Origin of the sequence: Moraxella bovis (assembly GCF_025985205.1) — a bacterium.
Lineage (GTDB): Bacteria > Pseudomonadota > Gammaproteobacteria > Pseudomonadales > Moraxellaceae > Moraxella > Moraxella bovis.
The window spans coordinates 2590001-2647671 of record NZ_CP087840.1 but is presented as its reverse complement, the minus strand read 5'-3'; the positions used below and the strand labels follow the sequence as shown (position 1 = coordinate 2647671).

The 57671-nt window shown below is 44.8% G+C and carries 59 protein-coding genes (2 of these 59 running past the window's edge); 35 read left to right on the top strand and 24 right to left on the bottom strand.

The genetic code is table 11. The features are described 5' to 3' along the window. Both LP107_RS13545 and LP107_RS13540 read left to right on the top strand, forming a co-directional pair. Window positions 1-1180: the 3' portion of a DEAD/DEAH box helicase gene (locus LP107_RS13545; RefSeq protein WP_228157727.1), read on the top strand. Its footprint begins 482 nt before the window's first position; 1180 of the gene's 1662 nt are visible here — the last part of the coding sequence; the start codon falls outside the window, past its left edge; it ends in the stop codon at window positions 1178-1180. Between the two features lie 98 nt (window positions 1181-1278). Continuing rightward, entirely contained in the window at window positions 1279-2331 is a 1053-nt protein-coding gene (locus LP107_RS13540) for a hypothetical protein (protein ID WP_112742743.1), read from the top strand. A 63-nt stretch (window positions 2332-2394) separates the two neighbouring features. Here LP107_RS13540 and LP107_RS13535 read toward each other — a convergent pair whose 3' ends face one another. The 5 genes from LP107_RS13535 to pheS all read right to left on the bottom strand — a co-directional run bounded on the left by LP107_RS13535 (window position 2395) and on the right by pheS (window position 6869). Beyond that, window positions 2395-2682 carry an integration host factor subunit alpha gene (locus tag LP107_RS13535; RefSeq protein WP_078273667.1) on the bottom strand — a complete coding sequence of 96 codons (288 nt, stop codon included), beginning with the start codon at window positions 2680-2682 and terminating at the stop codon, window positions 2395-2397. A 75-nt stretch (window positions 2683-2757) separates the two neighbouring features. After that, a complete protein-coding gene (gene pheT / locus LP107_RS13530) occupies window positions 2758-5145 on the bottom strand; it encodes a phenylalanine--tRNA ligase subunit beta (RefSeq protein WP_112742742.1) in 2388 nt (795 codons plus the stop codon). 185 nt (window positions 5146-5330) lie between these two features. Beyond that, window positions 5331-5567, bottom strand: a complete 237-nt coding sequence (locus LP107_RS13525; RefSeq protein ID WP_078273665.1) for a type II toxin-antitoxin system VapC family toxin — start codon at window positions 5565-5567, stop codon at window positions 5331-5333. A gap of 3 nt (window positions 5568-5570) precedes the next feature. Continuing rightward, window positions 5571-5801 carry a hypothetical protein gene (locus LP107_RS13520; protein WP_112742741.1) on the bottom strand — a complete coding sequence of 77 codons (231 nt, stop codon included), beginning with the start codon at window positions 5799-5801 and terminating at the stop codon, window positions 5571-5573. Between the two features lie 9 nt (window positions 5802-5810). Next, entirely contained in the window at window positions 5811-6869 is a 1059-nt protein-coding gene (gene pheS, locus LP107_RS13515; protein ID WP_112742740.1) for a phenylalanine--tRNA ligase subunit alpha, read from the bottom strand. A 472-nt stretch (window positions 6870-7341) separates the two neighbouring features. Here pheS and LP107_RS13510 point away from each other — a divergent pair, with 472 nt between their 5' ends. The 10 genes from LP107_RS13510 (at window position 7342) to LP107_RS13465 (ending at window position 19050) form a co-directional block, all read left to right on the top strand. Beyond that, complete coding sequence (locus LP107_RS13510; protein WP_264676061.1) at window positions 7342-8565, top strand: porin; 1224 nt, start codon at window positions 7342-7344, stop codon at window positions 8563-8565. A gap of 20 nt (window positions 8566-8585) precedes the next feature. Beyond that, entirely contained in the window at window positions 8586-9878 is a 1293-nt protein-coding gene (locus LP107_RS13505) for a porin family protein (RefSeq protein ID WP_112742738.1), read from the top strand. A gap of 102 nt (window positions 9879-9980) precedes the next feature. Further along, a complete protein-coding gene (locus LP107_RS13500) occupies window positions 9981-12578 on the top strand; it encodes a prolyl oligopeptidase family serine peptidase (RefSeq protein ID WP_112742737.1) in 2598 nt (865 codons plus the stop codon). A gap of 206 nt (window positions 12579-12784) precedes the next feature. Next, complete coding sequence (locus LP107_RS13495) at window positions 12785-13828, top strand: siderophore ABC transporter substrate-binding protein (RefSeq protein WP_078273659.1); 1044 nt, start codon at window positions 12785-12787, stop codon at window positions 13826-13828. 421 nt (window positions 13829-14249) lie between these two features. Beyond that, window positions 14250-15239, top strand: coding sequence for an ABC transporter permease (locus tag LP107_RS13490; protein WP_078273658.1), 990 nt, complete (start codon window positions 14250-14252; stop codon window positions 15237-15239). A gap of 9 nt (window positions 15240-15248) precedes the next feature. Continuing rightward, window positions 15249-16223 carry an iron chelate uptake ABC transporter family permease subunit gene (locus LP107_RS13485; RefSeq protein ID WP_078273657.1) on the top strand — a complete coding sequence of 325 codons (975 nt, stop codon included), beginning with the start codon at window positions 15249-15251 and terminating at the stop codon, window positions 16221-16223. A gap of 42 nt (window positions 16224-16265) precedes the next feature. Then, complete coding sequence (locus LP107_RS13480; protein WP_078273656.1) at window positions 16266-16964, top strand: CPBP family intramembrane glutamic endopeptidase; 699 nt, start codon at window positions 16266-16268, stop codon at window positions 16962-16964. An 11-nt stretch (window positions 16965-16975) separates the two neighbouring features. Next, a complete protein-coding gene (locus LP107_RS13475; RefSeq protein WP_078273655.1) occupies window positions 16976-17737 on the top strand; it encodes an ATP-binding cassette domain-containing protein in 762 nt (253 codons plus the stop codon). Window positions 17738-17827: 90 nt separating this feature from the next. Then, window positions 17828-18583: a hypothetical protein gene (locus LP107_RS13470; protein ID WP_112742735.1), complete on the top strand. Its 756-nt coding sequence runs from the start codon at window positions 17828-17830 to the stop codon at window positions 18581-18583. Next, entirely contained in the window at window positions 18580-19050 is a 471-nt protein-coding gene (locus tag LP107_RS13465) for a hypothetical protein (RefSeq protein WP_147287298.1), read from the top strand. Before LP107_RS13470 ends, LP107_RS13465 begins: the two co-directional genes overlap by 4 nt. 147 nt (window positions 19051-19197) lie before the next feature. On the opposite strand, the gene LP107_RS13460 is transcribed toward LP107_RS13465, so the two are convergent. The 13 genes from LP107_RS13460 to grpE all read right to left on the bottom strand — a co-directional run bounded on the left by LP107_RS13460 (window position 19198) and on the right by grpE (window position 33889). After that, complete coding sequence (locus LP107_RS13460) at window positions 19198-20379, bottom strand: MFS transporter (RefSeq protein WP_078273652.1); 1182 nt, start codon at window positions 20377-20379, stop codon at window positions 19198-19200. 245 nt (window positions 20380-20624) lie between these two features. Continuing rightward, window positions 20625-20891, bottom strand: coding sequence for a (Na+)-NQR maturation NqrM (gene nqrM / locus LP107_RS13455; protein ID WP_078273651.1), 267 nt, complete (start codon window positions 20889-20891; stop codon window positions 20625-20627). A 206-nt stretch (window positions 20892-21097) separates the two neighbouring features. Continuing rightward, window positions 21098-21268, bottom strand: a complete 171-nt coding sequence (locus LP107_RS13450) for a hypothetical protein (protein ID WP_158079615.1) — start codon at window positions 21266-21268, stop codon at window positions 21098-21100. Further along, entirely contained in the window at window positions 21261-22826 is a 1566-nt protein-coding gene (gene creD, locus LP107_RS13445) for a cell envelope integrity protein CreD (RefSeq protein ID WP_112742734.1), read from the bottom strand. The genes LP107_RS13450 and creD overlap by 8 nt, the downstream gene beginning before the upstream one ends. Before the next feature lie 98 nt (window positions 22827-22924). Next, the gene (locus tag LP107_RS13440) at window positions 22925-23383 is read right to left on the bottom strand and encodes a hypothetical protein (protein ID WP_078273649.1); all 459 of its coding nucleotides are present in this window, start codon (window positions 23381-23383) and stop codon (window positions 22925-22927) included. Further along, a complete protein-coding gene (locus LP107_RS13435) occupies window positions 23380-23853 on the bottom strand; it encodes an ImmA/IrrE family metallo-endopeptidase (RefSeq protein WP_078273648.1) in 474 nt (157 codons plus the stop codon). Before LP107_RS13435 ends, LP107_RS13440 begins: the two co-directional genes overlap by 4 nt. Before the next feature lie 255 nt (window positions 23854-24108). Continuing rightward, window positions 24109-25572: a two-component system sensor histidine kinase CreC gene (gene creC, locus LP107_RS13430; protein ID WP_162860453.1), complete on the bottom strand. Its 1464-nt coding sequence runs from the start codon at window positions 25570-25572 to the stop codon at window positions 24109-24111. Then, window positions 25566-26285: a response regulator gene (locus LP107_RS13425; RefSeq protein WP_112742732.1), complete on the bottom strand. Its 720-nt coding sequence runs from the start codon at window positions 26283-26285 to the stop codon at window positions 25566-25568. Before LP107_RS13425 ends, creC begins: the two co-directional genes overlap by 7 nt. Before the next feature lie 84 nt (window positions 26286-26369). Beyond that, window positions 26370-29159, bottom strand: a complete 2790-nt coding sequence (locus tag LP107_RS13420; RefSeq protein ID WP_228157726.1) for a DEAD/DEAH box helicase family protein — start codon at window positions 29157-29159, stop codon at window positions 26370-26372. 2 nt (window positions 29160-29161) lie between these two features. After that, the gene (locus LP107_RS13415) at window positions 29162-30775 is read right to left on the bottom strand and encodes a DNA methyltransferase (RefSeq protein ID WP_264682793.1); all 1614 of its coding nucleotides are present in this window, start codon (window positions 30773-30775) and stop codon (window positions 29162-29164) included. Then, a complete protein-coding gene (locus LP107_RS13410) occupies window positions 30672-31043 on the bottom strand; it encodes a PT domain-containing protein (RefSeq protein WP_264682791.1) in 372 nt (123 codons plus the stop codon). The genes LP107_RS13415 and LP107_RS13410 overlap by 104 nt, the downstream gene beginning before the upstream one ends. A 120-nt stretch (window positions 31044-31163) precedes the next feature. Beyond that, entirely contained in the window at window positions 31164-33080 is a 1917-nt protein-coding gene (gene dnaK, locus LP107_RS13405; RefSeq protein ID WP_078273644.1) for a molecular chaperone DnaK, read from the bottom strand. Window positions 33081-33370: 290 nt separating this feature from the next. Then, window positions 33371-33889 carry a nucleotide exchange factor GrpE gene (grpE, locus tag LP107_RS13400; RefSeq protein ID WP_078273643.1) on the bottom strand — a complete coding sequence of 173 codons (519 nt, stop codon included), beginning with the start codon at window positions 33887-33889 and terminating at the stop codon, window positions 33371-33373. A gap of 106 nt (window positions 33890-33995) precedes the next feature. Between grpE and LP107_RS13395 the strand changes: the two genes are divergently transcribed. From LP107_RS13395 to mraY, 12 genes are all read left to right on the top strand, one after another. Continuing rightward, the gene (locus LP107_RS13395; protein WP_112742730.1) at window positions 33996-34271 is read left to right on the top strand and encodes a hypothetical protein; all 276 of its coding nucleotides are present in this window, start codon (window positions 33996-33998) and stop codon (window positions 34269-34271) included. Beyond that, window positions 34252-34653: a type II toxin-antitoxin system VapC family toxin gene (locus LP107_RS13390; RefSeq protein ID WP_158079613.1), complete on the top strand. Its 402-nt coding sequence runs from the start codon at window positions 34252-34254 to the stop codon at window positions 34651-34653. The genes LP107_RS13395 and LP107_RS13390 overlap by 20 nt, the downstream gene beginning before the upstream one ends. 16 nt (window positions 34654-34669) lie before the next feature. Continuing rightward, window positions 34670-35506, top strand: coding sequence for a 23S rRNA (guanosine(2251)-2'-O)-methyltransferase RlmB (rlmB, locus tag LP107_RS13385; protein ID WP_112742729.1), 837 nt, complete (start codon window positions 34670-34672; stop codon window positions 35504-35506). A gap of 462 nt (window positions 35507-35968) precedes the next feature. Further along, the gene (locus LP107_RS13380; protein WP_112742728.1) at window positions 35969-36829 is read left to right on the top strand and encodes a BamJ family beta-barrel-assembly machinery protein; all 861 of its coding nucleotides are present in this window, start codon (window positions 35969-35971) and stop codon (window positions 36827-36829) included. Window positions 36830-36941: 112 nt separating this feature from the next. Further along, complete coding sequence (rsmH, locus tag LP107_RS13375) at window positions 36942-37925, top strand: 16S rRNA (cytosine(1402)-N(4))-methyltransferase RsmH (RefSeq protein ID WP_410173943.1); 984 nt, start codon at window positions 36942-36944, stop codon at window positions 37923-37925. Between the two features lie 75 nt (window positions 37926-38000). Then, window positions 38001-38381 (top strand): cell division protein FtsL, encoded by a 381-nt coding sequence (gene ftsL / locus LP107_RS13370; RefSeq protein ID WP_228157725.1) that lies wholly within the window; start codon window positions 38001-38003, stop codon window positions 38379-38381. Continuing rightward, complete coding sequence (locus LP107_RS13365) at window positions 38374-40431, top strand: peptidoglycan D,D-transpeptidase FtsI family protein (protein ID WP_112742726.1); 2058 nt, start codon at window positions 38374-38376, stop codon at window positions 40429-40431. The genes ftsL and LP107_RS13365 overlap by 8 nt, the downstream gene beginning before the upstream one ends. Window positions 40432-40473: 42 nt before the next feature. After that, on the top strand, window positions 40474-41985 hold the full coding sequence (locus LP107_RS13360; protein ID WP_078273634.1) for a UDP-N-acetylmuramoyl-L-alanyl-D-glutamate--2,6-diaminopimelate ligase: 1512 nt from the start codon (window positions 40474-40476) through the stop codon (window positions 41983-41985). Beyond that, window positions 41982-42356 carry a hypothetical protein gene (locus LP107_RS13355; protein ID WP_078273633.1) on the top strand — a complete coding sequence of 125 codons (375 nt, stop codon included), beginning with the start codon at window positions 41982-41984 and terminating at the stop codon, window positions 42354-42356. Before LP107_RS13360 ends, LP107_RS13355 begins: the two co-directional genes overlap by 4 nt. Then, on the top strand, window positions 42356-42796 hold the full coding sequence (locus tag LP107_RS13350) for a hypothetical protein (protein WP_112742725.1): 441 nt from the start codon (window positions 42356-42358) through the stop codon (window positions 42794-42796). Before LP107_RS13355 ends, LP107_RS13350 begins: the two co-directional genes overlap by 1 nt. Window positions 42797-42843: 47 nt before the next feature. Beyond that, complete coding sequence (locus LP107_RS13345) at window positions 42844-44355, top strand: UDP-N-acetylmuramoyl-tripeptide--D-alanyl-D-alanine ligase (RefSeq protein ID WP_078273631.1); 1512 nt, start codon at window positions 42844-42846, stop codon at window positions 44353-44355. A gap of 3 nt (window positions 44356-44358) precedes the next feature. After that, entirely contained in the window at window positions 44359-45468 is a 1110-nt protein-coding gene (mraY, locus tag LP107_RS13340) for a phospho-N-acetylmuramoyl-pentapeptide-transferase (RefSeq protein WP_078273630.1), read from the top strand. Window positions 45469-45559: 91 nt separating this feature from the next. Here the strand turns inward: mraY and LP107_RS13335 are convergent, their stop codons facing one another. Then, window positions 45560-46786 (bottom strand): aromatic amino acid transporter, encoded by a 1227-nt coding sequence (locus LP107_RS13335; protein WP_078273629.1) that lies wholly within the window; start codon window positions 46784-46786, stop codon window positions 45560-45562. A 197-nt stretch (window positions 46787-46983) separates the two neighbouring features. Here LP107_RS13335 and LP107_RS13330 point away from each other — a divergent pair, with 197 nt between their 5' ends. Both LP107_RS13330 and LP107_RS13325 read left to right on the top strand, forming a co-directional pair. Next, window positions 46984-47370 (top strand): PH domain-containing protein, encoded by a 387-nt coding sequence (locus tag LP107_RS13330; RefSeq protein ID WP_228157724.1) that lies wholly within the window; start codon window positions 46984-46986, stop codon window positions 47368-47370. After that, window positions 47346-47606, top strand: coding sequence for a hypothetical protein (locus LP107_RS13325; protein ID WP_078273628.1), 261 nt, complete (start codon window positions 47346-47348; stop codon window positions 47604-47606). The genes LP107_RS13330 and LP107_RS13325 overlap by 25 nt, the downstream gene beginning before the upstream one ends. A 63-nt stretch (window positions 47607-47669) precedes the next feature. Here LP107_RS13325 and LP107_RS13320 read toward each other — a convergent pair whose 3' ends face one another. The 4 genes from LP107_RS13320 to LP107_RS13305 form a co-directional block, all read right to left on the bottom strand. Continuing rightward, window positions 47670-48866 carry an amino acid aminotransferase gene (locus LP107_RS13320; RefSeq protein WP_112742724.1) on the bottom strand — a complete coding sequence of 399 codons (1197 nt, stop codon included), beginning with the start codon at window positions 48864-48866 and terminating at the stop codon, window positions 47670-47672. A 97-nt stretch (window positions 48867-48963) separates the two neighbouring features. Continuing rightward, window positions 48964-49260: a helix-turn-helix domain-containing protein gene (locus LP107_RS13315; protein WP_112742723.1), complete on the bottom strand. Its 297-nt coding sequence runs from the start codon at window positions 49258-49260 to the stop codon at window positions 48964-48966. After that, window positions 49202-49390, bottom strand: a complete 189-nt coding sequence (locus tag LP107_RS13310; protein WP_112742722.1) for a type II toxin-antitoxin system RelE/ParE family toxin — start codon at window positions 49388-49390, stop codon at window positions 49202-49204. The genes LP107_RS13315 and LP107_RS13310 overlap by 59 nt, the downstream gene beginning before the upstream one ends. 127 nt (window positions 49391-49517) lie before the next feature. After that, entirely contained in the window at window positions 49518-50435 is a 918-nt protein-coding gene (locus LP107_RS13305) for a LysR family transcriptional regulator (protein ID WP_078273625.1), read from the bottom strand. Between the two features lie 170 nt (window positions 50436-50605). Between LP107_RS13305 and recN the strand changes: the two genes are divergently transcribed. Continuing rightward, on the top strand, window positions 50606-52285 hold the full coding sequence (recN, locus tag LP107_RS13300) for a DNA repair protein RecN (RefSeq protein WP_115368806.1): 1680 nt from the start codon (window positions 50606-50608) through the stop codon (window positions 52283-52285). Between the two features lie 210 nt (window positions 52286-52495). On the opposite strand, the gene LP107_RS13295 is transcribed toward recN, so the two are convergent. After that, the gene (locus LP107_RS13295; protein ID WP_143821655.1) at window positions 52496-53080 is read right to left on the bottom strand and encodes a hypothetical protein; all 585 of its coding nucleotides are present in this window, start codon (window positions 53078-53080) and stop codon (window positions 52496-52498) included. Between the two features lie 464 nt (window positions 53081-53544). On the opposite strand from LP107_RS13295, the gene LP107_RS13290 reads away from it, so the two are divergent. From LP107_RS13290 to menA, 8 genes are all read left to right on the top strand, one after another. Then, window positions 53545-54051: a YqgE/AlgH family protein gene (locus tag LP107_RS13290; protein WP_228157862.1), complete on the top strand. Its 507-nt coding sequence runs from the start codon at window positions 53545-53547 to the stop codon at window positions 54049-54051. An 89-nt stretch (window positions 54052-54140) separates the two neighbouring features. Then, window positions 54141-54626, top strand: coding sequence for a Holliday junction resolvase RuvX (gene ruvX / locus LP107_RS13285; RefSeq protein WP_078273621.1), 486 nt, complete (start codon window positions 54141-54143; stop codon window positions 54624-54626). Between the two features lie 71 nt (window positions 54627-54697). Beyond that, window positions 54698-55213, top strand: a complete 516-nt coding sequence (locus LP107_RS13280; protein ID WP_228157723.1) for a hypothetical protein — start codon at window positions 54698-54700, stop codon at window positions 55211-55213. A 55-nt stretch (window positions 55214-55268) separates the two neighbouring features. Further along, window positions 55269-56147: a 23S rRNA (adenine(2030)-N(6))-methyltransferase RlmJ gene (locus LP107_RS13275; protein WP_112742718.1), complete on the top strand. Its 879-nt coding sequence runs from the start codon at window positions 55269-55271 to the stop codon at window positions 56145-56147. A 116-nt stretch (window positions 56148-56263) separates the two neighbouring features. Then, window positions 56264-57067: a CDP-diacylglycerol--serine O-phosphatidyltransferase gene (gene pssA / locus LP107_RS13270; RefSeq protein WP_112742717.1), complete on the top strand. Its 804-nt coding sequence runs from the start codon at window positions 56264-56266 to the stop codon at window positions 57065-57067. A gap of 62 nt (window positions 57068-57129) precedes the next feature. Next, the gene (locus tag LP107_RS13265) at window positions 57130-57267 is read left to right on the top strand and encodes a hypothetical protein (RefSeq protein ID WP_162860451.1); all 138 of its coding nucleotides are present in this window, start codon (window positions 57130-57132) and stop codon (window positions 57265-57267) included. 9 nt (window positions 57268-57276) lie between these two features. Further along, window positions 57277-57594, top strand: coding sequence for a UbiA prenyltransferase family protein (locus tag LP107_RS13260; RefSeq protein ID WP_162860450.1), 318 nt, complete (start codon window positions 57277-57279; stop codon window positions 57592-57594). Beyond that, window positions 57503-57671, top strand: the 5' end (the start) of a protein-coding gene (gene menA, locus LP107_RS13255; protein WP_162860449.1) for a 1,4-dihydroxy-2-naphthoate octaprenyltransferase. It continues 362 nt past the right edge of the window; 169 of the gene's 531 nt are visible here — the first part of the coding sequence; it begins with the start codon at window positions 57503-57505; its stop codon lies beyond the right edge, outside the window. Before LP107_RS13260 ends, menA begins: the two co-directional genes overlap by 92 nt.

Genomic DNA, 57671 nt, shown 5'->3' with positions numbered 1-57671 from the left:
TGCCTTGCGTAAGGGCGTGCAGATTGTCATCGCCACCCCCGGTCGCTTGATTGACCACATGAATGACGGGCGTGTGGATTTGTCCGAGCTTGACACGCTGATACTAGATGAAGCTGACCGTATGCTGGACATGGGTTTTGCCGATGACATTAAGACCATCTTAGAAGCCGCCCCGAGTAAGCGTCAAACCGTGATGTCGTCAGCGACATGGGACGGAGCGGTTGGCAAGATTGCCGAGAGCTTTACTGTGAACCCTGAGCGTGTCTCCATCAAAGTTGAGTCGGCTCATATCGATGAGAGCGTGTATTTTTGTGATGATTTTCACCACAAAAATAAGATTTTGATTGAACTTTTGGGCAACCCCGAGATTAACCAAGCGGTGATTTTTACCGCCACCAAACGCAGTACCGAACAGCTTGCCGAGTCGCTCACCGAAGCAGGATTATCGGCTCGCTATCTACACGGTGATTTGCCACAAGGTAAGCGTAACCGCATCATCAGCGATGTCAAGTCGGGCAAGTGCAACTTTTTGATTGCCACCGATGTCGCCGCTCGTGGCATTGACATCTCTGCCATTAGTCATGTAGTGAACTATGATTTGCCCCGTCAAGTCGAAGACTATGTACACCGCATTGGTCGCTGTGGGCGAGCAGGGCGGACAGGGGTCGCCATGAACCTATGTAGCATGGACGACAGACGTCAGCTCGGACACATCAACCGCTATCTAAACCGTGAAATGAAAGAAGAAGTGGTCGCAGGACTAGAACCCAAACGAGTTGCCCCAAGTGCCAAAGACAAAGACGGCAGACGTGAACGCCAATACCGCACAGAGCGATATGAGCGTGGCGAGAGCGGACGTGATGAGCGTTTTGCCAAGCCGTACCAAGAGCGTTTTGGCGATAGAGGCGACAGACGCACTCGCCAACACGGAGACTATCGCCAAGATAAGCCCAAATCTTTTGCCTATGCTCGTGAAAACAGCCGTGAATTTGGACAGCGTGATAATACCCACAAAGGCGAGCGTGCATGGCGTGATGACAAAAGAAAGAACGGCAGAGAGACGGCAAAATCTGGCGGCAGAGACGGCGTGAAAAAGCCCTACAAAAAACGAGCGGTCGAAGAGATATTCTTTGCCAAACGCCAAGAGAAGAAAGTCAAACGTAAATTTGGCGATTTGTGATTTTTGCTGAATTAACCATAAAAACCCATTGATAAAATGGGTTTTTTGTTTTTTTTGGTGTTGTGCTAAAATAAAACACAAAATAACAAGGATAAATCATGAATGCTCGCCTCTACCCCATGCGTCCTAAGCAAATAAAAAATCAGCTATCTGTCACCATTAATGGTATTGTCAATATCACGATGGCGTGTTTGGCTCTTGTGCTGACTTGGTTTGAAGATAAGCTGTTGTGGTGGGAGCATGCTGGTATTCTTATCGTGGTGGGTGTGAGCGTTTATTTGTTGGCACGGGCGTATTTTAAGCCCAAATTTGCCGACACTTCTTTAATCATAGACGCAGAGGGCATTCGTACCAATAAGGATTTTTTACATAAATTGCCTAATTATGCCCCTATTGTTTGGCACGAAATTGACAAAATAGAAATCACTGAAAATCTACCACGAGCCATGATGGGTAAGCTACTTGCCAAACTCAATCCCTATTTGAGTAAATATAATAAAACCCTCATCATTCATGGTCTCCACAAAGACAAATTTGGCGACATCAAAAAGCGACTGATTATCGAAGATGGTGTGTGGCAAATTGATGATATTGATGAATTGGTGAGGCTATTTCATTCATTGGGTTTTCCTGTTTGTCATATTGACAATCAGGATTATATCAAAGAGCATGTCCCAATGGGCGTAGATTTGGGTAAGCGGGCAGGACATTTGGCGTATTCGTCTTTTTTCTTATTTGTCATCATGTTGGGATTGGTATATTTTGATAAATTTATTACCCTAGAATTTGGATATATGGATAAAGTGTTTTTTGGGGTGGCAATCGTGGTATTTTTGGTGGGGGCTTATTATCTTTATGGCGAAAATAAAGCATTAAAAGGCATGATTTCGCTCATATTATTTGTGCCGATGATGACTTTGTTTTTGTTTTTTGCTACGCTGTTTTTATCGCCTTTGGTGGCAAAAACTCAAATGGTGGATTTTGAATTTCGGGGTGGAAAATGGCAAACAACTTATCGCCAAATGCCCTTAGAGGTCAGCTGTCATAAAAATAAGGATAATATTCATGCAGACGGCAAAGTTAATATCATGGACACGCTGGGCATGATAAGAATGGATTTGACCCAACTGGAAAAATTGTGCAAAAAATGAGGCGGATATTGATGGGGGTATAAGATAAAACCCATTTATAAAAATGGGTTTTTTGTTTTGGTTTTATTTAACTTCAATCTGACGGCGAAACTTTTGTCCCGCTTTAAAGGTAACAACACGGCGAGCCTTGACAGGGATAACTTCCCCTGTTTTGGGGTTGCGACCGGGGCGGGATTTTTTGTCTTTTAATTCAAAGTTGCCAAAGCCTGAGAGCTTGACTTCTCTACCGTCTGCCAAACTTTGGCTAATCTCACTAAAAAAGGTATCCACCAATTTGCGAGCGTCTTGGCGAGTCATACGCAGGCGAATGGTCAAATGGTCTACCATGTCTGCTTTGGTTAAGGTTGCCATGTGTTATCCTTTTAAAATTAAATTAAAATTGGCATTGTTAGGGTTAAGGGCGAACCACATTCGCCCTTGAAAACATCAGCTATCACGCAGTTGTGCTTGGTATTTGTCGGTCAATGCCACAATCACCCTATCCATCAACGCCTTAATCTCATCATCAGATAGGGTACGAGCAGTATCTTGCAAGGTCATGGCAAATGCCAGTGATTTTTTGCCTGCAGGCAGTCTGTCGCCTTGATAGACGTCAAACAAGGCAACGTCTGTCAAATACTCGCCTGCCACATCACGCACGACATCTGCCACGTCTTGCCATGCCAAATCCTTATCCACGAAAAAAGCCAAATCACGGCGAACGCTTGGGAATTTGCTCGGTAGGCTCACAGCAAGGGGCTTGCGATGCAGGGCAAGCAGTTTATCAAGCTCAAACTGAGCCACCCACACAGTCGGCAAATCAAGCTCGCTTGCGATACTGGGGTGCAATTGCCCAAAATAGCCAATCCGCTTGCCACCTACCGACACATACGCACTTTGCCCTGAATGCAAAAACGCCAAATCCGCTCGCTCATAGCTTGGCAAGACATGGGCAGGGAGCAGGGTTTCGATGTCGGCTTTTAAATCATAAAAGTCCATGCCACGCACGCCATGAATGCTGTCGGTCGCTCGTCCTGTGGCGATGATGGCAAGGCTGCCGATTTGGGCGAGGCTTGCGACATCTTTACCCACGAACGACAAACCCACCTCAAACAGTCGCACGTCCGTTTGCTGGCGGTTTAGGTTGTGGCTTACGATAGGCAGTAGGCTAGATAGTAGCGTACGTCTCATGACCGCAAGCTCGGAGGAGATAGGGTTGGCAAGGGGCAGTATCTCGCCCAATTTGTCATCGTGGAGCAGTTTTTCTAATTTGTCATCACAAAAGCTAAAACTCACCGCCTCAAAATAGCCCTGTTTGGCAAGGGTTAGTTTGAGTGTGTGGGTCAAATCTGCTGTGTCATCATAGCTCATGTCCACTGCAAACTGTGGCAGGCGTGGGGCGATGTTGGCATAGCCATGCACCCGAGCAACCTCCTCAATGATGTCCTCGCTGATGGTTAGGTCAAAGCGGTGGCTCGGGGGCTGGCAGACAAATGCCGTACCGTCAAAGGTGGTGGCAATTTCTAAGCGGTTTAATAGTCCCACAATCTCATCGCTGGACAGGCTGATACCCAGCAGTTTTTCGACTTTGGCAAATGGCACGCTGATGGTGGTGCGTGCTGGCAAATCAGAGACGCTCTCGGCGGTGGTGATTTGTCCGACTTGACCGCCAGCAATGCTCGCTATCAAAGTCGTGGCACGGTCAAGGGCGAGTTTGGGTAAGTCAAAATCCACCCCACGCTCAAATCTGGCACTGGCATCGGTGTGCAAGCCAAAACGTCTGGCACGCCCTGCGATGTTGAGTTGGTTAAAATGAGCCGATTCTAGCACGATGTTGGTCGTGCTGTCCGACACCGCCGAGCGAGAGCCACCCATAATCCCTGCCAAAGCAAGCACGCCCACATCATCGACAATCACTAACTCATCGCCACTTAGGGTAATGGTTTGCTCGTTTAACAGCTCTACCGTTTCGCCTTGATTGGCAAGGCGCACCGTAATCGCTCCCACGATTTTATCAGCGTCAAATGCGTGTAGGGGCTGACCAAGTTCTAATAGGATAAAATTGGTAACATCGACCAAAAAATTATGGGTGCGAAGTCCGCTCGCCATTAGGTTATCTTTTAGCCATTTGGGGGTTTTGACACTGCGGTCAATGTCGCCGATGTACTGAGCCAGATAGCGTGGACAAGCGGTGGTGTTTTCGACTTTGACCGATACAGATTTATCCAGCGTGGGGGGGGTCGTAATAATCTTGGGGCGGTTTAGGGCTAAGCCATTAACCACGCCAATCTCACGAGATAGACCCAGCACGCTTAGGCAGTCGCCACGATTGGGGGTAATAGCCACATCAAAAATCTGACCGTCCAGCCCCAAATACTCACGCACATCAACGCCAATCGGAGCGTCATCGTCCAGCTCCAAAAGCCCGTCAATCTCATCAATAAGACCCAATTCGGATGCACCGCAGAGCATGCCTTGGGATTCTACGCCACGCAGTTTGCCTTTTTTAATTTTAAACTCTTTGCCGTCAATCGGTGGCAGTACCGCCCCAACCGTTGCGACCGCCACTTTGAGTCCTGCACGCACATTGGTTGCCCCGCAGACAATTTGCAAATGCTCATCTGTACCAACATTGATGGTGGTGACGGAGAGTTTGTCGGCATCGGGGTGCTTGTCGCAAGTGATGACCTGACCCACAACCACGCCACTAAACATGGGGGCAATGGGCGTGATGTCGTCCAATTCCAAGCCAAGCATGGTCAGTTGTTCGCCAAGCTCGGCAGAAGTATTGGTAGGATTGACCCATTGTCTGAGCCAGTTTTCGCTGATTTTCATAAATGTCTCTTATTTGGTTTTTTTATGTATTAAATCTTTAAAGTTTTAACACAATCGTATTTTAAAATACAGTTATCATAAGTAATTAAAGTTAAATTTTCACTCATGGCTTGACTGATTAACAATCTATCAAAAGGGTCTCTATGCACAAAAGGCAAATTTTCTAATTGTATGCAATATTTTGATCAGACAGCCAATTCATCATAACCACCGTCCAACAAATCATCATACAGTCCTTTTGGATTTGCCCTAACAATATCAAGTTTGTCCAGTTTTGATTTGATTGCCACTTCCCAAATATTTACTGAACTAAAATAAATTTTATGATTTTTATTTAATAAAATTTGTTCAAGTTCATAAGTGATTTTATGGGGTTCATAATTTAACCAAAGTACAATGTGGGTATCTAATAAATACGCCACGTCTTACAATTCCACGCCAAACAATCTTGCCACTTCATCATCATATTTATTAATATCATCGGGAAATTTGGCTTTACCTGCGGACATGCCGATTTTTCTGGGTTTATCCGCAGGTTTTTCAGCAGGCTGATTGGGTAACACAATGACCGTTACTGTCTGATTTTCAAGATTGGGAATGGGGTCAAGCCAAATCAATTGACCGTTTGTGATGACCGCTTGATAAGCATTTAGCATATGGCTTCCTTAGGCAAACTGCCCTAAAAATCTTACATCATTTTGGAAAAATACTCGCAAATCATCAATGTCATAATACAGCATGGCAAAACGCTCAATACCCAGCCCAAAGGCAAAGCCTGTGTATTCGTCAGGGTCAATGCCACAGTTATGCAGTACTTGGGGGTGTACCATGCCACAGCCCAAGACTTCTAACCATTTGCCAGAGTCGGATAAAATATCCACCTCCGCAGACGGCTCGGTAAAGGGGAAAAAGCTCGGACGAAACCGCACGGTCATTTCCCTGCCAAAAAACGCATTCAAAAATTCATGAATCACGCCCTTTAACTCGGCAAAATTGGACGATTGTGAAATCATCAAACCTTCCATTTGATGAAACATGGGCGAGTGCGTCTGGTCGCTATCACAGCGATACACACGCCCAGGGCAGATGATACGCAGGGGCGGTTCGCTCTTTTCCATCGTACGGATTTGCACGCCAGAGGTATGCGTACGCAGTAGATAATGAGCGTCAAAGTAGAAGGTATCGTGCATGGCACGAGCAGGGTGGTGGTCAGGGATATTTAATGCCTCAAAGTTATAATAATCGCTCTCAACCTCAGGGCCTGTCGCCACGCTAAATCCCGCCTGCACAAAAAACTTTTTCATACGCTGTGTGGTGTGCGTAATCGGGTGCAGTCCACCTGTGGGGCGGTGGCGTGGCGGGAGCGTGATGTCGATTTGCTCTGCCATGAGCTTGGCGTTCAGGGCTTCTTTTGCCAATACCGCCCCACGTTCATCAAGGGCGGTGGCGATACGGGTGCGAAGCTCGTGCAAGTACGCCCCGTAAGTTTTTTTGCCCTCGCTGTCAAGTCCGCCCATTTGTTTGGAGAGGGCGGTAATGGGGGATTTTTTGCCTTGCAATGCCCCTTTTAATTCTTGTAATTGGGCGGTGTCGTAAGCCGTGCCAATCGCTTCGATGACCTGTTTGGCATAATCATCAAAATCATCACTGCTAATGTCTGCTAGGGGTTTATCCAAATGCGATAGGGCAAGCACCACGTCTAAGGGAGAATGAGTATCAGTCATGTTCGTTATCATCATGAATTTAAAAGAACTATTGTAAAAAATAATTATAAAAATGTAAACAAAAACCATGCTATTTTGGCAAAAACTGACAAATTATGGGCAAAACATGACCGATTTTTTGGGTTTAAGGATATATAGTAAGCATAAAATATTGAAAAATAGGCCATTGGTTATCCCAAATATGGAAGTGATTATTATGAGCTTGGCTTAAACGATGTCTTTACATAAAATCATGACAAAAATGTGAAAAAATTAATTTTTCCTACTTGACATTTTCAAAAATCAACATTATTCTACACAAACAAAGATTTTTGTATCATTTAGTTACATAACATAATATTTAGTTATGCATATGTATCACAAAATGTCATGTAGCCACCCAAGTCGCTTCGACTGAATGTTAGCCATTACAAATCTTTTGTGCTTTGTGACTTGGATGTTATTTTTTGGTGTTAAGGAGAACAAACTTTCTATGCACACACTAATCCACCCCCTTCATCCACTTGCCAGACAGCTCCGTTGGATTGTTCCCATGTCTGTTTTGGCATTGTTTGCCATGCCAGCTCATGCGGCGATGTTGGAGACACCATCGGTTAAAGATGGTTTAAGCCTTGGTATTTATGGCAGTATTAATCCCAATTTTAGCACCGAATCTAATAAGTTTAACTATACTTATGGTGATCCTAGGATTTTTGGCACTAATGGCAGTGTCGCTGATGTGCTTGCCAATCAAGACCGTAAAGACAGCGACGAACAGCTCAGATTAAACGGTCTTAACTGGGGTTCGGTTGAGTTTTATGCCAGCCAAAGACTGACCCCAAAAATTACCGCCAACAGCTCCATTTTGATAGAAGCTAGTGAGAGTGACAGTCGTAACCAGGGTGCTTATTGGGGGGCTTGGTTTGATTTTGGTACTTATGGCGAGCAAGGCAGACTGAGTGTCGGCAGTCGTTTCAATAGGCTTGGTGTGAGCCAGACAGGTTTGGGTATGCTAAACACCATGAATGACACAGGCACCAACATCAATGCCAGATATACGGGCGTGCCCAATCTGACTTTGTCCGCCTATCACATGCTAACTCAGTCAGCAGATGTCAATAACCGCAGAGCCTTAGGGTGGCATCACAGTGATGGGGTTTCTGCCAAGTATGACTTTGATTTTGCACCACGCAAAACGCTGACCTTGGCGGGCGGTTATAGTCGCAGTAAGGGTCATGATGACATGGCGTACTATGATGTTGCCGAAAAAGCAGATGCTTATCTACTCGGTGTTGGGTTTCGCCATAATGACTGGATGGTTGGGCTAGACTATGGCGAGCGTGAAGAGTCTTACAATGGTTATGTCACCAGTGGTGTAGACAAAAAAGTCTATGGTGCCAAAGTGGACTATGAATTCACCCCACGTCTAAAAGGTACGCTAAGCTATGGACACAGCCATTCTAAAAATAACTCACCTGCACCTTTTGAGAGAATGGTGGATTTTGGTAGGTTAGAGCCTTATTCGGGAACAGAAGCGTTGTTCTTTGATAAAGTTGAGCAAGATCGATACAGCGTGGGTCTGCAATATGAGCTGTATAAGGGCATTACGTTAAATGGCTCAGTCACCAACTTAAAGACCACCAACTATGTTACCGAAGGCGAATTTAGTAATCGTGAACAACTCACCGCCAACATCGGGGCATCATTCTCATTTTAATTATTTTAAAGGAATTTTTTATGAAAGCGACCCAATCTTTTCAATTAACCAAAATCGCCCTAATGACAGGCGTGATTCTAACAGCAACCAGCTCTCAGGCAGTTTATAATCTTTACAAAAAAGATGGCTTGTCTTTGGACATCAGCGGACAGATTGACATGCAAGCCACCAAACAGGATGAGAAGTTTGTGCTACAAAGCCCAATGGCGAGTGCTTACATTGATGGAAATAGTTGGCATTGGGGCAGTAACATCCCAGCAGGCACAGAGTTGTCCAGTACTGACAGAAAGCCACGTTTGGGACAAAACCACGGCGTGTCCTATGTGGATTTTCGCGGCTCACAAGAGTTGCCAAATGACTGGCGAGTGACGGGTAATGTCGGCTTTGGCTATAGTGATGGGCGTGATTTTTATTTGTCTAATTCAAGTTTGTCTTTTGACAAACGCAATCTGGGGGCGATTAGCCTAGGTCGCCAATACCTACACACCAACTATGTTAATCGTACCGGCACAGATACGCCACTAGATATTTTTAGTACCAATGCGGTGCGTTTGGACTATTATGGCGTCAAAGGCTTGCAAACCAGTGCTTATTATAGTTTTGCAGGTTATAACGATGTGACCAAAGAAAATAACACCGAAGTGGACTCAGGCTATGGCGTGTCAGCAAGTTACCGCTTTCCCATCGCTGATAATCAAAGCCTAAGAGTGGCGGCAGGCTATACGCACAGTGATTTTAACCCTGTGACCAACATTGCAGAAGCACAGTGGACTGCCAACCAAAACACTCTAAACCGCTACCCACAAAAAGTTGATGGTGTAGCGGCATCATTAGAATATCAGGCAGGTAAGTTCTTGATAGCGGCGGATATCGGTCGCAAAAAAGAAAACATGTCAGACAGTCGTAACACACCTTTGGATAAACGCACCACGGATTATCTGGGAGCGAAGATTGCCTATGACATCAACCCTGTTTTTAAGGTCAGTGCAGGCTATGGCACCAAAAAAGCTGAGACAAATCTAAAGGCAGGTGCATCAGCATTAACAAATGACGCAGGCTCTTTGTATGCCACCTATCGGGACAGTGGTTGGACAGATTTGGCGATGTATTCTTATGTGGGGGCAGGCGAGCAACATCTCTATGATAAAGCCGACACCAAAGAAGCCTATGTACAGCTAGACTATCGCATTCGTCCCAATGTTCGTGTCTATGGTCGTTATGATACCGAAGAGACAGTTTATAAGGTCGGTGGCAAGGATACTGGCAAATTGACCGATGACAATGTGCGTGTGGGCATGGTGTTTACATTCTAAGCACAAAACACAATATAAAAATGCGGGGGCAGGCGATGAGACTTGCTCCTGACAGGTGTATTTATTGGTTGATTTGCATGGCAAAAAATTAAGGAGTTGCCCATGATGAGATTAAAACTTACCACGTTGGCATTGGCAGTGATGTCGTGTGTCTACATGACAACGGTACAGGCTGATGATGACACTGACAGCAGTAATAAACTAAATTACCCAAAAACTCGGGTGCATCAAGACAGTTACGACCCTTTTTTACACGGTGAATTTGGCATCTCTGCCAATACTGCAGGTACCAGAAATGCCCAATACATCGATAATCAGCATGCCCCAGATGATGGCATTGACCATTATTCTGGTGGCACCCATGTGGATAAATACCGCTGGTTAGAAGAGTATGATAATATTGATGCATATGTTGCCAAAGAGACCGATGCTGACCGTGAGCGAAACTTCATTGGTACTCGTTTTGAAGACGACCGACCGTTGGCGGCTGAGACCACTCGGTATCTACAAACGGTGCAACCTAGGGTGTCCAGTGAGGTTAATGAATGGGTGAATGAGCAAAATGCAGTAACGGAAGCGTACATTCAAAGCTCTACTGTTTATGACCAGCTAAAAAGAAACTACGATGCTCTAAAAGATGTTGAGCATACTATGAGTCGTTTTTATCGGGATAAGATTGGCGAGATTCGTTATTATCGTCATGTTGATGGGTTTAGTCGCATTGAGCGTATTGATCCAGATGGCACTCGCACCGAACTTGTCAATCAGGCGACCATTTCCCCAGATGGTAAGATGACCCCAGATGGCAATGCTGCTATTCGTGGTGTTAAGGTTAGTAAAGATGGCTCTTATGTGTCGTTCTTTGTGCGTCAAGGATTTTCTGATGTTGACCCTAGATTTTTGCACGTCATAGATACCCGTACAGGCGAACTTGCCACGCCCATTATCAAAGGTCTTAGACGAGATATTTTGGCATCCACATGGCTAGATGATGATACGCTGTTTTATGTGGGTAGTGTGCCCCAGCTTGCTGTCTATCGTCGTGATATTGGCAAAGAGCGTTTTATTGACCCTATCGAAACCAACTCAAACCAAGTGGGTGGTGGTGCAATCACCAGCATCTATTTTGATGGTGATGATGACCGTTATTTGGTCATGGATGGCATGTACCAGGGTACAACAACGGCTTATATCAAAGACCGTAAGACAGGCGATGTGTATCGCTTGCATGATAATAAATTCTTTGATAAAGCGGTTAGATACAATCCAGCTTTTAATAATAACATCTTGGCACAGCTGATACATTTTGACCCAGAGACCCGTGACGTGTGGTTTATTAGTGGTGAGAATGACCGTAGGGGCGAGCTGATTAAGAGTAATCTTGACAATCTAAAAAAGCGTGAAGTGGTGGTTAATATTCCGCAGGATTTGGATTTGATGCGTGATGCGTATTATCACGAAGAAGGTAATGGCTACTTCTTGGTGACCTACCTAAAAGATGGGGTGAGTCGCCTTAAACTGGTGGATGCTACCACAGGTGTCTTTTTAAAAGATTTGACACCACCACAGGGGGCGGGCTTTATTTCTGAGCTGACTGGCAACTTGGTGAACAAAGAGCAAACCGATTCCAATCACGAAGTGGACGAAAATGATGCTGAATCCAACGAAAACTATGTGCAGTTTCGTTTTGAGAACCCAACATTCCCGCCCACGGATTATAAGTATAGCATTGCCAAAGATGAATTTTTGGATATTCGTCGCTTTAACTTAGCACCATTTGATGAGACGCAGTACGAAAGCAAGGTGGTATTTTATACATCCTATGATGGCACGCAGGTGCCGATGAATATCAGCTACAAAAAAGGCATTCCCTTAGATGGTAAGAACCCGACATTATTATACGGCTATGGTGGTTATGGTGTCATCTATGACCAAACCTTTGGCTTTCCCGCCAACACCGCATGGCTAGAAAATGGCGGTGTTTGGGCTCATGCCTTTATCCGTGGCGGTGGCGAATACGGACAAGAGTGGCAAGATGCTGCTAAGCACACCAAACGCTTGACGGGTTATGATGACTTTGCTGCTGCTGCTGACTACCTAAATCAAGCAGGCTATGCCAACCCTGACCATCTAGGCATTATTGGTGGGTCTAACGGTGGTCTTTTGGTGGGAGCCGCCATGGTGCGTCATCCAGAGAAGTATCGTGTGGCATTCCCACAGGTGGCTGTCTTAGACCAACTGCGTCAGGCGGACATGGGCATTACGCAGTATTGGATGGAAGAGTATGGCGTGCCATCAGAAGGTCGTCGTGTTTATGATGTTTTGATGAGTTATTCGCCTTATCATAACCTAAATGCAGGCACTTGTTATCCATCTACCTTGGTACAAACATCCAAGCGAGATGACCGTGTGGTGCCGTCGCATTCTTATAAGTTTGTTGCACGTTTTCAGGAGATAGAAAGCTGTGGTCGTCCCGCACTTCTTCATGCCGCTGAAAACCAAGGACACAGCCCAAATACTTATAATGAGCGAAAAGAAGACGAGCTGATGACGATTGCTTTTGCGTTCCAGGAGATGGGCGTGACAGACATACCAAACCTAGAAGTGCGTCCTACGGCTGACGAGATGAAAACGGACAAATGGCGAGCCGAAGATGAAGTCAAGCGTCAAAAACGTCTCAAAGAACGTTCTGTTCAGTAGTATTGACATTAACAAAAACTCAGCTTGGGCTGGGTTTTGTTTTTGATGGGCAATGAATTTTAGATGACTATAACTCATCATGTACCACAACTGGCAATCTAAATTATTTGTTAAATATTCCTATTTTCATTGATTTATCAAAGATTTTTGGTTAAAATATGTAACCATCATTTATCTTTCTTGTTTTGTCATATATAGGACGTGTTATGTTTACCAAAAAACTTTTAGCCCTTGCCGTTGTTGGTGTGTTTGGTCTGACCGCTTGCAACCAAGACAAACCTGCAACCACAGACACCGCCCCTGCCGAGCAAAAAACAGAACAAAAGGCTGAGTCGGCAGAGACCAAACCTGCTGACACCACAGCGACCCCTGCCACAGGCGATGTTATCATTAAGACCGCCACAGGCGAGCAGGCCATCCCTGCCAATCCTAATCCCATTGCCGTCTATGACATGACCGCCCTACAAAACCTAAAAGCCTTGGGCGTTGCGGTGCAAGGTATGCCGTCAGCGGAGATGACCGCCGAGCGTATCGCTACCCTAAACCTAAAAGCGGACGGCACGCCAGATGGCACAAGCGTTGGTACAGTATTTGAGCCAAATTTAGAAGTATTGCACAGCCTAAAACCACAAGCGATTTTTGTGGGTTCTCGTATGGCAGAAAAGAGCGAAGAGCTTGGCAAAATCGCCCCAACGTATAACCTAACCATTGACACCAACAACGTCTATGAGTCAAGCAAACAGCAGATTACCGATTTTGGTAAAGTGTTTGGTAAAACTGCAGAAGCCGACAAACTCATCGCCGACATTGATACTGCCATCGCCGAGACCAAAAAAGCGGTAGAAGGCAAGGGCAACGGGCTTGCCATTCTTATCAACGGCAACAAAATGAGCGCCTATGGCAAAAACTCACGCTACGGCTATCTACACACCACATTCGGCATTCCTATGGCGGACGCTGACGTGAACAAAAACGAAGAGCGTCATGGTCAGCCCATTAGCTTTGAATATATCCAAAAAGTTGACCCTGATTGGCTGTTTGTCCTAGACCGCACGTCAGCGATTGGCGAAGAAGGCGTATCGGCTAAGGAAGTGCTAAATAACCCACTCATGCACAACACCAAAGCCTATAAAAATAACCAAATCGTCTATGTCAGTCCAGATTCTTATCTTGCCTTTGGGGGTTATTACCAATGGCTAAAAGATGCTAAGATTGTTACCGATGCGTTTAATGCAAAAACAGCTCAGTAATTGATGTTAGGTGTAAAAAAAGGGGGCGGATTTTATTCGCCCTTCTGCTGATTTTTATTAGCATTGTTAATTGATTGTGTTTGTAGTGAATTTACAGGGGGTAAATTACATTTGCCCTGTACCATAAGTTTTTTGGGCGTTGTATTCGCCCCTACAAAGGCATTATTTTAAAAATGCAAATTGGGGCATATATTTTGATTTGATCATATCAATTTATCATACACTCTACAAAATGAAAGAGTACTACAGTTTTTCGTTCGTGGTGAGCCTGTCGAACCATGATGGAAACCGACCCGCAGGCAAGCTTGTGGCGAACGGTTTCCGTAGTAAAAATTCAATTTTGTTGGCTGCATAAACCCATTTTAAATTATAAACCCCTTTGCCTCACCATGCACCTTAGGAATTATCACTTGGGAACCCTATGACCACAGCGACACTCTCCGCCCCAACTTCTTGGTGGTCGCCAACATTTGTCAATGTTGGTGCGTTTTTGCTTTTGTTTGTTTTGATTGTCATCAGCATTTCGGTGGGGGTGGCGGATTTTTCATGGGCAAAACTCTTTGACGACACCGACAACAGCTCACAGCTTTTTTTGGTGAGCCGTCTGCCCCGTACGCTCGCTTTAATTTTGACAGGGGCGAGCATGGCGATAGCGGGCATGATGATGCAGGTCGTGCTAAAAAACCGCTTTGTTGAGCCGTCTATGGTTGGGGCGACACAGTCGGCGGTGCTTGGGATTTTGCTCACAAGCCTTTATATGCCAACCTTGCCCCTTTTGGGTAAGATGAGCGTGGCAACGGTCATGGCGTTTGGCGGTATGATGATTTTTATGCAGATTATCAAACGCTTACCGCCCACCGATTTTCTCATCATTCCGCTTGTGGGGATTGTGTTTGGGGGGATCATTGACTCGTTTACGCTGTTTTTGGCGTATCAGACCGAGACGGTGCAAATGCTCTCGGTGTGGCGGTTTGGCGATTTTTCTAGCGTGCTGGCAGGGCGGTATGAGACCTTGTGGCTGGTGGGGATTTTGTCCGCCATTGCTTATATCATGGCAGACCGCTTGACGATTATCGGGCTTGGGGACGGTATCGCCAAAAATTTGGGGGTCAATAAAGACGCTGTTATGTGGCTTGCCATTGGCATGGTGGCGATGATAAGTGCGGTGGTGGTGGTTACGGTGGGGGCGATTAGCTTTGTGGGGCTTGTCGTGCCAAATATCGTGAGCCGTCTGGTCGGAGACCGCCTACGGGTGTCGCTCCCTGCGGTGGCGTTGCTTGGTGCGTCTTGTGTCCTTTTGTGCGATATTATTGGGCGTGTGATACGCTATCCCTTTGAAATCCCTGTCTATGTCGTCTTCGGCGTGCTAGGGTCGGCACTGTTTTTATGGCTTTTGTCAAAATCAAAATAGGGGCGTGTGATGAATTTTATAAAAAAGTTATTGGGCAGTCCTATTTTGTTGGCGTTTATCGTGCTTGTGATTGGCTGTGGGCTGTATTTGACCTTAAATGTCATCAGTTGGGATTTTGCCTTGCCCCTGCGTACTCGCAAACTCATTGCTTTTTTAGTGGTAGGCTATGCGGTGGGGGTGTCCACGCTGTTATTTCAAACGCTTACGCATAACCCCATTTTAACGCCAAGTCTCTTGGGCTTTGATGCCTTATATGTCTTGATACAGAGCCTGATGCTGTTCTTTTTGGGTATGCTAAGTTATGTCACCTTGCCAACAGTGGGTAAATTTGCCTTTGAAGTGGCGATGATGATGATTATGTCGGTGATTTTGTTTCGTTTTTTGTTTACTAAACATAATCAAGATTTGACACGGCTTATCTTGGTGGGCGTGATTTTTGGGACGTTGTTTCGTAGCCTATCCTACATGGTCGCTCGCATGATAAATCCCGATGAATTTGTTACCGTACAAGCCCAAAGCTATGCCAGTTTTACCGCCATCAATGTCAATCTGCTCATCACCAGTGTGGTGCTGTCGGTGGCGACTTTTATTTATGTGTGGCGACAACGGTTTGCGTTGGACGTATTGCTACTTGGTAGAAATTGTGCCATTTCGCTTGGCGTGCCGTATCATAAGCTGTCTCTTGGTATTTTGATGACAATCTCGCTACTCGTATCCATGGCAACCGCCCTTGTGGGTCCGATTACGTTTTTTGGGCTACTTGTGTGTGCTTTGACCAATCGGTTTTGTACAAAAATGGCTCACGGCGAGAGGCTGATTTTGGTGACGCTCATCGCCAGTAGCACGCTCATCGTGGGACAGGCAGTGTTTGAGCATATTTTTAAAATGGCAGGCGTGCTTGAAGTGGTCATTGAGCTGTTTGGCGGGGTGGCGTTTTTGCTACTGATTTTTATGCAATATAGCAAACAACGTACAATCCAATAATTCTTAATACATAAAATTTAATCTATAAATTTAGGTTGTTGAATGAAAAATAAATTAAAATCATTGCACTTGTTTGATGTGGTTATTTTGGCGATTATCTTTTTTGGCTTTGCCATTTATAGTTCCAATATGCAGTTTTTTGAATTGATAAGCCATGAGCAGGTTGCTCCTGAGACTTTGGAATTCAACAGTTCAAGTAATTGGTCGGGGATTTTGAGTGAAATTATGGCATTATTGGTGGCGTTTGGGTATTTGACCTATCGTAAATTTGATTTTAAACAATTAAATTTTAGTGTCAATCGCTGGACATTGCCAAAAGTGGTGCTATACATTCTCATTGCAGGAACGGTGGCATCGCTTTATGAGTATTTGCAATACTGGGCTTTTCCCGAGCTTTATCCAACCACAGAGGCACATTATGGGGCAAGCGAGCATTTTAGTATGTGGTCTGTTTCCTTTATTTTATTTGCTCTGTTAAATGGCTTTTATGAGGAAGTGTTTTTTATTGGATTGGTGGCATTGACCACAAAAAAACATTTGCCCCTTGCCATTGTGTTTACTTTGTTTGTGCGATTTGCCTTTCATACCTATCAAGGATTGGCAGGAGCATTAACCATTACCACTTTGGGGATTGTGTTTTTGTTATTACGCTATAAAAGTGATGAATTGTTGCCATTTACTTTAGCACATTCATTTTTTGATTTATTTGGGCTTGGCTTGCCTTTGTATTTGTTGGAATAATTGGGGTATTTATGATAAAAGTAAAAAACGTTAGCCACAACATCGGCGATTTACCCATTTTAAAAAACGTAAACTTTGAGCTACCCACAGGGCAAATCATCGCACTCATCGGAGCGAACGGGGCAGGCAAAAGTACGCTGTTTAGCCTGATGGCTCGCATGAATTCTTTGCAGGACAAATCCGCCTGTATCAGCTTTGATGGGCATGACATCAGCACCGCCACAGATAGTGATATGGCAAAAGTGGTCGCCATGCTCGCCCAAGAAAACCACATTCAGGGGCGACTGCGTGTGCGTGAGCTACTCATGTTTGGGCGTTATCCTTATCATCAGGGCAGACCCACACAGGCGGATAAGGATAAGGTGGAGGAGATGATTACGACCTTTGAATTAGAGATGTTGGCGGAGCGGTTTTTGTCCGACTTGTCGGGCGGTCAGCGTCAGCGTGTGCTGATTGCCATGGTGGTGTGCCAAGATACGCCGTATATCTTGCTTGATGAACCGCTCAACAACCTAGATATGTACCACGCAGGGCGACTCATGCGACAGATGAAGGTGCTGGCAAGTCGTGGCAAAACGGTGGTCATCGTGCTACATGACATCAACCAAGCATCCCAATTTGCCGATACGGTTGTGATGATGAAAGGGGGCGAAGTGGTGTCTGTGGGTGCGCCAAAAGACGTGCTAACGGCTCAAAACATGAAAGTGCTGTATAACGTGGACGTAACGGTGCTGATGCATAATGGCAAGCCGATTGTGGTGGATGTGGTGTGATTGAGATTTGATAGATTGCACTATCAAAACAAAAGGTGTTATAATAGAATATTTAGATAATTTTCTTTAATTGGACTTAGACGGGGCGTTATGATGACTGATAGCAATTACGCCACATTCACACTCAGACTGACTGGCATTGATTTGGATAATATTCATCCAAATGATGTGGGGGCTTTATTGTCTGATTTTTCTCGTCTGCTTAATGAAGATAGTCTAAAATTTGATAGCATTCGTCAAGGCTCTGCGGTGGTTTCTGTGCGAGCCAATCAAGAGCTTTACCCCCAAATTTTGCAAAATTTTCAAAACGGCATGGTAAAATCTGCCTACAAATCTTTGACAAAAACCATTCGTAAATACGCCAAATATTATCCTGATATTCAAGCTGAACTGTGGGCAAAGCCAAATAATAAAAGTGAAAATCAATTAATTGAAACCTTGGATTATCAAGAATACACAAAAACCATAAAACAAACAGAAACGCTAATTGGCAAACTGCAAAAACCTGCACATGGTAAAGATGATACTGACCATTTTACCATTTTGCTTGCTAATGGTAATCAAGTTGCTGTTAAAGTAAATAAAATATTGTCTCATGAATTGGCAGGGTATTTGGAAGGGCTTTGGCTGGCAGATAGTTTGATTGAATTTACAGGTATTGCCAAATATCAATTGACAGGTTGGCAAATGAAATTGTCTGAATTTACCGCTCAAAGCTTTGTTGTTTTGCCTAATAAAAATGAATTGACAAAATGGGCGGACGACTTTCATGCGTGCGGTGAAAGCGGTTGGCGAGCATTGGATAATCCTGAGCAAACTTGGCTAATGGAGCGTCATTCATCATGATAATGGCGGATAACAATTTTTTGATTGCTTTGGTTGCTGATAAACAAAAATATCGCTTATTATTGCAACAATTGGAGAGACAAAATCATAAAATTGGTTTGCCAACACCCGTATTGGCAGAATTTATGGTTCGGGATAATAATATGGAGCGAGAACTGTTTTTAACAACCAATCACTCTTTTATTCAAGAATTCGATTTTGACAAAAAGTCAGCAATCGTCAGTGCTAATATCATGCGAGAATTATTAAAAACAGACTTTTTTAAAAATAAATCAAAAGATAAACAGATTATTAAGGTAGATATTCAAATTTTAGGCATTACCATTGCAAATGGTGTCAAAAAACTATTCAGTGCTGATATTGAAATAGCAAGAATTATTGATGTGCTTGAACTACCAATTGAGTTGGTTAATTTTGATGAGAATAACGGTTTAGGGCAATCTGATTTATTTGGTACTGTTTGTTAAAACTTAAAAAGGGCGAAATCTCGCCCTTTTTAAGTTGGTTAAACCATATAATTTTTTCCCCACCTTATTCCCCACCAAAAATGCGAGAAGTTCAATTGCCCAACGCAGGCACGACAGCGTGCAAATCCCATAAGGCAATCATATCACTCAATCCACCCTATCCCCACGCCCAGCCAGCCAGCCAAAACCGACATTGACACACATTAGAATAAATAGCACATACAGCGACACTTCCCAAGTGCCTGTTTTTTCGTACAATTTACCCAGCACCAACGGGCCAAAAAACGCCACGCCATAGCCCACCGCCTGCACCATGCCCGACAAATCCCGAGCGGTATCAAGCCGTGTTGTACGAATAGAAAACAGCATGAGCGACAACGTAAAAATACACGCCCCGCCAAAGCCCATCAGTGCCGACCACAGCATGAGATAATCAGGAAGCCAAATCAATCCGCCTGACCCCACCACGTTAGCAAGGCTTGCCACTAAGGCGATGATTTTTATGGAAAAATTTCTTTTGATTAAAAAGGTTAATAAAAATATCGCCACAGGAGCGGACAGCTGAAAAGCAAGGGCAAGTCCGCTTGCGTCTGCCAAACTTAGCCCATAACCCATGCCAATGGACGGCAAAAAACTTGCCACCGTATAAAACAGTAACGACTGTATGCCCATATACACGCCCAAATACCAAGCATCCTTGCTTTTCCATGCGTTAAAATGACTGGGCGTGTTTGTGGTTTGGGCGGTGTCGGCATGATAGAACTTATTGATAAATAACAACATAAAAAACGTCATCACCGCAAATACCCCCCACCACGACAACGCCACCTGCCACGACACCACGCCCATGAGCGGTACGACCAGATAGGCACACAGCCCTGCACACACCGACATGGATAGGCTAAATACGCCTGTGGCAAGAGCGATGTGATTGGGGGCGTATTTTTTGATAAAAGGGGCGGTTAGGGCGTTTAATAGCCCAATGGCAAGCGACAACACAACCGTACCGACAAACAGACCGCTCACCCCAAGCCACACCCGAGACAGTACACCGACCGCCAGCACCGCACCGCTTATCATCATCATAACTTCTAGCCCAAAACGCTTGGCGAGCATGGGAGCAACCAGAGCCCCAAAGGCAAACATTGGCATGGGAAGCGACCCCAATAGCCCAATGGCGGACACCGATAAGCCCAGTGCGTCTGTAAGCGTGGGAGCGACCGAACCTAGCATGACAATGGGCGAACGCATATTTATCGCCAATAGTACAAGCGTGATGATAAGTAGGGCAAGGGGCAGGGCGGATTTGTGGGGGTGGGTGTTTGGCATGGCGGTTTGGTGTGGCTAAAGATGGAATTTTAACAAAAAAGGATGAGGCTTGAAAAGGGAAAAATTTAGGATAAATACAGTGAATTGACCCTAATTTGCACCAATTCTGTATTTTTTTAAATGATACTTTTGTAGGGGTGTGCTTTCCACGCCCGTTGGTATATTTTGAGGTTAAGTAATCATAAAAGAAAAAGGGCAAATAATTCGCCCTTTTTAAAATTCAAATAAGTTTTAAAACCACCAAATCAAATCTCTTTGGCAATCTTATCCAATGTTGCTTTGTTAGCGAGCATGGCTTTTTTGTCGTCTTCGGTGAGACTGTCGCATTTGTTGGGGTCGTTGCCACAAAACTGGCAAAACTCATCGCCCATCAAGGTTGCCACGCCCCCGCACGAGCCTTTTAGGGGTTTTTTCTTGACCAAATAACCAATCCCCATAAACAAAAAAAACAGCACAAATACCCCAAACGTTACAATAAACATAGGGATAAATTGGGCGAGCAAATCATTCATGGTATTCTCCTAATTGATAGAGATGAAGGGTGTATTATAAAGAATTTTGCCAAAAAAATCAGTCCGTTTTTTGTAATGGCTGACCAGTAAATATTTACCCTTTATTAAAATTCTAAATCAGGGCGAATATAATTCGCCCCCCTATCACACGTCCAAACTTTAAAAACTTAAAAGGCATTGTTATTTCACAATGCCTTTTATTTACTCTACACCACTTCCACCCCTGCACACACCTGCCGATGAAAGCTCATCAACAGTTTTAATTTTGGCACATACAGCCAATGCAAAAACTCCACGCAGTTATCTTGTTCAAATTCATCTAAGATTGCCGATTTGGGTTTGCCGATTAGGGTGTTTACGGTTGTGATATTAGTCATGGGCGATCTCCTGATTGGTTGGACTGATTTGATTGATTGTGGTAACTTGTGGCAGTTGCGTGGGTGGTGTGTTGTCGCTTTCATCACTTTTATTGTCATCATTTTGCCCTGTCATGCCATACCAATCTACATGACGAGTAGCAATCATCACCACGGCGATGCACATAAAGGAGAACACCGACCCCATAAGCAGGTTCATGCCACTTGCCGAGAGTATCGCATAAAAGCACGCATACAACGTCCCCAACACCGCCCCAAAGCCCACACCACGCCCAAACGAGCCGAGCATATAGCAAGCATACCAACCGATAAGCCCCACACAGGCAAGGCTTGCGATGGTGTATGCCTGCCAAAACGCCAACTGTTCGGCAAGCGACAGCAGAAGCAAATAAAACACAAGCAACGCACTTGCCACGAGCAGATACTGAATGGGGTGAATGCGTAAGCCTTTGATAACTTCAAACAAAAAGAACGTCCCAAACGACACCATGATGATAAGCAAGGCATATTTAATACTGCGGTCAGTCTTGGTGTAGGTATCGTTAGTGTGGATAAAATCGGTCGTCAGAGCGTGGTGCGTGTATTGGTCAAAATCGCCCATGATGCCCCGTGATAGCTCCATGATAAGTTTTTGATTTTGCACGCCTAGCACATGGGCTTGCCATGTCGCCCCAAAGCCGTTGTCGGTGAGCGATTTGTGCGTGGGTAGGGCTTGCCCGTGGAATTTGGGATTTTGCCAGTTGCTGTTTAGGGCAACGGTGTTCATCTCGCCAAGCGGTAACACGCCAAAACTGCCAATGCCAGACACGTCAAGCTCAAACTGCACATTTAGCTCTCCACTGCCCATAAAATCATCTTTCATAAATTCATCCAAGGTCATGGGCAAAGCCACTTCCAAATGCGGTAGGGCGTTGTCTGTGCCAAAGGTGGCAGGATAGCTTTTGCCATTGACGGTTACATTCGTTGGCATGACACCCCGTAAATCACTTAGGGCAATGATAAGCCTTAGTGGTTTGGGAATGTGGATGGATTCGGTAGGTGTGGCAGGCGTGGGTGTCGCTTGGGTGGCTTGGGGGTTTTGGGTGGCGACTTGCTCGCTTGGGGTGGATTGGGCTTGCTCGTTTTGGGTTTGCTGATTTTGGGCCTGCTCGTTTTGTGTTTGGGTATCGGGAGATACCGTTTGGACAGGCTCGGCAGGCTTATCAATGTGTAAGCTGTGGGCGGTGGCATGGGCATTAAAACTCTGCTGTACGACAACTTTCGTGCCATAGCTTATCGCCCGATAAATGCCCCGTTTGTACTCGTCATCTCGCACATCACTTGTCGCCTTAATGTCGCTTTTGGTGGGGAAAATGTAGTGCGTCTCATCGCCATGTCCTGCGACCAAAAAGGGCGTGGCTAGAATTTGCGATGACACATGGGACGACTTAATCTCGCTGATAACCTCATCGTGATAAGACTGTCGCTCGCTCACAAGTCCGCTCACGAACATCAGTCCGACAAAAAACACAAGGCACACCGCCCCGATGAGTGATAATTTTGTACCGATTTTTTGCATAATAAACTCCTAAAAACATGAAGTCATTATAAAAATCGTCTGTGCAAAAATGATGGAAAAATGGGGTGGTTTTATGGAAAATGTGTGGAAAATTTAGATTATTTAGATGATTTTAGGGATTTAATGGTATCAATCAACTCTTGCCAAATAGGAAGGTTGCCAATAACGGATAGGCTGTCAGTATTTTGTTTGTCATTTTGAGATTTGTTTTCACCAAAATGAGCGGAAGATTTTAAGGTGGCATATAAAATAGATGTCGCCATAACAGCAATCATTAAAGGAATGTGCCAAAAGTTGCTAGATAATATCGCCGTTTGGTTTGATCTTAACAGCGATATATACTCATAAATAACACAGCATAATAGCACTATGAGTATAGAAAAGGCAAATAAAGCACCATAAACTGCATAACGAAATAATGTAATTCGCTCTTGATTAAGTTTGGCTTGTTGCGATAGTTCGCTAATATCGTCATTGGCAATATTAACTGTTGCAGATGCTGGCGGTGCCTGTTCTGGTGGACTTAGTTGAATGTTATGGTTGCCAATCTTGCTCATGAAATCAATCCTAGATTTTTTAGGCGATACAACATGGCTTGCTCGGACACCCATAATTTTTGAGCGAGTTCTTGTACCGTTGTAATGTCTTTTTCAAAAATTAAATGTCTGATGACAGCAGTTGGCATTAAGATTTCAGCAGCGAAAGCATTGGCTTCAATCTCATCAGGGTCGCTTTCTCCATTGCGGTATAGAATATCTTCTTTTGAGCCATGATTTAGGGCATAATGCCCCAATTCATGAGCTATGGTAAATCTTTGGCGATTTTCATGGTGATTTTCATTGACAGTAATAATGTATTTTTTAATATCAAAATCATAATTCACCTTACCAGAAATGTTGTCTGTTAAGTTCTCATAACGAATTTCCAAATCGTCAATCTTATCAATCATACGCTCTGGTTGTATGGGTATTTGCTTATCCCAATAGTGTTTTAGTACACTTTGGGCGTATTTTACAGCACGGCTCATAATTTACTCCAAAATGTAGAGATAAAAAAATAGGTAACAAAAAGTTACCCAACCTAAGAATATGTGTAAAATTGGTCGGACACACATAAGGCTATTATGTATAAAATAAGGTATTTTTGACAAAATTGCAAGCATTTTGTGAGATTTATTTGTGCATAATATGTGTATTTTTTTGTTGCTTTTTATATAATTCATTGATTTTATATAGAAAAAATATTCTAACAATCCAAATACAATACTGTTTTTATATTATTTCTATTTGTAAATATATGTAATCGGAATTCTCATCACCACAACCACATCGTTGCCCCTATCCTGCCCAAAACTCACCGCCCCGCCATGAAGCTCTATCACTTGCTTAACCAGCGTCAGCCCAAGTCCCGTGCTTTTTTGCTGGGCGGATTTGCCTATGCTAAAATACCGCTCAAAGGCTCGCTTGATGATAAAGTCGTCCAGCGTGTCGCTGTCATTTTTGATATGGATAAAGGTATCCGTCTCGGTTTGGCTTATATGAATGGCTATCGCACTTTTGCCATAATAAATGGCGTTGTCAATGACGTTTTGCACCGCTTGGGTCAGCCAAAATTCATCGGTACGGATATGAATACCGCTTTTGTCAAATTGCACGGTTTTGCCAAGCTGTTTTAGGGTTGCCGACTGCTGATTTAGGCAGGTTTGAATGAGTGCGTCCAAATCAACATCGCTCATGGTAAGTTTAAAGGTGGGCTGTTCAATCTTGGCAAGGGTCAAAAGTTTGTCCACCAAGGCGGTTAATTTGTCCGTTTGCGATAGGATAATGCCCGTAAACTGCTCACGCTCGGCAAGACTCAGCTCGTCCGTCAAAATCTCGCTACTGGCACGAATGGCGGTCAGGGGGGATTTTAGCTCATGCGTGAGCGTGTGGACGTACTCGCTCACGTACGCTTTGTTTTCTATGGTGTCTTTCATGGCGTGAATGCTTGCCATGAGTTCGTTCAGCTCTCGCCCAAGATAAAAATGGGGTGGTGCGGTACTGGCAAGCCCTTTGGTGTAGCGGTTTACGCTGTCTATGCTGCGTCTTAACCACCATGCCATGAGCGTGGCGGTGGCAAGCGTGATTGCCATAATTGATAAGATAATCTTAATAATTTCATCGGTGCTTTTGTTGATATAAGGAATGAGCGTTTGGGTGGGCTTGCCAACGGATGCCACACCGATTATCCGCCCGTCTGAGACAATCGGGCTTGCCACATACATGACCGAATGCCCGCCGATGTCAGTGCTTCTTGCCCCGTATTTGCCACGCAAGGTCAGATACACGTCATTCCAACGGCTAAAATCCGCCCCCACGCTCGCCCCACGACTGTCATAGATGACCACGCCTGTGCTGTCCGTGATATAGATGTGGTAGGTGCTTTTGGATTTTTGATGATACCAAAGCGGTTCATCAGGGTTGGTAAAGGCGTGGGATAATTTGGCGTTAAGAGTTTGATTTAATTCATCTTTTGATAAATTTGCCACGTCATCTGCCACGATGTGCGACAGTAGCACCGATGTATCCACAAGGCTGTCTTCTACCACCCGTTTGGCGGACGGTCGCACCGTTTTTTGGACATAATATAGGGCAAGGGACGATGACAACAGGGTAATCAAGGCAAAGGTCAGCCATATCCGCACAAAAATGCTAAAACTTAGGCGTTTTTTAAAAATGCGGTCAAGCAGACGATGAAAATTTAGCACAGGCTGTATCCCAAGCCTCGATGGGTTACAATCATCTCATCATCGCACAAATCGCCCAGTTTTTGGCGTAAGGTTTTGATGTGGCTGTCAATGGTGCGTGATAGGCGGTGTTCGGGGTGGTCGGAGATACTTGCCAAAATCTGCTCACGGCTTAGAATGTGCGTGGGGTTGGCAAGCAAAGTCAGCATGATACCAAGCTCGGTTTTTGATAAGGTCAAGGCATGATTATTTAGAAAAAGTGAATAATCACAGGCTTGATAATGCCAAATGTGTCTGCCTGTGGTTTTGGTAAAGTCGGTGTGGGCAGGGTCTGATTTATCGGCTTTATCCGATTTTTGGGTAAAGATATTTTCTCTACGCCATATCGCTTTTAGCCGTGCTATCAGCTCTCGGGGGCTAAATGGCTTGGCGATGTAATCATCTGCCCCCAGCTCCAAGCCCAAAATGCGGTCTATCTCGTCTGTGCGTGCCGTCAAAAACAGTATGGGGGCGTGGGCGTGCCTGTCGCCTTGGCGTATCATTTGGCACACGCCAAAACCGTCTCCGTCAGGCAATCCCACGTCCAGCACGACAGCGTCAAGGCGTGGCGTATCAAGGCAGGGGGCGACTTTGGCAACCGTGTCCGCCCATGACACGGTATAGCCTTCACGCTCTAAGGCAAAACGCAAGGTTGTGGCAATGGCGGGGTCGTCTTCGATGATGAGAATGTGCATGGTGTGGCATATGATGTTGAGTTACCACCATTATACGCCAAAATTATGAATTTTTGTGGGGTGTGGGGATTTTTCATGGATTTTTCATAATCTTGTATTAAAATCCGCTCCAAAATCGTGCTCACCCCGTGTGTCGCTATTAAAAAATTTAAAGCCCAAACATTTGATTTCTTGATAACCGTGATTTGTCATACCCGCCAAATACTGCCGATAATTGGTGTCATCTAAGACATTATCTTCAAAACGAATTTCGCTATTATCATTCAAAGCAATCAAGGCTTTTTCTTTCCATTCGTCTTTTTGTAATAAATGTCCGCCTTTTGGTTCAAAAAGGCATTGATAATAGACACTTTGATTGGCAATATCATTGATTATCATCATATAATCAGGGCTAAATCTGCGACCGTCTTCTATATTAAACAGATAATAATCGAGTTCATTACGAATAAGATAAATCTCCGCCCCTTGATATTTATTTTTTAATTCATCAATTTGCGTGGCGATATATTTAACAAAGCGTTTTTCTTCACTAGTGCCATAGTTTTCACTATACGCATACCAATCGGCTGTTTTAATGTCAAATGCCAACTGTGCATTATCGTGATTGGTTTGTGCTTTAGCTCGCTCATCGGTTGCGTGAAATATTTTTTCGCCTGTATTTTTATCTATGCTGGGATAAGCGACCAGATAAATATTTTTCTCTTCTTTAAAAATAGATGATAAAGATTTTGGTCTAAACACCGAACTGCCCGTAACCAATGGCATATACTTATCAATGGATTTTCGCACTTCTGGCAAAATACTACCGACTAATAACTGCAACTTTTCATTAGCATTTAATTCGTGAATGTCCTTACCGTGAATATAGCCATATTGAATATCATGCATTGGCAAATAATGCTCTATCATCTCATCAATGCTTTTTATGCCGATGATGTGATTTTTTAGATTATTTAAGCGAAAAAAGTTATTTTCAGCACCAACTAAGGCTTTTCTTAATAAATGCTCTGAAAAATACTCAGGCGTGATTTTTATGTTTTTGTATTTGATTGCCGATAAGGTTTTATTTTGCTCTTTATCGGTTAGGGCATTGGCGTGTAATTGATAGGGGCTGGCGATGATTTGTCTTTTGAATGTCAAATCAATCTCGCTGTCTTTATTTTTTCTACGATATTCTTGGCTATTGACGAGTACAAAACCTTTTTGATAAGTTTGGCTTTGCATAAAGTCATTTTTTAGGCGAATGGTTTTTTTCTCTACGCCTTCATTGATAATGCCTTCGCCCAATAAATCTTTTTGCAAGTTTTCTAAAAATACCCCCGTTTTGACAAAGTGATAAAAGAAGGTCTCTAATATCCGCCCTTGTGCATCAGGGGCGTTGTCAAATTTGCGTTTAAAGGGGTTAAATTCATAACGATGATTGTCGCTAAATAAATCATCACCATTATGATAAGCTTTGGGTAATTGATAGGGGTAAAGTCTCGCCCCACGCCCAATCAGCTGAATGTCTTGCAATGATACTTTTTTGGTTGCCGAAATATCAAAATGAATAATATCATATAGGCTCAATACGTCCCAACCTTCATTTAGGGCATTGACCGAAAATATCGCTCTTATGGTATTTCTAGGGCTGTCCAATAATGGCAATAAATCAGCTCGCTCTTTGGTTTTGCTGTTATAAATCATCGTGTTGTTTTCACTAAATCGCTCTTTAATCGCAGTAATCAATCCACCAATACCGATAAACGATGATTGTTTGGAATTTAACCAATTAAACATTTGTTTGATAAACATAAATTGAGTGTCTAACAAATCAGTTTTGTATTCACTCATTGCTTTTAGATGATTAAAATCTTCTACTCTTAGCGAATGAATGACTTTATGAAAAAATGCCCTATCTTCTTCGCTTTGGGCGATTTTGGTAGATTTAATCAGTATGATTGGGTTAATAGATACGCCCATTTCACGCTCGGCATACAGACGGCGATATTCGCTCATTGCCACCGCATTGACAATAAGCAGTCTTTTTTGATCTTCTATTTGTGTCTCTTCGTTATACAAAAAATTAACTTGTTTGCTATATCTGTCTTTATTAAATTGCAAAAAGTCGTATTTATAAATAAGTTTATCGCTGTATTTTTTATGGATTTTTTCATTTTTTAAATCCACCGTTGCGGTAAATTCTAATAATAGATTTTTTGGATTGGCGTGCAATACCGATTGCACCGCCTTTTCCCAGTTATTTTCATCATTTACTTCGGTCTTTTTGCGAGTATCTACATTTAACCTGTGAGCTTCATCAGCGATAATCACTGTCAAATTTTTGACAAAATCATTGGCAGTAATGGCATTTTCTTTTGGGTTAATCAGGCGTGTGTATAATAAAGACGTACTAAAAAACATAAAGTTAATGCCGTCTTTTTTGGTGTCTTCAAATCGGTCTATGGCTTTTATGGGAATGCTTTTGCCATTAAACTTGACTTGTTTTTTAAATAGATATTTTTCAAAAGTAGGCTCGGTAAAATTCTTTATCGCTTGGTCTTTGATTTGTAATTGATGTACCAAAAACACAAAATTACGATAACCCTGCTCATACAAATACAGCACAATCCCTGCCATTGTCAAGGTTTTGCCTGTGCCTGTTGCCATATTAAATAAAAGATGTTTGGCTTTTTCTATGCCGTGATTTTCATACAAATAAATAAACTGCTTTATGGCATTGATTTGATAATCGCGGAGCATCTTGGCAAGATTATCAGTGATAAAATTAGGTAATTCAAACTCATCTGCCCAATCTTGATATTCCTTACTGTTTTTTATTTGATTAAATAAAAAATCGCCCAGCGTGTGTTTTAATTGTGTCTTTTTTGCCATTGTTATTCTCCATAAAATGCATCTGATAAGGCTTTTTCATCATCTCTAACCTGATAGCGACTGTCGCCCATATCGGCGTAATTTAGATAGAGCTGATTTTCATCTAAGACACTAATGAGTATTTGCTTTCTGTCGTCTAGGCTGATTTGATTGTCGTCTTTGTCTTTTTTATAGGCTTTTTGAAATTTTTCTTTATCAAACCAAAATTTAAAAAACGCATTTTTTGCCATTTCATTATAGACCGTATCCAGCTCACCCATGGTATTTGCGACTAGGATTTTATCAATAAAATATTGATTGTATTTTTTAAGTTCAAAATAACAAAACGACCCACCGCCATTCCAATCTACCGCTTTGCTAATACCGCCTTGTTCTCCCTGCAATACTTTTAACAGGCGAGTTTTGGTAATGTCATCAATATAATCCATCTGTTCAATGCCAATCCAACGCCGACCCATTTTATGAGCGACCGCACAAGTTGTACCAGAGCCTAGATGATAGTCTAGGACGATGTCATTTGGGTTGGTTGTTAAAGCAATTATTTGATGAATTAGACTTTCAGGTTTTGTGTATTCAAAGGTTCCTTTTGGAAATAAATCATTCATATGTTTGGTTGCATTATCATTCGAATAAAGACTTTCGCTGAATTCAAGTGTTGATGTCGCTCTTGTTCTTTCTTTTTCAACAATCTGATAATCCCCATTGATATTTTCAATTTTAACATTTTGATAAGTTTTGGTATAAATTCTTGCACCGTTTTTCGTTCTCTTTATTTCAATAAAGCCATTATTTAAACCAAACTCAAATAAGTCTTTACTCCAACGCCACGCCCAGTCAGCTCTTAGATGATTACCATTTTTTCGTTCTATGTATCTTTCTTTGTTGCCACCAGCATAAAATACTTCACCATTTATTTTTATTGGATAATCTAAGGAGCTAGAATATTGTAAAGAATCATAATCTAAAGTCTGATTTAGTTTGTAAAAACCTCTTGTTTCAAAAAATTCATCTTGATTTTTGAATCCTTTATCGTTATGCAGCATAGGATAAAAACCAGTTTTTTTGTTTATTTTTGAGTAAACTAAAACATAATCATGATTGTCAGCAAAAACATCAGTCGATTTCCCACCCTTTTTGGTTACTCTTGGCAAACAAGTTACAAAATTTTCTCGTAGAAATAATTCGTCCATTAAAACTTTTAAATATGCATTCCCATCCTCATTGGTGTGTACAAAAATCACCCCATCATCGGTTAATAACTCTTTTGCAATCTCTAAGCGGTTCTTCATGAATATCAACCAAGAAGAAAATTTGAAATTTGAATTATATCTGAATGAATCTTGTGGTTTTGCTTCTTTAAAATAATAAGGCGGGTCTATATAGATGAGTTTGATTTTCCCTGATAGGCGGGATTTTAAAGAGTGTAGGGCAAGTAGATTATTGCCTTTGATAAGTAGATTTTGGGCAAGATTGCCATTATCATCAAAAAATTTTACTTGACTGTTTAATAAGTTAGGCGATAATGGTTGGTTGGTTGGTTGGTTGGTTGGTTGGTTGGTTGGTTGGTTGGTTGGTTGGTTGGTTGGTTGGTTGGTTGGTTGGTTGGTTGTCACCATTGTGTGCATGATAGGCGAAGTTTGTCAATACCTTTGGTTCAAAAAGGGTATCAATATCTCGTCCGTCCATTTCTAGGTGTAAAAAGCGTTCTTCTCGCCCTGTGTCTTCCTTATTCATACCTGCTTCTAGGACGGTATCTTTAAAGGGGAAATTTAGCACTACATCATCGTTATATGTTAAAAAGCCTGTGCGCTCACCTGTGGCGAACAGTCCGATCTTGTTGCTGTATGTGGTGTAGCGACCTTTTTTGAGTGAATTGTCTGACATAAAAACTCCTTAAATAAACAATACCCACTAGTATAAACAAACCTGTTCCAAAAAGAAAGTGATTTTAAAAACAAACCCCCAATTTTCATTGAGGGTTTGTTTTTGAATTAAAGCAAAAGATTATTTATCATCTTTAACTTCGGTAAACTCAGCATCTACCACACCGTCATCGGCAGGTTTGGCTTGCTGTGCTTGACCTGCGTCCGCACCCGCACCGCCTTGCTCTTGGCTATAGATCTTGGTACCGATTGGTAAGAATGCATTGTCAAGGGCTTCTAGCTTGGCTTTGATGGCGTCCAGGTCATCTTCTTTGGTCGCAAGTTCTAGCTCGCTGATTGCCGTTTCTACCGCTTGTTTTTCTTCATCAGTCGCTTTATCGCCATTTTCTTTTAGGGCTTTTTGTACCCCTGCGATACGTCCGTCCGCTTCGTTACGCACGCCCGCAAGCTCGGCAAACTTCTTATCCGTTTCTGCATTGGCTTCGGCATCACGCACCATTTGCTCGATTTCCTCTTCTGACAGACCTGAGTCCGCTTTGATTTGGATTGATTGTGATTTGCCAGTGCCTTTGTCTTTGGCAGAAATATTCATGATACCATCTGCGTTGATGTCAAAGGTAACTTCAATCTGTGGCACGCCTCTTGGTGCTGGCGGAATGTCGGTTAGGTCAAAGTTGCCCAAAAGTTTGTTTTGGTTAGCGATTTTACGCTCGCCTTGATACACTTGGATAGACACCGCAGGTTGGTTGTCGGCAGCGGTTGAAAACACTTGTGATTTTTTGGTAGGAATCATCGTGTTTTTCTCAATGATTGCTGTCATCACACCACCCATCGTCTCAATGCCTAGGGTCAATGGAGTTACGTCAAGCAGTAGCACGTCTTTTTTGTCACCAGAGAGTACCGCACCTTGGATAGCGGCACCGATTGCCACCGCTTCATCAGGGTTCACGTCTTTTCTTGGCTCTTTACCAAAGAACTCTTGCACTTTTTGTTGGACAAGGGGCATACGGCTTTGACCACCTACCAGAATCACGTCATCAATGTCGCTAGCCGATAGACCAGCATCTTCTAGGGCGATTTTACATGGGGCAATCGTGCGAGCCACCAGCTCTTCGGTCAAGGCTTCTAGTTTGGCACGGCTGATTGTTACTACCAAGTGCTTAGGGCCTGTGGCATCTGCGGTGATGTATGGCAAATTCACTTCGGTAGACGTTGAGCTTGACAGTTCAATTTTGGCTTTTTCGGCAGCTTCTTTTAGGCGTTGCATGGCAAGCGGGTCGCCTTTTAGATTGACGTTTTGCTCTTTTTTGAACTCGTCCACAAGGTAGTCAATCAAAGCAATGTCAAAGTCTTCACCGCCTAGGAACGTATCGCCGTTGGTAGATAGCACTTCAAACTGCTGTTCGCCGTCCACGTCCGCAATCTCAATGATAGACACGTCAAACGTACCACCACCCAAGTCATACACAGCAATGGTGCGGTCGCCTTCTTTTTTGTCAAGACCAAAGGCAAGGGCGGCGGCGGTTGGCTCGTTGATGATACGCTTAACATCAAGCCCTGCGATACGTCCTGCGTCTTTGGTGGCTTGACGCTGGGCGTCGTTAAAATAAGCAGGCACGGTAACGACCGCTTCGGTTACGGCTTCGCCAAGATAATCTTCGGCGGTTTTTTTCATTTTTTTCAAAACTTCAGCAGAGATTTGTGGCGGTGCTTGTTTTTTACCGTTCACTTCTACCCACGCATCGCCATTGTCGGCTTTGACGATTTTGTAAGGCACAAGACCGATGTCTTTTTGTACCGCTTGTTCGTCATAACGGCGACCGATAAGACGTTTTACGGCAAATAGGGTGTTTTGGGGGTTGGTAACTGCTTGGCGTTTGGCAGATTGACCGACTAGGGTCTCGCCGTCTTTGAATGCCACGATAGAAGGCGTGGTTCTGGCACCCTCTGCGTTTTCAATGACTTTGACGTTGCCATTTTCTAGGACTGCCACACAAGAGTTGGTTGTACCTAAGTCAATACCGATAACTTTACCCATAATTTTTCTCCGATTTGTTAAGTGAATTTCTGGCAAATTTGCAAAACAGTTTTGCCAAACTTGCTCTGTTATATTTGTATCAAATTTGGATTTTCAAGAGAAATTTTTTAAAAATTTTAAAATTTATTTTGTTAAAATTTTGTGTTAATGCCTTGAAAATATTGGATAAATCCATAAGGGAATGGCTTTTAAATATGTTATTGTAAGGTGTGTACAATACACCAAATCAACGCTCAAATCTTAAAAACGGTGCGTGACATGCACCTTACAAACTTCCCTATGATTTAAAATCACGCCCCCACCAGCACCATCGCAGGACGAATGGAACGCTCGTTTAGGGTGTAGCCTTTTTGTAGGACTTGCCCGATGATGTCTTTTTCGGCTTCTGGGAAAATGCCCACCGCTTCGTGCAAATCAGGGTTGAAACTCTCACCCACTTCGCCCACGGCAACCACGCCATTGCGTTCTAGGACGCTAAGCAGAGATTTATGGGTCAAGCGCAAGCCTTCAAGCACGCTCTCATCCGCCCCTGCTTGTTCGCTCGCTTGCAAACCACGCTCCAAGTTGTCCACGACGTCAAGCAGTTCTTTGGCGAACTTTTGTAGGGCGAATTTTTTTGCCTTTTCGGTTTCTTGTTCCATACGGCGTTGGGCGTTGTAGCTCTCGGCATTGGCACGGGCTGCCGCGTCTTTGGCATCGGCGACTTCGGCTTCAAGCGTTTCAATGGTGGCAATCAGCTTGGCAAGCTCGTCCGTCTGTGCCTGTTCGGTTTGCTCGTTTTCGTTTAGGATTGGCTCTTGTTCGCTCATGGTGTTCTCCAAATGGGATAAAATTCCCCTTATTGATAAAGGTTATGGGGCAAAATTTCAAGGGATAATGTCGGTTTGGGCAAAAATTTTGTTATAATGGGGCAAAATGCAATTAGGATATGCCATGCTGATTTTAGACCTACCGCCCAGCGTAGAACAAACGCTCATCGCCCACGCTCACGCCCAAGATTTAAGCGTAAGCCAATACGTCCAAAACCTATTGCCAAAAGCCGGCCAACAGCCCCATGAAAATTTGGCATGGGAGCATGGTAAAGAGCTGTTTGGGCAATTTGCCGAAAGTGAAGACGGTACGTTAAGCCAAAATGTCAAAACGTTGGTTGCACAAAAGGTATTGGAAAAATATGGCAAAAATATTGATTGATACGAGCGTTTTTGTGGCGTTGTTTGATAATAAAGACAAGTATCATAAAAAGTCTGTTCAATTTATCAAAGACAATAAAAAGCCGTTAATCACAAGTTTGGCGTGCGTTACTGAAACCTTATTTTTGTTAAAAAACCCAATGAACCGTAAAGGGTTTTTAAATTGGTTGCATTTGGCACGCATTGAGATTGCTGAATTTAGCCATAAAGACATGCCAGCATTGGCGGAGTTGATGAGCCAATATAGCAACGTTCCAATGGATTTTGCGGACGCCTGCCTTGTGCATTTGGCACAGCGTGAGACGTTAAGCCACATTGCCACCATTGACAGCGATTTTCGCATTTATCGCATTCATGGTTATTCCTTTCGTGTAATGATTTAATTTTGGAAAAATGACAATGACCCAAAAACCCTTTAAAAAAGACCCCAAAAAAGACCCCAAAAAAGACCTTCAAAAAAACAAAAAACCCACCCAAAAACCCAAAAAACCCACCACACCCCATTTTTATGGGACGCACGCCATTAAAGCAATTTTAAACACTCGCCCAATGGATGCCAAAGCCCTATTTGTACAAAGTTATGACAATCATCACAATGATAACCATGATGAGATTATCGCCCTTGCCACATCGCTTGGCGTGTCGGTGCAAACCGCCCAAAAAGACACGCTGACCGAGCTGTGTGGCAGTCCCCAACATCAAGGCGTGGTGCTGTCGGCACGCTCTCGCCCCATGTTGGACGAAAGTGAGCTTGATAGTCTAGCAGGGCAGGATAATGCGGTGTTTTTGGTGTTAGACCAGATTACCGACCCGCACAATTTTGGGGCGTGCTTGCGTACCGCCAGTGCGATGGGCGTAACGGCGGTCATCGTGCCACGTCATCAAAGCGTGGGGCTAACACCAACGGTTGCCAAAGTCTCGGTAGGCGGAAGCGATGCCGTGCCTGTGGTGGCGGTAACCAATTTGGCACGGTGTTTGGAGAAGTTAAAATCGGCAGGCGTGTTTGTGTTTGGCACGGCTCTTGATGAGAGTGCCAAGCCCTTGCAGGCGTGTGATTTTGGCGGAAAAGTCGCCATTGTCATGGGGTCAGAGGGGGACGGCATGAGACGGCTCACAGGCGAGCTGTGTGATACGCTGGTTTATATCCCTATGACCGATAGCCCCGACCGCCCCCAGAGTCTCAATGTCAGCGTGGCGACAGGTATGGTGCTGTGGGAGGTTTTTAGAAGCCGTTAGGATAAGTGGGTTGGCTTATTATGTCTTATTTTGGATACACAAGGGGTAAATTGCCATTTGCCCTGTGAAAAATATGAATGTATTGCACATTTATAAGGTAAAAAATTATCTTAATTGGCTAATGCCTTGCATTTTTAAAAAACGCCTATTTGCCAATTACCAAATCCAAAATCTACCCTCATTTATCCAATCGCCCCACCCCAACTTTGTCTTTTGTAAAAGCATAAAAGACAGATAAAGTAACAATAATCATACCTAAGCGTTTTATATCATTAAAAATTTTTTGCAATCATAATAGCGATTTTTATGTTTTTTTGGTATGATATGCCGTATTTTTTCGCCAAGTGATTTTGTAAGCAATTTTTTAAGCGATTTTGGGTGTTGGACAGTTAGCACGCCCATTTGATGACTTTGCCAACATTTGCTAACGGCGTTTTATTTTTCAAAATAAAGAGACACACAATGAAAACCACACGCACCACTTTTTTGATGACTGCCCTAATGGCGTCCATGCTTGCCCTAACAGGCTGTAACAAAGACGGCGATACCGCCAAACCTACCAGCACCGCAAACATCAGCGAACAAAGCCCTGAAATGGACAAAATCAGCTACATCTTGGGTCATGATGCAGGCAGAAACCTAAAAGAAATGGATGGCGAGATTAACCCAAAAATCATCTCAGCAGCACTCTCTGAAGGCTTTGAAGGCAAAGAGAGCAAATTTACCGATGAGCAAGCTCGTGCCATCTTTGAAGAATACCAAAAACGCAAAGAGGCAGATGCGGTCAAAGAGCTAGAAACCAAAGCCAAAACCAACAAAGAAGCAGGAACAAAATTCTTAGAAGAAAACAAAGCTAAAGAAGGCGTAAAAACCACACCATCAGGACTACAATATAAAGTCATCACCGAAGGTACGGGGGCTAAGCCTAAGGCGACGGATGTGGTTGTTACTCACTATGAGGGCAAGACCATTGATGGCAAGGTCTTTGACAGCTCTTATGAGCGTGGCGAGCCTGCCCAGTTTGACCTAGGTCAGATGATTCCAGGGTTTAGAGAGGGTGTTCAGCTCATGCCTGCTGGTAGTAAGTATGAATTCTATATGCCGTCAGAGTTGGGCTATGGCGAGGCAGGTTCACCGCCAGTCATTGAGCCAAACAGCGTGCTGATTTTCACCGTTGAGCTACTAGACGAAGCCAGTGCCAAAAAGGCAGCTGCCGATGCCCAAGCCAAAGCCGAAGAGCAGATGGCAGAGATGATGAAGCAGTTAGAGGCACAGGCAACCCAAGGCGAGCCAAAGGCGGAAGCTGAGCCTGCTAAAAAATAACACCAACATGGGTGACGCCGACCCAAGCAAACCAAGTGCGTCGTGACGGACTTGGTTTTTGTTTTTATCAGACTGATTTTAAACCAAATACCCAAACACATCCAAACCAATTATCATGACCACAACCGACCGCACACCTGCCTTGATTCATGAGACTGTCTTGTTACACGAGACGGTAGCAGGCGTGCTTGGTGTGTCTGATTTGTTGGGTGTGTCGCCACAGACAGGCGTGTATGTGGACGCAACCTTTGGACGGGGCGGACACAGTCGGCTATTGCTTGATTATTTAACCGCTGATAGCACGCTCATCGTGTTTGACAAAGACCCACAGGCGATAGTGGTAGCAGACGAGCTTGCCAAAACCGACAGCCGTGTGGTGGTGGTGCATGACAGTTTTGCCAGTCTTAATGAAAGCCTAGCAAAACTTGGCATGAGTCAAGTGGACGGCATCATGGCGGATTTGGGTGTGTCTAGTCCACAGCTTGATGACGGTGCTCGGGGATTTAGCTTTATGAAAGATGGGGTGGTGGATATGAGAATGGACACCAGCCGTGGGCAAAGCGTGGGGCAGTGGCTTGAAGTCGTGGACGAAGAGACGTTGGCAAACGTGCTATATGACTATGGCGAGGAGCGTCATAGCCGTAGAATCGCCCGTGCGATTAAGGCGATGGAAAATTATGATTCTACGTTAGAGCTTGCCGAGACCATCAAAGAGGCTCACCCTGCTTGGCAAAAAGGCAAGCACCCTGCCACCCAGAGTTTTCAAGCCATGCGGATATTTATCAATAATGAGCTTGGCGATGTCAAGGATTTTTTAAATCAGACCCTAACCGCCCTAAAATCAGGCGGACAGCTGGCCGTCATTAGTTTTCACTCATTAGAAGACCGTATTATCAAGCAGTTTTTAAATAATCACAGCAAAGGGCGACATGAAGGCGATGATAAACTACCTATACCGCCAAAACGTCCCAAATATTTTGATAAACCCTATCGCATTGCCCCAAGCGATGATGAGGTGCGTGCCAACGTGCGAGCCAGAAGTGCCTATTTGCGTGGGGCAAGGCGAAATCAGACGGCATTTGTATCATTCAATTGACCTATCCAATTGATTCATTATCGCCATGATTTGCCCCATTTAATTTATCATTTAAACCATTATAAATCACAACCCATGAATCTAAGCACTGACAGCGACTTACATGAATACACGACCGAGCCGATGAGCTTGGTGGGGTTGTATCGGCTGATTGTTGCCGGATTACTGCTTGGGATTCTCATCACAGGGGTGATGATAGCCACACAAACCCAAAAACGCCATCAGACCTATCAAGAACTTACCCGCCTAAGACAGCAACTGGTGAACATGCAAGTCGAAGAGAGTCGCCTGCTCATCGAACAGCAGACATTTAGTGCAACCCCACAAGTGGCAAGACGTGCGGTGGGCGAGCTTGGCATGCATTATCCAACCAAAAAAGAGCAGATAAATCAAGACGAATGGGACGAGCTTGGTAATTTGGGCAATCTAGACAATACGGGGGTGTCTCATGAGTAAAAACGACCAAACCCCAAAACAGCCCAAACACCCAAAAAACCAAAACCGCTCAGGGCAAAAGACAAGCACGTCCCCCAAGAGTGATATTGGCGAGAAACTAAGCAAAATCGGCAGTCTGGGCAAAAAGCTGGACAAAAGCCATGCAACCAAACGCACGCCTGACACTCAAGAGTCAGCCCAAAACCCTCTGAAAAAAACACGCAAACGCAAAAAAAACTCGGGTGTCTCGCTGTTGGGCGGACTTCAAGATGTGGGGCGTTATAAGATAGTTTGGGCGGTGATGGCGGTGTGCTTTTCGGCACTCTTTGCTCGTGCTTATTGGCTTCAAATCGCCAATGCCGACTACTACATCAGCCAAGGCGACAAACTCATCACCAGTAAGCGAACCATCACTGCCCATCGTGGCAACATCTATGATACCAACGGAGCTCCTCTTGCTGCCAATGCCCCTTTAACCACGGTGATTTTTAGTCCTTATGACTATGCTTTGGCGTATTATGATTTGCAAAAGAAAATCAAAAATACCAAAAGCGAAGAGCGTCGCCAAAAGCTGGTGCAAGAGCTTGATGAGATGAATCTAGAAACGCTGGCGACTGCCAGTGGTGTTTCACGTGAAACATTAGAACAAGCAGTACATCTAAATGGGGCGGTGGATTTGGATGATCCAGAAGCCATCAAACAAGCCCTGCCATCGGGGACGGGGTCTAAACGACTGGTGCTACTTAACCGAGTCGCCCCTGAGGTGGCTCAGCGAGTCACCATGCTGGGCTTTAAGGGTGTGTTTAGAGAGACGAGCGAGAAACGCTACTATCTACAACCTGAAATCATGGCACAGATATTGGGCTATATGGGCTACTCCCAAGATGACCCGCCTGTCTATGGGGGGCGAGCAGGCATAGAAGCTAAATACGACAAACAGCTGACAGGACAAAACGGTCAAGTGCTAAGCCTGCGAGCGGTGCAGGGCAGTATCGGCGACATCAAAGAACTCTCGCCCATGATGGCAGGGCAGGACATTCATCTGACCATAGATTCACGGTTGCAGTATATTTTGTACAAAGAGCTAGAAGAGCTTGGACGGGTGCAGTCGGCACGGTCAAGCTCGGGCATGATTGTCGATGTGCAAACAGGTAACGTGCTTGCCATGGGGTCGTGGCCGTCTTTTAACCCGAATGATTTGTCAAAAAGACACGGGGCAAGCGAGCGGAACCGCCCTGTGCTGGACACCTTTGAACCGGGGTCGGTGGTCAAGCCTTTGACGGTGGCGGCCGCCTTGGAGTCGGGGCGGTATAGCACCCGAACACTCATTGACACAGGGGCAGGTAGCATGAGACTTGGTGGGTATAGCATTCGTGATGGCGGTCGCTATGGAGCGATTACCATGGGGAAGCTCATCCAAAAGTCATCTAATGTCGCATCCGCCAAAATCGCCCTAGATTTGCCCCCTGACGCCATCGTGAACATGCAAAGAAAGTTCGGCTTTGGGCAAAAGACGGCTTTGAACCTACCTGCTGAGTCGGCAGGCGTGCTACACACCCCGACCGCCAAAGATGTCACTCGTCGTGCCACGCTGGCATACGGCTACGGGCAGTCGGTCACGCTGGCTCAGATTGCAGGGGCGTATGCGGCACTTGCCAATGGGGGCAAGATGAATCATCTAAGACTGGTTAAAGAAGAATCCGTCCCTGCCCCAGAGCAGGTCATTAGCGAGCAACACGCCAAAGACATCACCAACATGATGATTAGCGTGACCGAAAAAGGCGGTACGGGGACAGCGGCTGCCATTGATGGCTACTATGTGGCAGGCAAGACAGGCACGTCACGTCGCACCAATCCAGCAGGCGGTTATTATACCGACCAATACCGCAACGTCTTTGCAGGGTTCGCTCCTGCGACCAGTCCCCGTTTTGTGGTGGTGATTTTGGCAGAAGACCCAAGACAGGGCAAGTACGCTGGACAAACCGTCGCCCCTGTGTTCGCCAAGGTGATGAAAGAGACACTTAGAATTTATAACGTGCCATTTGACAAACCACTAGATACAAACCAGTAAGCTGTTTTACCATTTTATTTTTATTTTTAAGAAGGATTTTTTATGACAACATTCAACGATTTTGCCGATATTTTACAGTCCCATGTGTCTGATGTGGATTGGGGGCGTATCAAGGATTTGCCAATCACAGGCTTTGTGTCGGACAGTCGCAAGATGGCAGGTGGCGAGATTTTTGTGTTGTTGTCGGTCAATCCTGACATCAAATCCAAGGCAAAAGGCTATATTGATAGTATCAATAGCCAAGCGGTGCTGTCCGAGATAAGTGCGTCCGACATGGGTGTGGATAATGCTAAAATGCCGATTGTGCATATTGCCAATTTACGCCTGATTTTGGGCGATTTGGTCAAGGCATATCTGCAAAAAACAGGGGCGGCAGCTTTGCCAAAAGTCGTGGCAGTTACAGGCACCAACGGCAAGACCACCATTAGTCAGCTTACCGCCCAGCTGTTATCCCTTGCCAATCACAAAACTGCCGTCATGGGAACGGCAGGCAACGGCATTTTGCCAAACCTAGCCCCAAGCACCCATACCACGCTAGAAGTGGTCGCTCTGCAACACGCCATTTATGACTATGCCAAAGCGGACGTGGAATGTATTGCCCTAGAAGCGAGCAGTCATGGACTCCATCAGCACCGCTTGCAAGGCGCGCCAATCACGGTGGCGGTGTATTCCAACCTTTCCCGAGACCATTTGGATTATCATGCCGATATGGACGACTATGCAGGGGCGAAGGCACGGCTCTTTGATAAGGCGTTATTTCCCACGCTGACCCATGCCATTATCAATGCCGATGATGAATTTAGTGAAATCTTTATCCGTCAAGCCAAACAGTCGGAGCTTACCATTTGGACGTACAGCACCAAAAATCCCAAGGCGGACTTTTTTGCCAAACAAATCAGCCCAAGTCTAAATGGGGTGGAATTGGTTATCCAAACCCCACAAGGTGAGATGACGGTAAAAAGTCCACTTTTGGGCTTGTTTAACGTGGCAAACCTATTGGCAAGCATTGGGGCAAGCCTTGCCATGAATGTAAGTTTTGATGAAATTGTCAATAATATCAAACACTTAAAAGGGGCAAGAGGACGTATGGAGCAAGTGCCGTCCGAGCGTGGTTCGTTTATCGTGGATTATGCCCACACCCCTGATGCGGTGGAGCAGGTGCTGTCAAGCCTACGCACGCATTGTGCTGGGACGCTGTTTGCGGTGCTTGGCTGTGGGGGCGACAGGGATAAGGGCAAGCGACCTTTGATGACCAAATCCGCCCTAAAATTTGCCGATAAAGTGATTTTGACCGCCGATAACCCGAGAAGTGAAAATCCAAACGAGATTTTAAAGGATATGCAAGAAGGCTTGGACTGCGAAAGTCATTATAAAATTGAAATTGAGCCTGACCGCAAACTTGCGATTGAGCTTGCGGTCAAACTGGCAGGCGAGAATGACATTGTGGCGATTTTGGGTAAGGGGCACGAGACTTATCAAGAGATTAAGGGCGTGCGGTATGCCTTTGATGATAGAGTGGTGGTGGGGGAGATGATTGGGAAGTTTGGCAAATGAGCGATGTAAAAATGTTTGACACAGGACAACAAGATTGCATAATTGATGGCTTATTCTTTAAACTGACTTGCCACGCTTTTCCAGAAAGTTACGATGTTTTTTATGATGATAAAAAAGTTGCCTATGTCAGACTAAGGCACGGCGAATTAAAAGTTGCTAATCCTGATAATACTGAAATTTGGTGGAATACGCACGATACTGATTGTCATTTTCCGCCTGATAAGCAATTAAAAAATGAAGGCTTATTTGATGATGAAAATGAACGACTATTTTATTTAACCATTATTGCCAAAGTCATTCATAAAAAGTTAAATAATCCTAATTGGCAAGTTTGGCAAGAAAATCACTTTTTAAATATTGGGATTAATTGATGAAAAAATGGTTATGCACTCTTATGGCAATAATGGTAAGTCAAAATGCCTTTGCTCAAACTTATTTTGCTTGTACGGATACGGAAAATACTGAAATTAGCTTTAAAGATTTGCCAAAAGAGTATCACGCTTTGGAAGATGGGGAACGATTATTTGCCTATGAGATGTCAAGTATTGGGCTTGGGCATACTTTTTTTATTCCCAAGTCTGATATAAAAACCAATAAGCAGTATTTAACAGATGAGAATGGCAATAAAATTTATCAAGAAACCATTTTATTTGTATATGATAATATTAGTTATAACATAGAGTATTTGACTGTTGGCGATAAGAAAACTGCTTTTGTTAAAGAAACAATCATTGATAAAGAAACTGACAATCAAGAAATTTATCATTGTGATATGACAAAACCTGTGATAAATTTTATAAACAAGTTATAAAAGGCGTTATTGTAATAACCAAACAATCTAAAACCAAAGGCAACAAAATGACCCCCTATATCTGGCAATTTGACAATTTAAATACCGCTTTAAGCGAATTAACCCCCACTTGGTACGGTGCGTTTACCGCCCAAAGCACCAAAATTACCACCGACACTCGCACGATAAACGCAGGCGATATTTTTTTGGCAATTAAAGGCGATAATTTTGACGGACACGAATTTGTGAATGCCGCTCTTGAAAAAGGGGCGGTACTGGCGATTGTCAATGAAAAAGTAGAAAGCGACTTGCCCCAGCTTATCACAGGCGACAGCAAAAAGGCACTCGGGCTTTTAGGCAAATACCGCCGTGATGTTCACCCCAATCTTACTGTGATTGCCCTGACAGGCTCGTCTGGCAAGACCACCACCAAAGAAATGCTGGGCAGTATCCTAAATCAACTCGCCCCCACCTTGATTACAAGGGGGAATTTGAACAACGATTTGGGCGTGCCGATGATGTTATTAGAATTGTGCGACGAACATCAATTTGCCGTGATGGAGCTTGGGGCGAACCATATTGGTGAAATTGCTTATACCACACGCCTTGTGTCGCCTGATGTTGCGTGCGTGCTTAACATTGGTACGGCCCATTTGGGCGAGTTTGGCGGTCGGGAAAACATTGCCAAAACCAAAGCCGAGATTTTTCAAGGGTTAAATGAAAATGGCGTGGCGGTGCTACCTTATGGCGATGAATTTTTTGAAATTTTAGCAAATGAAGCCGGCAAATTTACCGCTCAAATTTTAACCACAGGCGAAAAAAATGTCCCACCTCGTGAAGCGATGGATTTTTCCAAACTAAGTGAAGCTGAGCAAGCCGAGCTTGACAAATTAGACTTTGTACAGGTAATGGGCGATGTCTTTGCTGACGATGTGGAGGTCTTGGCGGACAAGGTTGGTTTTAATTTGGTGGTAAATTTGGCGGTGGACGAATTTGACGAAGGCGAAGTTTTGCTCCCTTTTGCAGGCGAGCATAATGTGGCAAATGCTTTGTCGGCGGTGGCGTGTTCGCTTGCGTTGGGGCTGGATTTGGAGTTAATCGTAAACGGCTTAAACAACGCCAAACCCGCCAAAGGTCGCTTAAATTTTAAACCGTTTAACAACCACTTAATCATTGACGACACTTATAACGCCAATGTCCCTGCGATGATTGCAGGGTTGAAAGTGCTAAATGCCCAAAAATTTCTTGATGAAAATGCTTATGACAAAACCTTAATGATCATTGGCGACATTGGCGAATTGGGCGATGACGCAGTTGCCGAACATCAGTCGCTTGGCGAGCAAATTGGAGAAATTGGTGTGGATAAGCTGATTTGTGTTGGCAAATTGATGAAAAACACTTTTGACCCCGCCCAAAAAGCAGGGATTAATTGCGTGCATTTTAACGATAAATCCCAAGTCACCCAAGAAATTTTGTCCACGATTAACACTGGCGAAAATTGGGCAATGCTGTTTAAAGGGTCAAGATTTATGGCAATGGAAACTTTGATTCACGATTTAACCCAACCTGTAAGCGAGTAAACGATGTTATATTGGCTCATTGATTATTTTGACATTTTGTATCGCCAGACCATTGCGTCTTTGGGGCTAAGGAGCTTGCTTGCGGTCATGACGAGCATGGCGATTGTACTTATGGCGGGCAAGCCTGTCATCGCCTACCTGCGTAACCTAAAATACGGTCAAGCGGTACGCACGGACGGCCCAAAAACGCACCTTGTCAAGCAAGGCACGCCAACGATGGGTGGTGTGCTGATTTTGTTTGCCATTGGGATTTCTACTTTGCTGTGGGCAAATTTGACAAACCCTTATGTATGGATTTTGATGGCGGTCATGGTCATCTTTGGGGCGGTCGGCTGGCGTGATGACTGGCTAAAAATCAAGCACAAAAACCCCCAAGGCTTGGTCGCCAAAAAGAAATACTTTTGGTTGTCGGTGGGAGCGTTGCTCGCTGGTGGGTCGCTTTACTATATCTCTTTACAACAAAACCCCACCACCATGCACGCTATGCAGGATTTGCTTATTCCTGCCTTTAAAAATCTGTACATTCCCTTGTCTGCCATACCCTTTGGGCTTGGCTTTATTACGCTCACCTATTTTGCCATTAATGGTACGTCCAATGCAGTCAACTTAACAGACGGCTTGGACGGCTTGGTCGCCTTGCCTGTGGTGCTGGTGTCGGCAGGGCTTGGGGTGTTTGCTTATGTGTCGGGTCATGTGGCATGGGCGAACTATCTGTCCGTGCCGTATATCGCTTATAACAGCGAAGTGGTCGTGGTGTGTGCGTCCATGATTGGGGCGTGTTTGGGCTTTTTGTGGTACAACGCCGCCCCTGCCGAGGTGTTTATGGGCGATGTGGGGGCGTTGAGCCTAGGCGGTATGCTTGGCACGATTGCGGTGATGACACGTCAGGAGATTGCCTTTATCCTGATGGGCGGTATTTTTGTCATGGAAGCTTTGTCGGTCATTATCCAAGTCGGCTCGTACAAACTGCGTAAAAAACGGGTCTTTTTGATGGCACCTTTGCACCACCATTTTGAGGAAATGGGGCTAAAAGAAACTAAGGTTGTGATACGTTTTTGGATTGTATGTATTATCCTTGTGGTGTTATCACTCATGACATTAAAATTAAGATAAAATCAAAAGCCCTGCGGAGATGCGGGGCTTTTTGTGGGGTGTGAGTTTTGTTTTAAAACCAAACATCCTTGTCTGATTTAACTTTACCAATCTATCCGCCAAAACTTGGTACCATGCCCAAATAACCGCCAATTTGGGCGATGATGTTTATTATGCCAAAGACGATGACAAAATAAATCATAAACTGACCGCCAAAGGCTCGGTAGGTGCTATCAGGGTGCTTTTGGCGGTGAGCCTTGGCAAGTAGGGCAGGGACGATGACACCCCACACGGTCAAGGCAAGACCTGCAAAGCCAATGGCGGTTGTAAAGCCAAATGGTGCAATCAGACTTAGCACCAAAGGCGGTAAGAACACCACCGCCACCGCATAGGCTCGCCCTGTCTTGTCATCGCCAAACCCAAAAAAATCACTCAAAAAGTCAAACAATCCCAACGCTACGCCCAAAAAGGAACTGGTCAATGCCATGTAAGCAAATGCCCCCAACATGGTGCCGATAAAGCCCGATTTGCCAATCGCCCCTAGTAGCGTTGCCACATCGCCATCTTTGGCGATGACGGGGGCAAAATCGGTGCGTGGTAGGTTGCCTTGGACGACCATTTGCCACAGCAGATAAAACCCGAGTGCCATGAGTGTGCCTATCAAGACCGATTTGGCGACTTTGGCGGTGTCGCCCCCAAAGTATTTGACCATGCTTGGCACGCCGATATGATAGCCAAAAGATACAAGCACCGTGGACAATGCCACCCAGATGTAGGGCGTGTAAGCCGTGCCAGTCGGGGCGTGAGTGTCAAAGAGCGTATCTAGACTAACCGATGACATCATGCCAAAGGCGGAGATAAAAAAGCTGACTATCATGCCAATCATCAGTACGCTTGCCACTCTGTCCACGACCCGAGTTGAGAGCCACACAAACACCGCAAACAGTATGCTGATGATGAGCGAACCTAGGCGTGGGGCGATGTCCGTGCCTGTCAAGGCAGACAGATGATTGGCGGTCAAACCCCCGCCACTGGTGATGTAGGCGTAGAGCAGGATATACAGCACAAAGACGAGCGATAGGCTATTGATGGTGTTCCAGCCTTTGCCGAGCAAGGATTTGACGATGGTTGCAAGGTTGGCACTCGGGGGGAATGTAGTGCTGGCTTCTAATATCATAAGACCCGATGCGTACATACAAAGCCAAGTGTAGGCGAACACCAACAGCGACCATGAGAACCACACGCCTGCCGTGGCGGTAGGATTGGCGAGCATGCCCGCCCCAATGGCGGTGCCTGCGATAATCATCGCCCCGCCAAAGACCGAAGGGGATTTTGACATAAATAAACCTTGATAACCTGCCGATGTGGCAAAAGGGGCTATTTTAATCGTTTTTGGGCGTAATTACAAATACGACCGCACCATAAGCCAATAAAAACCCAATCAACATCTTTTAACACGATTGTCTTTTAAAATAAAAAAATTCTTGTGCTACAATAAATGGGCTTGTTTTAAATCCATCTAAAAAGGAAAAACTCATGTTCAAAAACTTCGCCTCAGACGCTCTTGGCTTATCTGATATTGGCAAAATCATACCGCCTAGCCAGTTTAACCAAACCGACATTGATGACTATATTTTTCATGAAGATAATGAACGGATTTATTTTGTCATCAAATCAAAAATGGACGAATACTGCTTTACCAACACCGCCTTTATCCATTTAGACGGGCAGTCCGCCACGAGCAAAAAACGTACGCTAAAACGCTATCCTTATCGTTATTTTGCCCCAAGTCAAGTCTCCATTGAGACAGCAGGGACGATGGATTTGGACGTGGAATTAAAGTTTCATTTGGGTGGTTGGCGTTTAGCATTGACATTGACAAAAGCTAAATTGAAGGTGTGCGAGACATTTATAAGGCATTGACTGCCATTGCCGAGCGTTGTCAGGCAATCCGCCATGATGAGATGGTGTTAGAGAAGACCTTTGAGACGGTAACAGGCATGTTTAATTTAAAAGACGTGCCAGAGGCGGTGATTATGAGCTTGCCTACCGTCATCAATCAAACCGTGCAAAAAGTGGAAGCAGGCTATAACGAACGCCTAAATGCCATTCGCCAGTATGACTTTGGGGCAGTGTTTGAGCATTATTTGCGTGACTAACGGTCAAAATAGGATAAACTAAAACCGCCCCGAAATCACGGAGCGGTTTTTATGGCAAGCTGATTATTTTAGCACTTCTGCCATGCTGTTTGCGACATATTCCACGTTGGCGTTATTTAGCCCTGCGATACACATACGCCCGTTTTCTACCATATAAATGGCAAACTCATCACGCAAGCGGATAACCTGCGGGGCGGTTAGTCCTGTAAAGCTAAACATACCACGCTGTTTGGTAAAGTAGCTAAAATCACGCTCAGGCAATTTTTCGGTCAAGACGTCTTGGAGCTTTTGACGCATTTGTCGGATACGGTCTCGCATCTCGTACACCTCGCCAACCCATTGATTGAACAATTCATCATCATTCATCACGGTATCCACCACCGCATTACCGTGAGACGGTGGGCTAGAATAGATACGGCGAACGGTGAATTTTAATTGCCCAAGCACAACGTCCGTTTCTTCTTTGGTGGGGGCAACCACCGACAAACCGCCAACACGCTCGCCATAGAGCGATAGGTTTTTGGAGAATGAGTTTGACACAAACACGCTCAAGCCTTTTTCTACCGCTAGGCGAATGGCGTACGCATCGCTGTCCATGTCATCGCCAAAGCCTTGATAGGCGATGTCCATAAAGGGGATGAGTTTTTTGTCTTTGATGATGTCAAGCACGCTATCCCATTGCTCGTTTGACAAATCCACGCCTGTGGGGTTGTGGCAACAGGGGTGTAGTAGCACCACGTCATTTTCGTTTAGGGTGTTTAAGAACGCACACATTTCGTCAAATTTGACGCCAATGGTCGCTCCGTCATAGTAGGGGTATTTGCCAACTTCTAGTCCCGCCCCTTCAAAAATGCTGATGTGGTTGCCCCATGTTGGGTCGGATACATAGCATTTGGCATTGGGAAACCATTCGTGGATAAAGTCCGCTCCGACTTTTAAGGCACCAGACCCGCCCAAAGTGGCAATCGTGGCAACTCGCCCGTCTTTGACGACCTGACTGTCTTTGCCAAACAGTAGCTCTTGGCACGCTTTTTTGTAACCTGCCAAACCGTCCATCGGCAAGTAGCCACGGGGACGAGGTGGGCTTGCGATACGTCCTTCAGCGGTTTTGACGCATTCTAGGACGGGCAATTTGCCGTCTTCGGTGTAGTACACGCCCACGCCAAGGTTTACCTTGATGTCGCCTCGTGGGTCACCTGCAAATTTGTCCATGAGACCCAAAATCGGGTCGCCAGCATAGGGGGTAACGTGTTCAAACATAACAAATACCTTTGTTGTTGTGGATAAAAAACTGTGTCAGTATAACGCAAAATCAGGCGGTTGTGGGGAAATTTTGTTGTTTTTGGAGATACGTTTATCAGCCAAATAACACCGACTGCTTACCATCAATCTCAACAATGAGCTTTCCGCCTAGGGCTTGGATGTATTTTTTGATGATGGCGTATTCGGGGTTGTCAGCACTTTCCATTTGGCAAATGGCGGATTGGGACACGCCAATTTTGTCGGCAAGCTCGGCTTGGGTGAGTTTGGCATTTTTGCGAAGCTCGCTTAGACGGATACCAACCAAAGTGTCGGCAACTCGCTGTTCTATCTTGTTACGGCGTTCGGTAGGCAGGCTTGCCATGTGGTCGGCTAGGGTTTTGTAAGTTTTCATAGCTCTTATCCTTTAAGTATTCGCCATAAATACGTTCGGCAAGGGGTATCATGCGTTGATAAAAACGTTTGTCGCCTGTTTTGTCGCCTGCACACAGCAAAATGACCTGTCTTTTTGGGTCATAAGCCACGCTTTCTTGTTCGCTTTTGACTTAGATTTGTCAGCCATTCGGTAAAATGCTCGGTCATTAAAACGGTGTACAAGATTTATCCCCTTACCAAAATGATAAGTCAAGACTTATATTTTTTCAACTCATTCTATACCGCCTTGGGCTTACTGACCAAAAAATCCCCAGCGTTATTAATCAAAAATTCCTTAAAGGCAAGAGCGGCAGGCGACAGCGAGCGGTTTTTGTGGGTGTAGAGTAAAAACTTGCGTTCCACCACAGGCTCGCTGATGGGTCGCATGACCAGCCCGTATAGCTCAACCCATTCGGCAGCGTAGAGCAGGCATAACGTCACCCCAAGTCCCATTCGGGTCATGCCAAGGGCGGTTGAGAGAAAATTAATCTCAAAATCGGGGTTAAAGATACGACTTGAAATGTTATTGGGAAGTTCGTTTTGTAGACTTTTGATAAAAGGTCCGTTTAGAGTGATGAGCTTTTCATCAAGCAAGTCCGTCCATGTAATTTCATCTTTTTGGGCAAAGGGATGGTTTGGTGGCAACACCAGATAAAAAGGTGAGCTAAACAGCACATCCACATTCAAATCGTCAGAATAAGGACGCTCGGGGGCGACCCCCAAATCGGCTTCTAGGTTCTCAATATGTTCAACCACATTATCCACCGAGCAGTCGGTGAGCGTGACCTGAATGTTGGGGTATAGCTCACAGAATTTAGCGACAAATTTGGGCATGGTGGACGCAGACAACTGCTGAGAGACGGCAAGGCGGACGTGTCCTTGGTGTAGCGATTTTAGGTTATTGACTTTTTCGTTGAGTACCGACATCTCGTTGAGTACTCGCCGAGCCTGTGGCAGTAGCCGTGAGCCTGCATCTGATAGGTGTAGTTTGCGTGTGGTGCGGTCAAAGAGTTTGACATCAAGATTTTGTTCTAATTCCTTAATCAGACCGCTTAGGGCGGATTGGGTCAGGCACAGTGTCTCGGCAGCCTTGGTAAAACTGTTTTGCTCAGCGACAAGCACAAAGGCTTTTAGCTGGCGTAGGGTAGTACTCATTATTATTAACCTTAATAAATATATAAGATGATATTATAAATGATAATTGCCAAGATACAAGGGGGCGGAAAAAATATTTTAGGATTTGATGGTTTACCCGACCAAATTATCCAAATAAGTCCCGATTGTGCTAAAATATCGCAACGATTCATACTTATAATGGAACATTCATGCTAACAGCCCTAACCTTAGATAATTTGGCTTTGATTAAGCACCATGAAATCGTCTTTGATGAGCGTTTTAATGTCATCACGGGCGAGACGGGTGCAGGTAAGTCTTTGATATTGGATGCTTTATCGCTGTGTGTGGGCGGACGAGCTGATGCTGGCATGGTGCGTTTTGGCGAGAGTGAAGCGTCGGTGTTTGGCGAGTTTGATGTGACTGATAATGATAAAGTGAGCCAGTGGTTTGCCGAGCATGAGCGAGAGCTAGAAGAGGACACACTGCTCATCCGCCGTAAAATCAGTGCCAACGGACGTTCAAAATCATGGATAAATGGCGTACCAGCGAGCCTTAGCGAACTAAAATCACTGGGCAGTGTTTTGGTTAATATCCACTCACAGCATGCAGGGCTTGAACTGCTAAAACCGCAGTTTGTCATCGATTGGCTAGATGATGTGGGGGGCTTGCACGCCTTAAAATCAGCGACCAAAGACGCTTTTGGGACATACCAACGCCTAAAAAAAGAAGCCGATGACGCTCGTGCCATGTCCACTCAGCGTGCCGACCGGATGGCACTTTTGTCATCACGCCTAAGCGACATTGAGCCACTCATGGCGGTGGATATTGGCGAGATAGAGCAAGAGTATGATGAGCTGTCCAACCTTGAAAATCTCATGCAGTCAGCACTGCAAGCGGTCACGCACCTAGACAATGACGAGATGAGTGTGTCGGGTCTGTTGGCACGTAGTCTAAAAATCTGTGATAACTTATCGGACAAAAGCCGAGTGTTCGCCGAGTGTAGCGAGCTACTTACCCAAGCGTCCGAGCAGATAGATGACGCGGTGGCACGGCTTATGGACTATGCCGAGCAGTCACTGCCTGACGAAGAGCGACTGGACGAGCTTAATAATCTCATGGGGCTGGCTCATCGCTTTGCCAAAAAATACCACACGACCACAGATGAGTTGACCGCACAGGCAGGGCAGTGGCAGGCGGAGCTGGAAAAATTAGAGAACCTGCCTGATAACGAGACCATGGATGAGCAGGTGGCAGGGGCATGGGATGAGTATGTGAGTGTGGCGGACAAACTGCATCACGAACGCACCAAAATCGCCCCACAAATCGCTGATGAACTGGCTCATCGCCTGTCGGCACTTGCCCTGCCGAACGCCAGCTGTCTCTTTGAGTTTAGCCCCAAAGAGCCACATCAGTATGGTGGTAGCGGGATGTTTGACATCGCTCTCATGTTTAGTGCCAATGTCGGCATGCCCATGCAACCGCTACACAAAGTGGCGTCAGGGGGCGAGCTGTCTCGCATGGCTCTCATCATGCAGGTCATGAGTGCAGGCGTGAATCAAGAGACACGCCCGACCTTGGTGTTTGATGAAGTGGACGTGGGTATCAGTGGTGGTACAGCTCAGGTGGTGGGCGAGCTACTAAGAAGTTTGGGCGACCATCAGCAACTTTTTGCCATCACACACCAAGCACAGGTTGCGGCGGCGGCACACCGTCATATCTTGGTGCACAAAGAGCATGGCGAGCAGACGATGAGCCATTTGTCCATCATCACAGGCGACAGACAGATTGATGAGCTAGCACGCATGTCAGGTGGCGTGAACATCACCGAAGCGACTCGGGCTCATGTCAAGGGCTTGCTTGATGATATCAATAAAGTCAAAATGCAGTAAAGATTCAAGATGCAAACAAACTGATTAATTATACTTTTGCCTTAATTTAAAATCTTTAAAGTGGTAAATTATTGATTATCAAGCAATTATTTTTGGGTTGTAGGGGCGAATTGCAATTCGCCCTTGATAAATCAATGACTTATATCAAGTCGAGAGCAGGATTAATTTTTAGGCTTTTTTTAAAAATAATATCAAACAAACACACTGCACTCAAAAATATCGCCACGCCAACAGATATAAGATTAAATACCGATATTTTGTTTGGATTGAATTGTATGAATAATTGCCATTAATGCTATCTTGTGTATTATTGGTTTTTATAACAGCCATTTGCGGTATGTCATTTTTAAACCAAAGCACAGATGGCTGATGATAGTAGCCAATGGTGATGTCCTTGCGTGGTAATTCCTTTGCCAAAACACAGTCGCTCATGGCGATTTTTGGCACAACAGAATAACCGCATGCCACAACCAACGATTGTTTGGTTTGGGGATTGGTGATTTGTATGTGATGTATGTCTTGTTTGGGTGAGCGTGATACCACAACGGCTTTGATGTTGCCTGTGATGTATTGCAATTCATTCTCTGGCGGTAATCCACGACCCGACCAAGTCATATAGACCGCTACCCATATGATAAAGAACAAAGACCAAGAGATGATGTGGTAAAAACTCATTTTAAACATAAAACTGGCTCGGGTTGATAAAGACTTAGGGCGTGCCTGCCTTTGGTATTTGCAGTGAAAAATAGGAGAAATCGCCCGTTTTTCAAGGAAAAAACGTAGATTGACAGTCATTCTATCTATCAAGCAAGTTTTCGCCTTTGAGCCACAATCCGACCACTTAACTGGGTAAATTTTAAGATTTTAACTTAACTTTTTAAATTAAGTGGTCGGATAGCCATTTTTCATGCAAAAATTGATAGAGCTTACCAAATTTTCATCTTATTTTATAAAAATGTTATCAATGGTAGGCACGCTCTAATTATACAGTCATTTTTCCTAAAAAAGCATATGTTTTGCCACTACTTTATGATGTCATCTAAACCCATAAATATCACACATTTTGTTTTGTTAAATAATTTATCCCAAAAAGGCGTGATTGATAGACAAATTGTGATGATGTGCCATTTACCACCCACAAACCTTGTAAAATGGCGATTTTGCCCCATATTGACCTTAATGATAATGACATCCCCAAGCGAGCTGATTTGAAAAAATTTTCCAACTTGACGCATCATTTTTTATTGCCCAGTCCGTTCATGCCTGATGAACGCTTTGCTGACGCATTGATTTATATCTGTCGCCACAGCACTGACGGGGCGTGGGGATTTATGATTAATAAGCCTCTTAGTGCTTCGGTGGGCGGTTTGCTACACGAGCTTGATTTGCCCGCCAGCCAAAAGGCGATGAACACCCCTGCCATGCATGGAGGCTTTATCCGCCCCGAAGCAGGTTTTGTGCTACACACAGGACTGCCCGAGTTTGCGTCATCGTTTGCGGTGGGCGAGAACGTATGTATCACGACCAGTAAAGACGTGCTAAGTCTGATATCAGGCGACAGCTTGCCCCACTTTTTGCTTTGCATGGGGTTTTGTAACTGGACGGCAGGGCAGTTGGAGCAGGAGATAAGCGAGCAGGACTGGTTGGTTTGCCCTGCTGATTTGGAGATATTGTTTCGGGCGAAGTTTGAAGACAGATTGATGTTGGCTTATGACAAACTGGGCATTGACCCTGATAAATTTACCTTGACCACAGGATTTGCTTGATTTTTAAACGTGATGTTTTAAAAGTTAAAAAGTCAATTTTGCTTTACCTGCGACCAATTTTTTTGATTTGCCAAAATAATAGGAATTTCATGACAACACCGACTTTGATTTTAGCCCTAGATTTTGGCGTCAAAAAAATGGGTATGGCACTGGGCAACACGCTCACGGCGGATGCACGCCCCTTTGACATTTTGGCGATGGACAACGGACAGCCCGATTGGGATAATCTACTGGGCATCATTGAGCAGTGGCGGATTGATGTGGTGGTGGTCGGCTTACCGCTTAACATGGACGGCACTGATTCCATGCTTTCTAAACGAGCGGCTAAATTCGCTCGCCGTCTGGCACACCGTCTGGGCGAACGCCATTTGCCCGTACAGGTGTACATGTATGATGAACGCCTGTCGTCGCATGAAGCTCGCATGATGGCGTGGGAGCGTGGCTGGATAAAGCACGAGCGAGACCCGATTGATGATGTCTCGGCGTGCTTGTTGGTTGATGGTTATTTCAACTCGCCAGAGCTTGCCCGCTATGTCGGCAGTTATCATGATAATGAGCAAAAAGGCAAAGATTAGGCCGTGCAATTTTATTAAGCATCAAAATTAGACAAATCCCAGCCCAAAACCACACAAATAAAAGGACACACATGGATAGCCACGCCCCCAACCCAGCCCAATCCAACCCCCAAGCCAAACATCAGAAAATCATCCAAGTCATCACGCAAGCGATGGGGCTTGCCAATGTCAGCGTGTATTTGGGCTATGGGGCGATTGTGTGTTTTTGTGTGTTTGGCACGTTGGCGAGCATGGCGACGTTCAAAGACAGTGGGGTGGTGTATTGGGCGTTTCATTACTTGCCCTATGTGCTGATTGGCTTGTCCATGCCGATAAGTTTGTATCATCTGTTCATTTTGGGTCGCTATCGCATTATCCAAAAGGGTATTTTAAAGATGATTTTGGTGGTGGGCATGGGACTGCTCGCATTTGCTTTTGCCATGGCAATTAAGGGTTGGGCGGTGGCATTCTACATGAGCCTGTTTTTGGCGATGATTGCGTGGTTTGGCATGCCGTTTTTGGTTCGAGTGAATTTAAAGAAGTTTTTAAATTTTTTAAATAATCCGACTGATAAAGCTGATGAAAACGGGAATGAAAATAAAAAATAGCCAAAAATCGTGAGTTATGCTACCATAAGTCATCTAAAATTACACGCATTTTCCCATGAATTACAAACACGCCTACCACGCAGGCAATTTCGCTGACGTTGCCAAACACATTTTATTACTCCAACTGCTCGCCCAATTTAGTGCCAAAGCCAAGCCCTTTTATGTGCTTGATGCTTATGGCGGACGTGGGCTGTATTCCTTGGAAAGCGATGAGGCGACCAAAACAGGCGAGGCGGACAAGGGCATTCGTGCCTTAGAAAATGCCGACCTTGGCGCACCGCCAAAAGCCATTGCCCAGTATCTATTAGACCTTGACACCGCTCGCAAAACCTATGATAAGCACGTCTACCCAGGTTCGCCTTGGTGGATTGCCAACCACGCCCAAAACCATTCGGACAACGCTCCCTTGCGTGCCGAAGCCTTTGAAGCGGTGGCAGACGAGTATGACGCCCTAAATTATCAGCTTTATCAACTCCCCATTGGCATTCATCATCGCAACGCCTTTGAAGGTGTGCCTGCCGTGCTACCGCCCAAGGAAAAGCGTGGCATTATCCTGCTTGACCCGCCTTTTGAGCAGGAGCATAAGGATTTTAGCCGTTTAGTAGATTTGCTTGTAGCAAGTCATAAGAAATTTGCCACAGGAACATTTGTGCTGTGGTATCCCATTAAGAATAAAGAGGCGGTAGAGCTGTTTTATAAAAAAATGAAACGCACCGACATTCGCCGTCAGCTTGTCTGTGAGCTAAACCTATACCCCAATGACGTAGCAGTGGGCATGAACGGCACAGGGCTACACATCATCAATCCGCCTTGGCAATTTGACGAACACGCCAAAGCCATTTTACAAACGCTCGCCCCAATCCTAACACCAAAAGACGCTCCTGCCATGAGCATGGACGACATGGCGGTGGTTAAATGGTTGGTTGGGGAGTGATTTTAAAAATTGCTAATTAACTGATGTTTGGGTAAGTTTGTAGGGCAATTTATTCGCCCAAATATCAAAATACGAGACAATTAACAACAGTCCATTGATTTTAAAAATAAAACACCATGACAACCCAGCCCCCACATTCCCAAAAAGACCCAGACGACCATGACGGCATTACCTTTGAAGTCGTTGAGACCGAACAACACGGCAATCAAAAAAAGATAAGCCGTGGGGTCTATCCCGTTCCCAATCTTATTACCAGTGTGTCCATGCTCTCGGCATTTTTTTCTATCGTTGCCAGTAGCGAGGGGCGGTTTGATAAGGCGTGCCTTGCCATTTTTTTATCCGCCATTTTGGACGGTATGGACGGACGGGCTGCCCGACTCTTAAACGCCCAAAGCCCATTCGGTGAGCAGTTGGATAGTCTTGCCGACTGTATCGCTTTTGGGCTTGCCCCTGCCATACTTGTGTATCATTTTGCGTTGCATGAATTTGGGCGGTTTGGGCTTGCGTGTGCCTTTGTGTTTAGTGTCTGTGCGGCGTTTCGCTTGGCAAGATTTAACGTGCAAATTGGCACGGTGGATAAAAAATACTTTATCGGATTGGCAAGTCCTTTGGCGGCGATTTTGGTAACGTCAAGCGTCATGGTGGCAAGAGACCATGGAGCCACCCTTACCCCCCAAACGCTCGCCACCATCTGTGCGGTGTGGACGGTGATTTGCGGACTACTTATGGTGAGCAATGTCAAATATTACAGTTTTAAAGAATTTGACCGTCAAAAAATCCCCTTTGTTGGGCTAATTATTGGCGTGCTTATCATGGGTATTGTGCTGTATGACATTCCTGTCGGCGTGCTTGCCATTGGTGTGATTTATGCCTTGTCAGGGTTTTGGACGACTTTTATGGCAAGACGAGAGAAAGCCTAAATACCTTTAAAAACGCTCAAAAATACCTTTAAAACCCAACTCATAAACCCACTTGGCTTATCATGTCATCTGCCAACTCGTCCATTATCCAATTCTTCCACGCCACTCGCCCACACACCTATCCTATCGCCATCATGAGCCTTGGGGTGGGGCAGGGCTTGGCGTATCGCACGCTTGGCGGATTTGGGGCGGATAATTAGGTGCTGTGTGTGCTGATTATTTATACCGCTTTGTCTTTACAGATTTTGTCAAACCTTGCCAATGATTTGGGCGACGGCATTCGTGGCACCGACCGCAACCGTCATCATGACAGCCCAGCCCGTCTTGTCCGTAGTGGGGCGGTGTCGGCAGGCAGATTTCGGGCGTGGCTTGTCCTTTGGCTTACCCAAACCATGATGGCAGATTTGGTTAAGCCCTTTAACTCTTTACCAAATCGTGCTGTTTTTTGGCTTGGGGGCGGTGTCGATTTTAGGAGCCTTGGGCTACACCATGGGCAAAAAACCTTATGGTTACCATGCACTTGGTGAGCTTGCCGTTCTGATTTTCTTTGGCTATGTGGCGGTGCTTGGCGGTTATTATCTACAAACGGGCAGGGCGGACATCG

Excerpts from the sequence above, each read along its gene's own strand:
- LP107_RS13295 (WP_143821655.1), bottom strand. The coding sequence starts at position 53,080 with ATGACTGTCAATCTACGTTTTTTCCTTGAAAAACGGGCGATTTCTCCT.
- rlmB (WP_112742729.1), top strand. The coding sequence starts at position 34,670 with ATGACCCAAAAACCCTTTAAAAAAGACCCCAAAAAAGACCCCAAAAAA.
- LP107_RS13490 (WP_078273658.1), top strand. The coding sequence starts at position 14,250 with ATGACCACAGCGACACTCTCCGCCCCAACTTCTTGGTGGTCGCCAACA.
- LP107_RS13290 (WP_228157862.1), top strand. The coding sequence starts at position 53,545 with ATGCCTGATGAACGCTTTGCTGACGCATTGATTTATATCTGTCGCCAC.
- dnaK (WP_078273644.1), bottom strand. The coding sequence starts at position 33,080 with ATGGGTAAAGTTATCGGTATTGACTTAGGTACAACCAACTCTTGTGTG.
- LP107_RS13315 (WP_112742723.1), bottom strand. The coding sequence starts at position 49,260 with ATGAAAACTTACAAAACCCTAGCCGACCACATGGCAAGCCTGCCTACC.
- LP107_RS13365 (WP_112742726.1), top strand. The coding sequence starts at position 38,374 with ATGAGTAAAAACGACCAAACCCCAAAACAGCCCAAACACCCAAAAAAC.
- pssA (WP_112742717.1), top strand. The coding sequence starts at position 56,264 with ATGACAACCCAGCCCCCACATTCCCAAAAAGACCCAGACGACCATGAC.
- LP107_RS13355 (WP_078273633.1), top strand. The coding sequence starts at position 41,982 with ATGAGCGATGTAAAAATGTTTGACACAGGACAACAAGATTGCATAATT.
- LP107_RS13485 (WP_078273657.1), top strand. The coding sequence starts at position 15,249 with ATGAATTTTATAAAAAAGTTATTGGGCAGTCCTATTTTGTTGGCGTTT.
- pheT (WP_112742742.1), bottom strand. The coding sequence starts at position 5,145 with ATGAAAATCAGCGAAAACTGGCTCAGACAATGGGTCAATCCTACCAAT.
- LP107_RS13505 (WP_112742738.1), top strand. The coding sequence starts at position 8,586 with ATGAAAGCGACCCAATCTTTTCAATTAACCAAAATCGCCCTAATGACA.
- LP107_RS13390 (WP_158079613.1), top strand. The coding sequence starts at position 34,252 with ATGGCAAAAATATTGATTGATACGAGCGTTTTTGTGGCGTTGTTTGAT.
- LP107_RS13350 (WP_112742725.1), top strand. The coding sequence starts at position 42,356 with ATGAAAAAATGGTTATGCACTCTTATGGCAATAATGGTAAGTCAAAAT.
- LP107_RS13280 (WP_228157723.1), top strand. The coding sequence starts at position 54,698 with ATGGATAGCCACGCCCCCAACCCAGCCCAATCCAACCCCCAAGCCAAA.
- LP107_RS13450 (WP_158079615.1), bottom strand. The coding sequence starts at position 21,268 with ATGACTAATATCACAACCGTAAACACCCTAATCGGCAAACCCAAATCG.
- pheS (WP_112742740.1), bottom strand. The coding sequence starts at position 6,869 with ATGACTGATACTCATTCTCCCTTAGACGTGGTGCTTGCCCTATCGCAT.
- LP107_RS13420 (WP_228157726.1), bottom strand. The coding sequence starts at position 29,159 with ATGGCAAAAAAGACACAATTAAAACACACGCTGGGCGATTTTTTATTT.
- LP107_RS13320 (WP_112742724.1), bottom strand. The coding sequence starts at position 48,866 with ATGTTTGAACACGTTACCCCCTATGCTGGCGACCCGATTTTGGGTCTC.
- LP107_RS13380 (WP_112742728.1), top strand. The coding sequence starts at position 35,969 with ATGAAAACCACACGCACCACTTTTTTGATGACTGCCCTAATGGCGTCC.
- LP107_RS13500 (WP_112742737.1), top strand. The coding sequence starts at position 9,981 with ATGATGAGATTAAAACTTACCACGTTGGCATTGGCAGTGATGTCGTGT.
- nqrM (WP_078273651.1), bottom strand. The coding sequence starts at position 20,891 with ATGAATGATTTGCTCGCCCAATTTATCCCTATGTTTATTGTAACGTTT.
- LP107_RS13535 (WP_078273667.1), bottom strand. The coding sequence starts at position 2,682 with ATGGCAACCTTAACCAAAGCAGACATGGTAGACCATTTGACCATTCGC.
- LP107_RS13435 (WP_078273648.1), bottom strand. The coding sequence starts at position 23,853 with ATGAGCCGTGCTGTAAAATACGCCCAAAGTGTACTAAAACACTATTGG.
- LP107_RS13465 (WP_147287298.1), top strand. The coding sequence starts at position 18,580 with ATGATAATGGCGGATAACAATTTTTTGATTGCTTTGGTTGCTGATAAA.
- LP107_RS13410 (WP_264682791.1), bottom strand. The coding sequence starts at position 31,043 with ATGTCAGACAATTCACTCAAAAAAGGTCGCTACACCACATACAGCAAC.
- ftsL (WP_228157725.1), top strand. The coding sequence starts at position 38,001 with ATGAATCTAAGCACTGACAGCGACTTACATGAATACACGACCGAGCCG.
- LP107_RS13415 (WP_264682793.1), bottom strand. The coding sequence starts at position 30,775 with ATGGTGACAACCAACCAACCAACCAACCAACCAACCAACCAACCAACC.
- mraY (WP_078273630.1), top strand. The coding sequence starts at position 44,359 with ATGTTATATTGGCTCATTGATTATTTTGACATTTTGTATCGCCAGACC.
- LP107_RS13460 (WP_078273652.1), bottom strand. The coding sequence starts at position 20,379 with ATGCCAAACACCCACCCCCACAAATCCGCCCTGCCCCTTGCCCTACTT.
- LP107_RS13470 (WP_112742735.1), top strand. The coding sequence starts at position 17,828 with ATGATGACTGATAGCAATTACGCCACATTCACACTCAGACTGACTGGC.
- LP107_RS13480 (WP_078273656.1), top strand. The coding sequence starts at position 16,266 with ATGAAAAATAAATTAAAATCATTGCACTTGTTTGATGTGGTTATTTTG.
- grpE (WP_078273643.1), bottom strand. The coding sequence starts at position 33,889 with ATGAGCGAACAAGAGCCAATCCTAAACGAAAACGAGCAAACCGAACAG.
- LP107_RS13540 (WP_112742743.1), top strand. The coding sequence starts at position 1,279 with ATGAATGCTCGCCTCTACCCCATGCGTCCTAAGCAAATAAAAAATCAG.
- LP107_RS13495 (WP_078273659.1), top strand. The coding sequence starts at position 12,785 with ATGTTTACCAAAAAACTTTTAGCCCTTGCCGTTGTTGGTGTGTTTGGT.
- LP107_RS13305 (WP_078273625.1), bottom strand. The coding sequence starts at position 50,435 with ATGAGTACTACCCTACGCCAGCTAAAAGCCTTTGTGCTTGTCGCTGAG.
- recN (WP_115368806.1), top strand. The coding sequence starts at position 50,606 with ATGCTAACAGCCCTAACCTTAGATAATTTGGCTTTGATTAAGCACCAT.
- LP107_RS13335 (WP_078273629.1), bottom strand. The coding sequence starts at position 46,786 with ATGTCAAAATCCCCTTCGGTCTTTGGCGGGGCGATGATTATCGCAGGC.
- ruvX (WP_078273621.1), top strand. The coding sequence starts at position 54,141 with ATGACAACACCGACTTTGATTTTAGCCCTAGATTTTGGCGTCAAAAAA.
- LP107_RS13275 (WP_112742718.1), top strand. The coding sequence starts at position 55,269 with ATGAATTACAAACACGCCTACCACGCAGGCAATTTCGCTGACGTTGCC.
- LP107_RS13510 (WP_264676061.1), top strand. The coding sequence starts at position 7,342 with ATGCACACACTAATCCACCCCCTTCATCCACTTGCCAGACAGCTCCGT.
- LP107_RS13395 (WP_112742730.1), top strand. The coding sequence starts at position 33,996 with ATGCAATTAGGATATGCCATGCTGATTTTAGACCTACCGCCCAGCGTA.
- LP107_RS13345 (WP_078273631.1), top strand. The coding sequence starts at position 42,844 with ATGACCCCCTATATCTGGCAATTTGACAATTTAAATACCGCTTTAAGC.
- creD (WP_112742734.1), bottom strand. The coding sequence starts at position 22,826 with ATGCAAAAAATCGGTACAAAATTATCACTCATCGGGGCGGTGTGCCTT.
- LP107_RS13425 (WP_112742732.1), bottom strand. The coding sequence starts at position 26,285 with ATGCACATTCTCATCATCGAAGACGACCCCGCCATTGCCACAACCTTG.
- LP107_RS13440 (WP_078273649.1), bottom strand. The coding sequence starts at position 23,383 with ATGAGCAAGATTGGCAACCATAACATTCAACTAAGTCCACCAGAACAG.
- LP107_RS13475 (WP_078273655.1), top strand. The coding sequence starts at position 16,976 with ATGATAAAAGTAAAAAACGTTAGCCACAACATCGGCGATTTACCCATT.
- LP107_RS13520 (WP_112742741.1), bottom strand. The coding sequence starts at position 5,801 with ATGCTAAATGCTTATCAAGCGGTCATCACAAACGGTCAATTGATTTGG.
- LP107_RS13360 (WP_078273634.1), top strand. The coding sequence starts at position 40,474 with ATGACAACATTCAACGATTTTGCCGATATTTTACAGTCCCATGTGTCT.
- LP107_RS13330 (WP_228157724.1), top strand. The coding sequence starts at position 46,984 with ATGTTCAAAAACTTCGCCTCAGACGCTCTTGGCTTATCTGATATTGGC.
- LP107_RS13265 (WP_162860451.1), top strand. The coding sequence starts at position 57,130 with ATGTCATCTGCCAACTCGTCCATTATCCAATTCTTCCACGCCACTCGC.